Here is a 57462-nt window from a genome sequence, read left to right as displayed (position 1 = left end):
TCGCGCAGGGCCGGCCGGAGACGAACGCGCAGGAGCGGCGGGTGCACGCGACGGTGACCGACCGGGTGGCGGCGCTCACCGAGGTGGCGCGCACCCTCCAGGACGCGGGCGTCGCGGTGGAGGACATCGGCCTGCGCCGGCCCAGCCTGGACGACGTGTTCCTGCGCCTGACCGGCCACCGTACCGAGACGACAGAGACGACAGAGGCGACAGAGGCGACCGACGCGACCGGGACGACCCGGAAGACCGAGGTGAACGCGGCATGAGCGACGTCATGGACCGCAGCGGACCGGCGACCACCGGCGTCGCCGCGGTCGATCTGCGGGTCGAGACCGAGGGGGAGCGCCGGCTGTACTGGGCGGCCCTCGACTGCTGGAACGTCGTACGCCGCGGGCTGACCCACTACCGGCGCCAACCCTCCTACATCGCCTGGCAGCTGGGCTTCCCCATCGTCTCCGTGCTGCTGTACGGCTATGTCTTCGGCGGGGCGATGAAGCCGCCGGGCGGAGGCGACTACCGCGACTTCCTGATGCCGGGCATGTTCGTGATGACCATGGCCTTCGGCTTCATGAACACGGCCATCGCGGTGGTCACCGACTCCTCGAAGGGGGTCATCGACCGCTTCCGTTCGATGCCGATGGCGCCGTCCGCCGTCGTCGCCGGCCGTGGGGTCAACGATCTGCTCGTGGCCTGCGCCGAGCTGACGATCCTCGCGGCCACGGCCCTGGTGATGGGCTGGCGCTCGGACGGCGGACTCCTGGGCACGGCGGCCGCGTTCGCCCTGCTCGTCCTGCTGCGGTTCAGTCTGATCTGGGTCGGGATCTGGCTCGGCCTGCTGGTGCCGAGCCCGGAGGCGGCGGGCGGTCTCTACGCGGTGGTGTTCCCGCTCACGATGATCTCCAGCGTCTTCGTCCCGCCGTCGTCGATGCCCGAATGGCTGGGCACGGTCGCGGCATGGAACCCGATCTCGTCGACGGCCGCGGCGACACGGGAGCTCTTCGGCAATCCGGTGGCGGGGGACGGGAGCTGGATCCAGGAGCACGGGGTGCTGATGGCGGTGGTGTGGCCGCTCGCCGTGACAGCGGTGTTCCTGCCGCTGGCGGTCCGCCGCTTCCAGCGCCTGAGCCGCTGACGTCTGCGACGTGACGACGAGGGGCCCGGCAGCCTCGGCCGCCGGGCCCCTCACACGTACGACGTGGGTGTCAGAGGTTCTCGATCACGTAGTCGACGCACGCGGTCAGCGCCTCGACGTCCGCCGGGTCGATCGCCGGGAACATCGCCACGCGGAGCTGGTTGCGGCCCAGCTTGCGGTACGGCTCCGTGTCGACGATGCCGTTGGCGCGCAGCACCTTGGCCACCGCGGACGCGTCGATGTCGTCGGAGAAGTCGATGGTGCCGATGACCTGCGAGCGCTTGGCCGGGTCGACGACGAACGGGGTGGCGTACTTCGACGCCTCCGCCCACCCGTACAGGGTCCGCGAAGAGGTCGCCGTGCGGCCCACCGACCAGTCGAGACCGCCCTGGCCGTTGATCCACTTCAGCTGCTCGTCCAGCAGGAAGAGGGTCGCCAGCGCGGGGGTGTTGTACGTCTGGTTCTTCAGGGAGTTGTCGATCGCCGTCGGGAGGCTGAAGAACTCCGGGACGTGCCGGCCCGAGCCGTGGATGCGCGCGGCGCGCTCCAGGGCCGCGGGGGAGAAGACGCCGATCCACAGGCCGCCGTCGGAGGCGAAGGACTTCTGCGGGGCGAAGTAGTAGACGTCGGTCTCGGCGATGTCGACGGGCAGGCCGCCGGCGCCCGAGGTGGCGTCCACCAGGACCAGCGCGCCCTCGTCGGCGCCGTTCACGCGCTTGACGGGGGCGGCGACACCGGTCGAGGTCTCGTTGTGCGTGAAGCCGTACACGTCGACGCCCGCCTCGGCCTCGGGCTCGGGGTGCGTGCCCGGCTCGGAGGTGATGACGGTGGGCTCGGCCAGCCAGGGCGCGAGCTTGGCGGCCTTGGCGAACTTGGAGGAGAACTCGCCGAACGACAGGTGCTGGGACTTGTTGTCGATCAGGCCGTGCGTCGCGATGTCCCAGAAGGCGGTGGAGCCGCCGTTGCCGAGGATCACCTCGTAGCCCTCGGGGAGCCGGAAGAGGTCGCGTACGCCGTCGCGCACCGCGCCGACCAGGTTCTTCACCGGGGCCTGGCGGTGGGACGTACCCATGAGGGACGTGCCGGTGGCGGACAGGGCGTCGAGCGCCTCCGTCCGCACCTTGGAGGGGCCCGCGCCGAAACGGCCGTCGGCGGGCTTGATGTCAGCGGGAATCCGGATCTCAGCCACGTTCCGGAGCGTAGTCGGTCACGGGGCGTCGCGCGGACGTGGTCCGGCGGATGAGACAGCTGCCCATATGACGGTCGGACCGGTGGCCGGTGTGCCGGACGGGCTCAGCCCTTGTGGCGGACCGCCAGGGCGTGCAGATGCTCGACCAGCGCTATCAGGACGAATTTGCTGGACGAGTGGTCGCGGGCGTCGAACTCCACCATCGGTACGTCGGGGCCGAGCGCGAGCGCCTCGCGGATGTGTTCGTCGCTGTGCAGCGGTCCGCCGAAGTCGTTCACGGCGACGATGTACGGCATGCCGTGGTGTTCGAGGCGGTCCAGGGCGTACCAGGCGTCGTCGAGGCAGCGGGTGTCGACGAGGACGACCGCGCCCATCGTGCCCGCCAGCAGGCGTTCCCACAGGAACCAGAAGCGCTTCTGGCCGGGGGCGCCGAAGAGATAGAGGACGCTCCGGTCGTCGACGGTGATCCGGCCGAAGTCGAACGCGACGGTGGTGGCGTTCTTGCCGCTGACCCTGCTGGTGTCCTCCAGGCTGCGGCCGGCGCGGCTCATCACCTCCTCCGTGTGCAGCGGGCGGATCTCGCTGACGGAGCGGACCATCGTGGTCTTGCCGACGCCGAAGCCACCGACGACGACGATCTTCAGGGTGTTCTCGGTCGTCCCGACAGGCGTGGGGTGTGGCCCGGCCGGGGGGACCGCCCGCGTACCGCGGGTCATCGCTTCTGAGCGGTGCCGGTCATCGAGTGTTGCCTTCCGAGGGGTGGCGGGGGCAGAACTGGAGCCGCGTGTTCCCGATCAAGTGCTCGTCACTATAGGAGAGTTGGCGATCACTTTGGGCTCTTCCCCCCGGCTTTGCCAAGGCCTGGCAGAGAGCAGTCTCCGGACCGGCCCGTTTCGCGGCGGTGTGACGGGAGTGACGGGGGCATGCTGAGAGACATGGCGGAACAGCGACAGACGGGGCCGGACCGGCAGCCGGACAGCGGCTCCTCCCGGGTGCGGGCGGCGCACTCCGGGTCCGCGGACGCCCGCACGAAGGCCGGTGCGACGGCCGGTGCGACGGGCGAGCTGGCGCGGGCACTCGGGCGGGACGTGCGCGGCGAGGTGGACTTCTCCGCCGCCGGCAGAGCCCTGATGACCATGGACGCCTCCAATTACCGGCGCGTACCGGTCGGCGTCGTCGCACCCCGGGACGCCGACGACGTGGCCGCCGCACTCGCGGTCTGCCGGCAGTACGAGGTGCCGGTCGTGCCGCGCGGCGCGGGTACGTCGATTGCCGGGCAGGCCACCGGCATCGGCGTCGTGCTCGACTTCACCCGGCACATGAAGGCGTTGCTCGACGTGGACGCCGAGGCGCGCACGGCGGTCGTCCAGCCCGGCGTCGTGCTGGACACCCTCCGCGACGCCGTACGCCCCCTCGGCCTCACCTTCGGCCCCGACCCCTCCACCCACGCCCGCTGCACGATCGGCGGGATGATCGGCAACAACTCCTGCGGCGCCCACTCGGTGGCCTGGGGCACGACCGCCGACAATGTGCACGGCCTCTCCGTGACGACCTACGACGGCGCCGCACTGCGCCTCGGCCGGGGCTGGGACTCCGGCGCCCCCGCCGGCCTGCGCGAACTCGTCGACGGGCATCTCGCCCTGCTGCGCACCGGGTTCACGGACGGGCTGCCCCGCCGGATCTCCGGGTACGCGCTGGACGCGCTGCTGCCCGAGAAGGGCGTCGACCTCACCCGGGCGTTCTGCGGCAGCGAGGGCACGCTCGGCGTGCTGACAGAGGCGACCGTACGGCTCGTCGACGCGCCCCGGGCCCGGGCCCTCGCCGTGCTCGGCTACCCCGACGAGAGCGCGGCGGCCGAGGCGGCCTCCGGGCTTCTTCCGCTCGGCCCGCTGACCGTCGAGGGCATGGCGGAGGACCTGGTGCCCCCCGGCCACGGGCTGCCGCGCGGCGGGGCGTGGCTGTTCGTGGAGACCGGCGGGGACACCGCCGCGGAGGCGCGGGCCGGTGCCGAGGCCGTGCTCCGCGCGGCCGACGCGCTCGACGGCACGGTGGTCGACGACCCGGCCGGCATGCGCGCCCTGTGGCGGGTGCGCGAGGACGCGGCCGGCACGGCGACCCGCACCCCCGACGGCACGGAGGCCTGGCCCGGCTGGGAGGACTGCGCGGTGCCGCCCGCCCGGCTGGGCGCCTATCTGCGCGACTTCCGGGCGCTGCTGGCGGCCCACGGCCTGCGCGGCACGCCGTACGGGCACTTCGGCGACGGCTGCATCCACGTCCGTATCGACTTCGACCTGCTGAGCGAGCCGGGCGTCCGGGCCTTCCGCCGCTTCTCCGAGGAGGTCGCCGAACTCGTCGTCGCCCACGGCGGCTCCCTGTCGGGCGAACACGGCGACGGCCAGGCGCGCGCCGAGCTGCTGCCGAAGATGTACGGGGACGAACTGGTCGGCCTCTTCGGCCGGTTCAAGGACCTGTGGGACCCGGCCGGCGGCATGAACCCGGGCATGCTGGCCCGCCCCGACCACCTCGACGCCAACCTCCGCTTCGCCGTGCTCCCCCGGGAGAAGATCGACGTGGTCTTCGGCTACCCGCACGACGGCGGCGACTTCGCCGGCGCGGTGCGGCGGTGCGTGGGTGTCGCCAAGTGCCGTACGACGTCGGCGGGTTCGGGCGGCGGAGTGATGTGCCCGTCCTTCCGCGCCACCGGCGAGGAGGCGCACTCCACCCGCGGCCGGGCCCGGCTGCTGCACGAGATGCTGGCGGGCGAGATCGTGCGGGACGGCTGGCGTTCCCCCGAGGTGCGGGACGCGCTCGACCTGTGCCTGTCGTGCAAGGGGTGCCGCAGCGACTGCCCGGTGGGCGTCGACATGGCCACGTACAAGGCGGAGTTCCTGCACCACCACTACGCGGGGCGGCGACGGCCCGCATCCCACTACGCCATGGGCCGGCTGCCCGAGTGGCTGCGGGCGGCAGCCCCCGTCGCCCGGCTCGTCAACGCCGCCGCCCGGGTCCGGCCGCTGGCGGCCGTCGCCAAGCGGCTGGGCGGCATCGCGCCCGAACGGGACATCCCGCGGCTGGCCCCGGAGACGTTCCGCACCTGGCTGGCGGGGCACCTGCGAGGCCGTACGGAGGTCCTCGCGACGAGCCGTACGGCAGTGCTGTGGCCGGACACGTTCACCGACCACCTCTCCCCGGAGGTCGGCCGGGCGGCGGTACGGGTCATGGAGTCCGCGGGGATGGGCCTCGTCGTGCCGCCCGGCCGGGTCTGCTGCGGCCTCACCTACGTCTCCACCGGCCAGCTCGACCGCGCCCGCGCGGTGATGCGCCGCACCCTGGACACCGTGGAGCCGCTGCTCGACCTGGGCGCCCCCGTGGTCGTCCTGGAGCCGAGCTGCGGGGCGGCGCTGCGGACGGACCTCCCGGAACTCCTGCCGGACGACCCCCGCGCGGCGCGCCTCGCCGCATCGGTCCGCACCTTCGCCCAGGTACTGGAGGAGTGCGCCCCGGACTGGACACCGCCGCGCCTGGAGCGCCCGGTGGCCGGTCAGACGCACTGCCACCAGCACGCGGTCCTCGGCGAGGACGCGGAACGCCGGCTGCGTGAACGCGCCGGTCTGGAGGGGGAGCTGAGCGGCGGCTGCTGCGGACTGGCCGGCAACTTCGGCTTCGAGCGCGGCCACTACGAGGTGTCGGTGGCCTGCGCGGAGGACCAGCTCCTGCCGGCGGTCCGCACGGCGGGCCCGGACGCGGAACTCCTCGCGGACGGCTTCTCCTGCCGTACGCAACTGGCCCAGCTGGAGGGCCACCGCGCACGGCACCTCGCGGAGGTGCTCGCGGAGGCCCTGCCGGACGACCTCAGTCGAGAGTGAGCTCCTCGATCCGCGCGGGCTCCACGGTGAAGTCACTGTGCCGCGCCCAGTGCGCCCGCACCCGCACATAGGTGATCCCGGGCCACCCGAGCCGCTCCCGCCCCTCCGGATACGCCGTGAAGTACGCAGCCTGGACGCGCTCGAGCTCGGGCCCCTCGGGAAAGTCGGCGAGCCCTTCGATCTGCACGGTCACGGCCTCGTCCCACCCGATGACGAGGGCGATACGGGGGTCGGCGAGGAGGTTGCGGTACTTGCGGGTGGTGTTGACGGTGTCGAAGACGATCTCCAACTGATCGCTGACACCGAAACCGACGACGGCGGCTTGCGGTCTGCCGCCGGGTCCGACGGAGGCCTCGACGGCGAGCTTGTGTCGGCGGAGGAACCAGAGGAGTTCGTCGCGGGTCATGTGCTGTCTGTACCACGGGGGGTGGGGGGAGGGTGGTGCGTGCGGGGGTGTGTCTTGTGTCCTCGCCGGATGGGCGGGGTGGCTGCAGGTGTCGTGCGGCCGTTCCGCTTTCGTTGCGGGGCACGCCCTGCGGTCGTGTCCTCAATCGCCGGACGGGCTGGAATTGCGGGGCACGTTGTCCGGCTCGGCCCGCCGCACATCCAGCTTGGCCACCTGGCTCGGCGAGGGCTGGTGGGTGCATATTCAGCCTCGCCGGCGTTTGAGGCGCGGGGTTCGGGGCGGAGCCCTGACGACGGGCCTGCGGCTTTCGTCGGGGGGCACGCCCTGCGGTCGTGTCCTCAATCGCCGGACGGGCTGGATTTGCGGGACACGTTGTCCTGTTGCGCCGGACCGGCGGACCGCGCGGGGTTCGGGGCCGAGCCCCGACAAGTGGCCCCGTCGGTCACGTCAGCTCGCGTGCCAGCGCAAGCAACTCCGGCAGCGCCGGGTGCGGGGTCGTCGTGCGCCAGGCCAGCATGACGCGGGCCGGGGGCGCGTCCGTCAGGGGGCGGTACGTCACCCCGGGTGCGGGTGCATCGCCGCGGTGGACGCCACCGACACCCCCGCCCCCCTCCCCGCCGCGATCGCCGTCAGCCAGTCGTCCGTGTTCGCGACCGTCACCGTCGTCCCCGGCCGGGACTCCGGCGGCCACAGGTCCAGGGTCGTCAGACCCGAGACCGTGTTGAGGATCATCGGGGTGTCCGTCAGCTCCGCCAGGGTCAGGGACGGGCGCGCGGCCAGCGGGCCGTCCGAGGTGACCGCGGCCACCCGGGACTCGGTGAACAGCAGCTCGGTGACCAGGCCCGGCGTGTCCACCGGGCCGCGCAGGACCGCCGCGTCCACCTCGCCGCGGACCAGCCCGGCGGTGCGGTCGTCGATCCGCAGGAGTTCCAGCGGGGTCTCGGGGTGCTCGCGTTCCCAGCGGCGCAGCAGTGGGGTGGTGTACGGCCCGAGCGCGGACCAGGCGTGCCCCAGCCGCAGCGGCCGGCGCCGCAGCCTGCCGGTGTCCAGTGCCTCGTCGAAGGCGGCGACCGCCGCGGCCGCCTTGTCGCGGAAGGCCCGCCCCTCGGGGGTGAGGGCGAGATGGTGCGTGGAGCGGTCCACCAGCCGTGTACCGAGCTGCTTCTCCAGTGCGGCCAGGGCGCGGGAGACGGCGGGCTGGGTGAGGTGCAGCCGCACAGCGGCTCTGGTCACGCTGGACTCCTCGGCGATGGCGAGGAAGCAGCGGAGATGGCGCATCTCGATGCTCATGCGCGTGGAGCATAACGGCAGCACAGTCGGCATTTCACGCGACGGCCGAGGAGCCGTAGCGTGGGGAGGGCCGCAGCAGGCCGGGGGTGACGAACCACGGCCCGGCCGATCAGGGAGGTTCCGGTGGACGAGGCGCGTACCCCTGTCGTCGTCACCGAGCCGGAGGCCGCGGCCGCCCTCGACGGCGGCGCGGCCGGCTCGGGAAGGGACGCCGGCAGCGGCGCCGCCACCGGCCGCGGCGACCGCGCTCTCGGCCCGGTCGCTCTCGTCGTCGCCGGTGCGCTGTCCGTCCAGTTCGGTGCGGCCGTCGCGGTGATGCTGATGCCGCGCGCCGGGGCACTCGGCGTGGTCACCCTGCGGCTCGTACTCGCCGCCGTCGTCCTGCTCGTCGTGTGCCGCCCGAAGCTGCGCGGCCACTCGCGTGCCGACTGGGGCACCGTGGTGGCGTTCGGCGCGGCCATGGGCGCCATGAACATCCTCTTCTACCAGGCCGCCGACCGGATCCCGCTGGGTGCGGCCGTGACCTTCGAGGTGCTCGGCCCGCTGGCGCTGTCGGTGATCGTGTCGCGGCGGATGATCAATCTGGTCTGGGCGGGGCTCGCCCTCGGCGGTGTGATGCTGCTCAGTGGCGGCGGCTTCGACCGGCTCGATCCGGTCGGCGCGCTGTTCGCCCTGGGTGCGGGCGCGATGTGGGCCGCGTACATCGTCTTCAGTGCCCGTACCGGACGCCGTTTCCCGCAGGCGGACGGACTGGCGCTGGCGATGGCCGTCGGTGCTCTGCTGAGTCTGCCGCTGGGCATAGCGGAGGCCGGGTCGAAACTGATCGTGCCGTCGACCCTCGCCTTCGGGCTCGCCGTGGCGCTGATGTCGTCCGTTCTCCCGTACACGCTGGAGCTGTTGGCGCTGCGACGGCTGCCCGCGCCGACGTTCGCGGTGCTGATGAGCCTGGAGCCGGCGATCGCCGCGACGGCCGGCTTCCTCGTGCTGCACCAGGGCCTGTCCCTGCTGGACGCGGTGGCGATCGCGCTGGTCATCGGGGCGAGCATGGGTGCGGTGCGGTCCCAGGTGGCGAAACAGCCCCAGTAGGCCGGGCGGGCCACGGCCGTGACGTGGCGGCAGATCCCCGCAGAAATCAAAGCAAGCACGCTTGATTGTTTCTCTGCGCACTGCCATGCTCCGGGCACACACCGTCGTGTCCCGAGGGAGCGCCATCGTGTCCGACCCGACCGTCGTCCTGGACGATCTGCGCAGCGAGAGCGATGAACTCGACCGGCTTGTCGGGGAGTTGAGCGCCGACGACTGGGCGCGGCCCACGCCCGCGCCGCGCTGGAGCATCGCTCACCAGATCGCACACCTCGCCTGGACCGATGCCGCGGCCCTGCTGGCCGTCACCGATGCCGAGGCCTTCGCCGTCGAGACGGAGAAGGCATTCGCCGCGCCGTACTCCTTCGTCGACGAGGGAGCCGAGCAGGGTGCCGCGCAGCCGCCCGCCGAGCTGCTCGCCCGCTGGCGCGAGGGCCGCGAGCAGCTGCAGAAGGCCCTGCGCGCGGCACCGGCGGGCAGCCGCTTCCCCTGGTACGGGCCGCCCATGAGCGTCGCCTCCACGGCGACCGGGCGGCTGATGGAGACCTGGGCGCACGGCCAGGACATCGCCGACGCGCTCGGAGCCGTGCGCGAGCCGACCGACCGGCTGCGGCACGTCGCGTACATCGGCGTCCGCGCCCGCGACTATGCCTTCGGGGTCCGTTCGCTGACCCCGCCCACGGCCCCCATCCGCGTGGAACTCACCGCTCCCGGCGGCGAGATGTGGACGTACGGCCCGGCGGAGGCGGAGCAGAAGGTCAGCGGGCCCGCGCTCGACTTCTGTCTGCTCGTCACCCAGCGGGCCAACCGCGCCGACCTCGCCGTGCGGGCCGAGGGCGAGGACGCCGACCGGTGGCTCGACATCGCGCAGGCCTTCGCCGGACCGGCGGGACCGGGCCGCGCCCCCAAGGAGGCCCGGTGACCGCCGCGGGCTCCGGTGGCGTCCTGCGTATCGGGAACGCGTCCGGCTTCTACGGCGACCGCTTCGACGCCGTGCGCGAGATGCTCACCGACGGGCCCCTCGACGTCCTGACCGGCGACTATCTCGCCGAGCTGACCATGCTCATCCTCGGCCGCGACCGGCTGAAGGACCCCTCGCTCGGTTACGCCAAGACCTTCCTCAAGCAGTTGGAGGAGAGCCTCGGCCTCGCCCGTGAACGCGGTGTCAGGATCGTCGCCAACGCGGGCGGGCTCAACCCGGCCGGACTCGCGGACGCCGTCCGCGCCCTCGCCGAGCGCGTCGGCGTGCCCGTGAAGGTCGCCCATGTCGAGGGCGACGATCTGCTCGGCCGCGGCTGGGGCCCGCAGGTGCTCACCGCCAACGCCTACCTCGGCGGCGCGGGGATCGCCGCCTGTCTGCGGGCCGGTGCGGATGTCGTCGTCACCGGCCGGGTCACCGACGCGGCCCTCGTCACCGGCCCCGCGGCCGCCCACTTCGGCTGGGGCCCCGACGATCTCGACGCGCTCGCGGGCGCCGTCGTCGCCGGCCATGTGCTGGAGTGCGGCACCCAGGCCACCGGCGGCAACTACGCCTTCTTCGCCGGTCACGACGCCCGCGTCCTGCGCCGTCCCGGCTTCCCTCTCGCCGAGATCCACGCCGACGGCACATCCGTCATCACCAAGCACGAGGGCACCGGCGGCCTCGTCGACGTCGGCACCGTCACGGCCCAACTGCTGTACGAGACGGGGGGCGCGCGCTACGCGGGCCCCGACGTCACCGCCCGTCTCGACACCGTACGGCTGGAGCAGCAGGGCCCGGACCGGGTGCGGATCTCGGGCGTACGCGGCGAGGCCCCGCCGCCCACCCTCAAGGTCGGGCTCAACCGCATCGGCGGCTGGCGCAACGAGGTCGTGTTCGTGCTGACGGGCCTGGACATCGAGGCCAAGGCCCGGCTGGTGCAGGACCAGTTGGAGGACGCGTTCGGCAAGCACCGGCCGGCCGACGTGCGCTGGGAACTCGCCCGCACCGAGCGGCCCGACGGCGACACGGAGGAGCGGGCCAGCGCCTATCTGCGGCTCGTCGTACGGGACAGCGACCCCGAGAAGGTCGGCCGCGCCGTCAGCGGCGCCGCGATCGAACTCGCGCTGGGCAGCTATCCGGGCTTCCATGTGACGGCTCCGCCCGGCAAGGGCGCTCCGTACGGGGTGTTCGACGCGGAGCACGTGGACGCGGCCTCCGTCCCGCACACCGCCGTACTGCCCGACGGGCGGCGCTGCGAGATCCCACCGGCCGTCCACACGGCCGACACCGAGCCGCTCGACCCAGCAGCCCAACCCGCCGCCGGGCTTCCCGAACCGCTGCCGGACGGCCCCCGCCGGGCAGCGCCCCTCGGTCTCGTCGCCGGTGCGCGCAGCGGCGACAAGGGCGGCGACGCCAACGTCGGGGTGTGGGCGCGCACCGACGACGCCTGGCGCTGGCTCGCCCACGAACTGACCGTGGACCGCTTCCGGGCCCTGCTCCCCGAGACCGCCGAACTCACCGTCGTACGCCACGTCCTGCCGCGGCTGCGCGCCCTCAACTTCACGGTCGAGGGCATCCTCGGCGAGGGCGTGGCGGCGCAGGCCCGCTTCGACCCCCAGGGCAAGGCGCTCGGCGAGTGGCTGCGCTCCCGGTACATGGACATCCCGGAGGTACTGCTGTGACCGTGCTCTCCTCGGCCGTCGACCCGGCGGCCCCCGAGTTCGCGGCCCGCCGCGACGCCATGCTCGGCCGGCTCGCCGACCTGGACGCCGAGCATGCGAAGGCACTGGCGGGCGGCGGTGAGAAGTACGTCGCCCGGCACCGCTCCCGCGGCAAACTGCTGGCGCGGGAGCGGATCGAGCTGCTGCTCGACCCCGACACACCGTTCCTGGAGCTGTCCCCGCTCGCCGCGTGGGGGAGCGACTACCCGGTGGGCGCGTCCACGGTGACCGGCATCGGGGTGGTGGAAGGCGTCGAGTGCCTGATCACCGCGAACGACCCGACCGTACGCGGCGGGGCCTCCAACCCGTGGACGCTGAAGAAGATCCTGCGGGCGAACGAGATCGCGTACGCCAACCGGCTGCCGTGCATCTCGCTGGTCGAGTCCGGCGGCGCGGATCTGCCCTCGCAGAAGGAGATCTTCATCCCGGGCGGGGCGATCTTCCGCGATCTGACCCGGCTGTCGGCGGCCGGCATTCCGACGATCGCGGTGGTGTTCGGCAACTCGACGGCGGGCGGCGCGTACGTCCCCGGCATGTCCGACCACACCGTGATGATCAAGGAACGGTCCAAGGTGTTCCTCGGCGGGCCACCGCTGGTGAAGATGGCCACGGGCGAGGAGAGCGACGACGAGTCGCTCGGCGGCGCGGAGATGCACGCCCGCACCTCGGGCCTCGCCGACTACTTCGCGGTCGACGAGCCGGACGCGCTGAGGCAGGCCCGCAGGATCGTGGCCCGGCTCAACTGGCGCAAGGCGCAGCCCGATCCGGGGCCGGCCGAGCCTCCGAAGTATGCCGAGGAGGAGCTGCTCGGGATCGTGCCCGAGGATCTGAAGACGCCCTTCGACCCCCGTGAGGCTGTCGCGCGGATCGTGGACGGCTCCGACTTCGACGAGTTCAAGCCGCTGTACGGGCCGAGCCTGGTGACCGGTTGGGCGTCCCTGCACGGCTACCCCGTCGGCATTCTCGCCAATGCGCAGGGCGTGCTGTTCAGCGCCGAGTCGCAGAAGGCGGCGCAGTTCATCCAGCTCGCCAACCAGCGCGACGTACCGCTGGTGTTCCTGCACAACACCACCGGTTACATGGTCGGCAAGGAGTACGAGCAGGGCGGCATCATCAAGCACGGCGCCATGATGATCAACGCGGTGTCGAACTCGAAGGTCCCGCATCTGTCCGTGCTGATGGGCGCCTCCTACGGCGCCGGGCACTACGGCATGTGCGGCCGGGCGTACGACCCGCGCTTCCTCTTCGCCTGGCCGAGCGCCAAGTCCGCGGTCATGGGCCCCCAGCAGCTCGCCGGCGTGCTCTCCATCGTCGCGCGCGCGTCGGCGGCGGCGAAGGGGCAGCCGTACGACGACGAGGCCGACGCCGGACTGCGGGCGATGGTCGAGCAGCAGATCGAGGCGGAGTCGCTGCCGATGTTCCTGTCGGGCCGGCTGTACGACGACGGGGTGATCGACCCCCGCGACACCCGCACGGTGCTGGGTCTGTGCCTGTCCGCGATCCACACGGCCCCCGTCGAAGGCGCGCGCGGCGGCTTCGGCGTCTTCCGGATGTGAGGGCTTGACGATGATCTCCACTGTCCTGGTCGCCAACCGCGGCGAGATCGCCTGCCGGGTCTTCCGGACCTGCCGGGAGCTCGGCATCGCGACGGTCGCCGTGTACTCCGACGCGGACGCCTCCGCCCTGCACGTACGGGAGGCGGACGCCGCCGTACGGCTCCCCGGGGCCGCCCCCGGCGACACCTATCTGCGCGGCGACCTGATCGTGAAGGCGGCGCTCGCCGCGGGCGCCGACGCGGTGCACCCGGGGTACGGATTCCTGTCCGAGAACGCCGGGTTCGCGCAGGAGGTGGCGGACGCGGGGCTCGTGTGGATCGGCCCGCCGCCGGCCGCGATCGAGGCGATGGCGTCGAAGACCCGGGCCAAGGAGCTGATGGGCCTCGCGCCCCTGGCCGAGGTCACCGAGGCCGATCTGCCGGTCCTGGTGAAGGCGGCGGCGGGCGGTGGCGGTCGCGGTATGCGGATCGTGCGCTCGCTGGGCGCCCTCGCCGGAGAGCTGGAGGCGGCACGGGCCGAGGCGCTGAGCGCGTTCGGCGACGGCGAGGTCTTCGTCGAGCCGTACGTCGAGGCGGGCCGCCATGTGGAGGTCCAGATCCTCGCCGACACGCACGGCACCGTCTGGGCCCTCGGGACGCGGGACTGCTCGCTCCAGCGCCGCCATCAGAAGGTGATCGAGGAGTCCCCGGCGCCGGGACTCGCGCCCGCTGTGGTGGCCTCGCTCCACGAGGCGTCGGTGACCGCGGCACGCGCCGTGGGATACGCCGGCGCCGGAACGGTGGAGTTCCTCGTCTCCCCGGCGGGCACCGCCCACTTCCTGGAGATGAACACCCGCCTCCAGGTCGAACACCCGGTCACGGAGGCGGTGTTCGGCATCGATCTCGTGGGCCTCCAGATCCGGGTCGCGGAGGGCGAGGCGCTGCCCGCGGATCCGCCGGCCGCGAACGGCCACGCCGTGGAGGCCCGGCTGTACGCGGAGGACCCGGCCCGCGGCTGGGCCCCGCAGACCGGCACCCTGCAACGGCTCGACGTGGACCCCGGGGTGCGCCTGGACACCGGTTACGCCGACGGCGACACCGTCGGCGTCCACTACGACCCCATGATCGCCAAGGTCATCGCCTGGGCGCCCACCCGGCAGCAGGCCGTCCGCCGGCTCGCGCACGCCCTGCGCCGGGCCCGCGTGCACGGTCCCGTCACCAACCGGGAGCTGCTCGTACGCTCCCTGGAACACCCGGACTTCGCGTCCGGACAGCTCGACACCGGGTTCTACGACCGGCATCTCGACGCCCTCACCCGGCCCGCGCCCGATGCCGGGCTCGCCGCCGTCGCCGCGACGCTCGCGGACGCCGCCGCACGAGGCGGCCGCTTCGGCGGTGCCTGGCGCAACCTCCCTGCGCAGGCACAGACCAAGACCTGGACGGACCGGTCCGGCGGCGAGCACGAGGTCCGCTACCGGCCCGCCCGCGGGGGCGGTTACACGGTCGAGGACACGCCGGGACTGCGCGTCCTCGACACGGCCCAGGGGCGCGTCGTCCTGGAGACGGACGGTGTCGTACGCGCCTGGGACGTCACCGCGTACGGCGCCACCGTGCACGTGGAGGGCCCCGCCGGATCCCACACGCTGACCGCGCGGCCCCGTTTCCCCGACCCCGAGGACCGCACCGAACCCGGCTCGCTGCTCGCCCCGATGCCCGGGACCGTCGTCCGCCTCGCCGAGGGCATCGGTGAGGGCTCGTGGGTCGACAAGGGGCAGCCGCTCATCTGGCTGGAGGCCATGAAGATGGAGCACCGCATCGTCTCGCCCGCCTCCGGCACGCTCACCGCGCTCCACGCCGTCATCGGCCGCCAGGTCGAGGTCGGCGCCCTGCTCGCCGTCGTCGACGAAGCGCCGGCGGAAGCCACCCAGGAGGTCACCGCGTCATGAACGTCGAAAGCCAGGAGCACAAGGACCTGCGTGCCGCCGTCGCCGCGCTCGGGCAACGCCACGGCCGCGGATACGACCGCGAACAGCTGTGGGCGGAGGCCGCCAAGCTCGGCTATCTCGGGGTGAACCTGCCCGAGGAGTACGGCGGCGGGGGCGGCGGCATGGCCGAACTCTCCATCGTGCTCGAGGAGTTGGGAGCCGCCGGCTGTCCGCTGCTGATGATGGTCGTCTCGCCCGCGATCTGCGGCACCGTGATCGCCCGCTTCGGCACCGAGGAGCAGAAGCGCACCTGGCTGCCCGGCCTCGCCGACGGCAGCCTCACGATGGCCTTCGGCATCACCGAGCCGGACGCCGGGTCCAACTCGCACCGGATCACCACCACCGCGCACCGGACCGAGGACGGCTGGTCCCTCACCGGGCGCAAGGTCTTCATCTCGGGTGTCGACATCGCTGACGCGACGCTGATCGTGGGGCGGACCGAGGACGCGCGGACCGGCAGCCTCAAGCCGTGCCTGTTCATCGTCCCCCGGGACGCCGACGGCTTCCAGCGCTCGCAGATCGACATGGAACTCCAGGCCCACGAGAAGCAGTTCGAGCTGGTCCTCGACGATGTGACGCTGCCGCACGACGCGCTCGTGGGCGAGGAGGACGCCGGGCTGCTCCAGCTGTTCGCCGGCCTCAACCCCGAACGCATCATGACCGCCGCCTTCGCGATCGGCATGGGCCGGTACGCGCTCGCCACGGCCCTCGCCTACGCCAAGGACCGCCAGGTCTGGAAGGCCCCCATCGGCGCCCACCAGGCCATCGCCCACCCCCTGGCCGCCTCCCACATCGAGCTGGAGCTGGCCCGGCTGATGATGCAGAAGGCCGCCGCCCTCTACGACGCGGGGGACGACGCCGGCGCGGGCGAGGCCGCCAACATGGCCAAGTACGCGGCGGGGGAGGCCTGTGTGAAGGCGGTCGACCAGTCCGTCCACACCCTCGGCGGCAACGGCCTGACCCGGGAGTACGGCCTCGCTTCGCTGGTCACGGCCTCCCGCGTGGCCAGGATCGCCCCGGTCAGCCGCGAGATGATCCTCAATTACGTATCCCACCAGTCCCTGGGTCTCCCCAAGTCGTACTGACAGAGGCGATTCTGGCCGTCCACACAGCGAGGGGGCCGACCATGCCGGTAACCGTGTTCAGCAGTGAGTACGCAGACGTCCCTGCCGTCAGTGAGCCGATCCACGACGCGGTGCTCCACCGGGCCGCCGAGTTCGGGGACACGATCGCGCTGATCGACGGGGTGAACGGCACCACCGTCACCTACACCCAGCTCGACCTCTTCCACCGCCGGATCGCCGCCGCCCTCGCAGACGCAGGGCTGCGCAAGGGCGACGTCCTCGCCCTGCACAGCCCCAACACGGTGGCGTACCCCGCCGTCTTCTACGGCGCCACCCGCGCCGGAGCGTCCGTCACGACCGTCCATCCGCTCGCCACCGCGGAGGAGTTCGCCAAGCAGCTGCGGGACTCCTCCGCCCGCTGGATCTTCACCGTCTCACCGCTGCTCGAAGTCGCCCGCAGGGCCGCCGAACTGGCCGCCGGCATCGAGGAGATCTTCGTCTGCGACCGGGCCGACGGGCACACCAGCATGCTCGACATGATCGTCTCGGACGCGCCCGACACCGAGGTCGTCATCGATCCCGCCGAGGACGTGGCGGCCCTGCCGTACTCCTCCGGCACCACCGGCATCCCCAAGGGGGTGATGCTCACCCACCGCTCCATCGCGACCAACCTGGCGCAGCTCTCCCCGCTCATCCCGATGAACCCGGGCGAACGCATCCTCGCCGTGCTGCCGTTCTTCCACATCTACGGCCTCACCGCGCTGATGAACGCGCCGCTGCGGCAGGGCTCCACCGTCGTCGTCCTGCCCCGCTTCGAGCTGGACACCTTCCTCGCCGCGATCGAGAAGCACCGCATCACCGCTCTGTACGTCGCCCCGCCGGTCGTCCTCGCGCTCGCCAAGCACCCGGCGGTCGCCCAGTACGACCTGTCGTCGCTGGAGTACATCATCTGCTCCGCGGCGCCCCTGGACGCCGAACTGGCCGCCGCCTGCTCCAAGCGGCTCGGTCTGCCGCCCATCGGCCAGGCGTACGGCATGACCGAGCTGTCGCCCGGCACCCATGTCGTCCCCCTCGGCGCCGAGAACCCGCCGCCCGGCACCGTCGGCAAGCTCATCCCCTCCACCGAGCTGCGGCTCGTCTCCCTCGACGACCCCGGCAAGGACGTCGGACCGGGCGAGGAGGGCGAGGTGGCGATCCGCGGGCCGCAGGTGATGAAGGGCTACCTCGGCCGCCCCGAGGCCACCGCGGCCATGATCGACGAGGAGGGCTGGCTGCGCACCGGCGACATCGGACGCGTCGACGAGGACGGCTGGCTGTTCGTCGTCGACCGCGTCAAGGAGCTGATCAAGTACAAGGGTTTCCAGGTCCCGCCCGCGGAGCTGGAGGCACTGCTGCTCGGCCACGAGGGGATCGCCGACGCGGCGGTGATCGGCGTGTACGACACTGACGGGAACGAGATCCCGAAGGCGTACGTCGTACGGCAGCCGGGCGCCGATGAGCTGACGGAGGACGACATCATCGCCTTCGTCGCCGAGCGCGTCGCCCCCTACAAGAAGATCCGCCGTGTCTCGTTCATCGGCGGGGTCCCGCGCGCCGCCTCGGGGAAGATTCTCCGGCGTGAACTGAGGGACCGGGAAAGGGAGAACACGTGACGCTGGTCGCCATCGCGCACGAGCGCGGCATCGCCACCCTGACGCTGGACTCGCCCGCGAACCGCAACGCCCTGTCGGCGCGGCTCGTCGGCGACCTGGCGCAGGCGCTGGCCGACTGTGCCAAGGACGACGCCGTACGCGCGGTGGTGCTCACCCACACCGGGGGCACCTTCAGCGCGGGCGCCGACCTGAAGGCCCCGCCCAACCCGTACACGTTCGTCGACCTGCTGCGGCAGATCGTCACCCTGCCCAAACCGGTCGTGGCGCGGGTGAACGGGAAGACCCGCGCCGGCGGGCTCGGGGTGCTCGGCGCCTGCGACATGGCGGTGGCCTCCGGCGCCTCGGACTTCGCCTTCACCGAGGTCCGCATCGGGGTCGCGCCGGCCGTGATCTCGCTGCCGCTGCTGCCGCGTCTGGACCCGCGGGCCGCCGAGCGCTACTACCTGACGGGGGAGCGCTTCGACGCGGCGGAGGCGGCCCGCATCGGACTGCTGACGCTCGCCGCCGACGATGTGGACGAGGCTCTCGCGCCGCTGCTCGGCGGGCTGCGCAAGGCCTCCCCGCAGGGGCTGACCGCGTCGAAACGACTGGTCACCGCGCGGGTGCTGGACGCGTTCGAGCGGGACGCGGAGGACCTGGTGCAGCGCTCGGCGTCCCTGTTCGCGTCGGCCGAGGCCCGGGAGGGCATGACCGCCTTCATCGAACGCCGGGATCCCGTATGGGAGCTGTAGTCACGCCGAAGGCCCCCAAGCAGGACCGCAGCCGGGCCACCCGGCAGCGGCTGCTGGAGGCCGCCGTCGCCTGCCTGGCCGAGCACGGCTGGGCAGGCTCCACGGTCTTGGTGGTCGCCGAGCGCGCGGGCGTCTCCCGGGGTGCGGCGCAGCACCACTTCCCGACCCGCGAGGACCTGTTCACGGCCGCCGTGGAGTACGTCGCCGAGGAGCGGTCCTCGGCCCTGCGCACGCTGCCGGGCCAGGACCGCGCGGCGGTCGTCGAGGCCCTCGTCGGCCTCTACACCGGGCCGCTGTTCCGCGCCGCGCTGCATCTGTGGGTCGCCGCGTCCAACGAGGAACAGCTGCGCCCCCGGGTCACCGAACTGGAGGCCAGGGTCGGGCGCGAGACCCACCGCATCGCGGTCCAGCTCCTCGGGGTGGACGAGTCGCGGCCCGGCGTGCGCGAGACCGTCCAGGGCCTGCTCGACATGGCCCGCGGCCTCGGGCTGGCGAACCTGCTCACCGACGACACCGCCCGCAGGAAACGGGTCGTCGCGCAGTGGGCCGCGCTGCTGGACGAGACGCTGGGCTGACGGCGCCGCGTCCCGGCCGACAGGCAGAGCAGTTGGCGGCTCCGGCCGGGACCAGCAGGAGCGAGAGGACGTTCGTCCCCTTTCGGGTCGGCGTGGCCGACGGCGTACGGGGCCGCGATCCGCCGCGCGAAGCCTGCTCCGACATGGGCCCGTCATTGCCGTTTATCTGCCTATTTGCGCCCTATAGTGCGCCTGCGTGTGCCTCCTGGGAGGTGTCTGTCTCACTGCCGCCACCGGTCGCACGCGGACACCCGGACTCGGAAGCGGAGACATCGGTGAGCAGAGAACAGGCGCAGCAACTTCCTTCGACCGAGCGGCCGGAGCGTCCAAGGCTGGCGCTCGGCGGCGGCAGGCGGTGGTGGGGTGCGGGTACCGCAACGGTCCTGTGCTTGGCGCTGTCCGGGCTCGCACCGGTCCCGGCGGCCGCGGCCGGGGCTGCGCCCACGGCTACGGCGAAGGCGCCTCGCGCGGTCACTCTGACGCGGACGTTCAGCTTCACCGGCGCCCCGCAGAGCTTCATCCTTCCGGCGAACGTGACCGCGACGATCACCGCGGACGGCGCCGGGGGCGGGAGCTCCCGTACCGCCACCTGCGGCTTGGGCGTCAACAGCGTCGGAGGGACCGGCGCACGGGTCGTCACCACCCTTCCGGCGTCCGCGACGGCGACGGCCCTCACCGTCAACGTGGGCGGAACCGGCAACAGGGGCTGCGGCGGCGACGGCAACGGCGGGTACAACGGCGGCGGCGACGGCGGCAGCGCCAGCTTCTTCTCGGCGGGCGGCGGCGGGGCTTCGAGCATCGCGGCAGGCGGCAGCCTGCTGGTCGTGGCGGGTGGCGGCGGCGGAGCCCAGGGCCGCCCCGGCATCCACCCCACGTCCGGTGACGGCGGCAACGGGGGAACCCCGGACGGCACGGCCGGCGCCGTCGGCCGTAACAACGGCCCCAACACCAGCGAGGGGCAGGGCGGCGGCGGAGGCAGCACCAGCACCGCCACAGGCGGTGCCGGCGGAGCGCCCGGGACCGCCTCGCCGTGCCTGGCAACCGCCGGCGCCGACGGAGGCAGCTTCTCCGGCGCGACCGTCGGCAGCGGGGGCGACGGGGGCGACAGTTCCACCGGCTGCACCGGCGCCCTCAGCGGTGGCGGTGGCGGCGGAGGCGGCTACTACGGCGGTGGCGGGGGCGGCTCCGCAGCCGCCACGGTCAACTTCGCCACCGGCGGCAGCGGTGGCGGCGGAAGCAGCTACGCCTCCCCGGCCGGCACCGGTACCGCCTTCAGCCTCTCGCCCGTGGGCACCTTCGACGCGAGCGGCCAGGTGACGATCAGTTACGAGGTCCCGGACCTGGCCTTCACCACGACCAGCCCGCTGCCCGACGCGACCCAGAACGCTCCCTACTCCACCACGCTTCAGACCACCGGCGGCACCGGCAACCCGACCTTCGCCGTCACCGGCGGCGCCCTGCCCCCCGGCCTCACGCTCAACCCTGCCACCGGCGCCATCACCGGCACCCCGACCACGACCGGCACCTACACCTTCACCGTGACGGCCACCGACCCCGACCCCGACGTCCCGGCGGCCGTACGGGAGTTCACCCTCACGGTCCTTGCCGCCGCTCCGCCCACCTGTGCCACCGCCACCCCGACCATCACCGGCAACAACCGCGCCAATGTGCTCATCGGCACCCCCGGTGACGACGTCATCTTCGGCCTCGGCGGCAACGACTACATCGACGGCCGCGGCGGAAACGACATCCTGTGCGGCGGCGCCGAGAGCGACCGCGTCATCGGCGGCGACGGCAACGACCGCGTCGAGGGCCAGGACGGCTCCGACGTGCTCACCGGCGGCAACGGCAACGACGCCCTCTTCGGCGGCAACGGATTCGACGTCCTGGACGGCGGCCCCGGCACCAACACCAACAACGGCGGCCCCGGCCTCAACGTCTGCGTCCGCCCCCTCACCGGACCCGGCTGCACCCTGTGAGGTAGCCGACCGACGTAGGGCAAGGGAGAGCGACAACCACCACGACGGCTGCCGGCCGCCGACAACTGTCGGCGGCCGGCAGCTGTTCATCCGGGATCGGCGTGGGAGCCCGCGCTCCATGGCCGGACCATCGATCCGGGCCCCGACTGTCCGTCCGGCTGTGACCCGCGCCACAGGACGTTCGGGGCCCGCGCAGTATCCTGGGGCCATGCTTCTGCTGGTACGACGCCGTCACGTGGACTACGTCCGCGTCACGAGCATGGGCTGTCGACGCTCCGTCTGACCTCGGGCCCGTCCCTGCGACAGGCCGCCCCTCCCGTTCGCCCCGGCGCACCCGCGGCCCCGCCACCACCCCCGGCGGCCCCGTGGGATCCCGTACACCCCGCGGAAGCACTCATGTCATCTCTTCAGCTCCCCGTCATCGACCTCTCCGCCGCCGACCGCGGCCCCCAGGCCCGCGCGCTGCTGCACGCCCAGCTGCACAGCGCCGCCCATGACGTCGGCTTCTTCCAGCTCACCGGCCACGGCGTCACCGAGGCCGAGACGGCCGCGCTCAACAGCACCATGCGCGCCTTCTTCGCGCTGCCCGAGGCCGACCGGCTCGCCATCGACAACGTCAACTCGCCGCACTTCCGCGGCTACACGCGCATCGGCGACGAACGCACCGGCGGCAGCCAGGACTGGCGCGACCAGCTCGACATCGGCGCCGAGCGGCCCGCGCGCATCCCCGCGCCCGGCGAGCCCGGGTACTGGTGGCTGGAGGGCCCCAACCAGTGGCCCGCCGCCCTGCCCCAGCTGCGCACCGCGGCGCTCGCCTGGATCGACCGGCTGGGCGCGGTGGCCGAGCGGCTGCTGCACGAGCTGCTCGTCTCCATCGGCGCCCCGGCGGACTTCTACGACCACCTCTTCGGCGACCGTGCCCACATCCACCTCAAGCTGGTGCGCTACCCGGGCAGTCCGGCGGACGGGGGCGGTCAGGGCGTCGGCGCGCACAAGGACTACGGCTTTCTGACCCTGCTCCACCAGGACAGCGTCGGCGGCCTCCAGGTCGAGCGCGAGGACGGCGTGTTCCACGACGTGCCGCCCATGCCCGGGGCCTTCGTGGTCAACCTCGGCGAGCTCCTCGAAGTCGCCACCGACGGCTATCTGAAGGCCACCCACCACCGGGTGGTGAGCCCGCCCGGCGCCACCGAGCGGTTCTCCGTGCCGTTCTTCTACAACCCGCGCCTGGACGCCCGCGTCGAGCCGCTCGCCTTCCCGTACGCGGCGCACGCCCCCGGCGTCACGGCGGACCCCGCGAACCCGCTGTTCGCGGAGTACGGCAGGAACGAGCTCAAGGGCAAGCTGCGCGCCCACCCGCTGGTCGCCGCACGGCACCACGCGGAACTGCTGGAGCCGGCGGCCTGACCGCGGGACGCGGGATCAGCGGGCGGACGCGGAGGGCGATCAGCGGGCGATGTCGTCGTAGCCCGTGATCTCCTGCGGGCCGCGCGTGCCCGGACCCACGTACAGGGCCGAGGGACGGACCAGCCGGCCCGTGCGCTTCTGCTCCAGGATGTGCGCCGACCAGCCCGCGGTGCGCGCGCACGTGAACATCGAGGTGAACATGTGCGCCGGGACCTCCGCGAAGTCCAGCATGATCGCCGCCCAGAACTCCACGTTCGTCGCCAGGACCCGGTCCGGGCGACGGTTGTGCAGCTCCTCCAGCGCGGCCTTCTCCAGGGCCTCCGCGACCTCGAAGCGCGGCGCGTCCAGCTCCTTGGCCGTACGCCGCAGGACGCGGGCGCGCGGGTCCTCGGCCCGGTAGACCCGGTGGCCGAAGCCCATCAGCCGCTCGCCGTTGTCGAGGGTCCGCTTGACGTACGCCGTCGCGTCGCCCGTCCGCTCGATCTCCTCGATCATGCCGAGCACACGGGAGGGCGCACCGCCGTGCAGCGGCCCGGACATCGCGCCGACCGCGCCCGACAGCGCCGCCGCGACGTCGGCGCCGGTGGAGGCGATGACGCGGGCGGTGAAGGTGGAGGCGTTCATGCCGTGCTCGGCGGCCGAGGTCCAGTAGGCGTCGACGGCCTTCACATGCCGCGGGTCCGGCTCACCGCGCCAGCGGATCATGAACCGCTCGACCACGGTCTGCGCCTTGTCGATCTCCCGCTGCGGCACCATCGGCAGGCCCTGGCCACGGGCACTCTGTGCCACGTAGGACAGCGCCATGACGGCGGCCCGGGCGAGATCCTCGCGGGCCTGTTCCGCGTCGATGTCGAGCAGCGGCCGCAGCCCCCACACGGGCGCCAGCATCGCCAGCGCCGACTGGACGTCGACGCGGATGTCGCCGGAGTGGACCGGGATGGGGAACGGCTCGGCGGCCGGCAGCCCCGGGTTGAACGCCCCGTCGACCAGCAGGCCCCACACATTGCCGAACGAGACCTGGCCGACCAGGTCCTCGATGTCGACGCCGCGGTAGCGGAGCGAGCCGCCCTCCTTGTCGGGTTCGGCGATCTCCGTCTCGAACGCGACGACTCCTTCGAGTCCTGGTACGAAGTCGGACATCAGGCGGCTCCTCGGGATGCGTACGGCGGGTGCGGGTCGGCCGGTGCGTGATCGTGGACCGGTCACCCCGGTGATGCCCCGGGCGAGGGACGGTCACCCCATCGCCGGGGAGGCAGGCACGATATCCCCTGTTGTCGGGGTGCCACAGTGGCCCGACACAAGATCTTGGCGGGTCCGGACGATGCGGGGAAGCGTGACATCCGGCACACTCCCCGCCTTCCCGGTGCCGCTCCCGTGTCGAATCCCCTGACAGGATCCCCGGCACTGGGTGCCGGGGAGAAGAGGGCGCTGCGGCAGGATGAGCCCGTGACCGACGACGCCGCCCCGAACCCCGCCCTGATGCGCGAGCACTACCGCTCCACGCCGCTGCTGGAGACGGACCTCGCGCCCACGCCCATGGAGCAGTTCGCCCGCTGGTTCGCGCAGGCCGCGTCCGCGGGACTGCACGAGCCGAACGCCATGGTCGTGTCCACCGCCACCCCCGACGGCCGTCCCTCGTCGCGCACGGTGCTGCTGAAGCAGTACGACTCGCAGGGCTTCGTCTTCTACACCAACTACCGCTCCCGCAAGGGCCGGGAGATCGCCGCCAACGCGTATGTCTCGGTGCTCTTCCCCTGGCATCCCATCGCCCGCCAGGTCGTCGTCACGGGCACCGCCACCCGGATCGGCCGCGACGAGACGGTGGCGTACTTCCGCACCCGCCCGCACGGCTCGCAGCTCGGCGCCTGGGCCAGCGCCCAGTCCTCGGTGATCGGCTCGCGCGAGGAGCTGATCCGTACGTACGAGGAGCTGGCCGCCCGCCACCCGGAGGGCGAGCAGGTTCCCGCCCCGCCGGAGTGGGGCGGCTACCGGGTCGAGCCGGAGACGGTGGAGTTCTGGCAGGGGCACGTGAACCGGCTGCACGACCGGCTGCGGTTCACCTCCCGCGACGGCGGATGGGACATCGAGCGGCTGTCACCCTGACAGGGCGGACGCCTCCCGCAGGGCGGTCGTGACCGCGGCCGGGATGTCGGTCACCGGGTACTGCACATGCCGCACCGCGCGCTCCCGGTCCAGCACCAGCACCGCCCGCTTCAGCCGCAGGCCCTGCCCGGCACGGAACGTCGGCAGCCGCAGCGCGGCCGACAGCCGGCTGTCCATGTCGGAGAGCAGCGGGAACGGCAGCTCCTCGGCGGCGGCGAAGACCCGCTGTTCGTCGGGCCGCTGCGTACTGACCCCGCGCACCGCGACCCCCGCCGCGGTGAAGTCCCCGTACGCGTCCCGGAACAGCCGGTTCTCCAGCGTGCAGCCGACTGCGCCCGGGATGGCGTCCCAGTCCTCGGGCAGCGGACTCGGCCGGCCGGTCGCGGGATAGCAGAACAGCACGGTGGCCGCCGACCCGCCGTCCACCGGGTCCAGGTCCCCACCGCTGTGCACGGGCAGGGTGAAACGCGCCAGCCGGTCGCCCACCAGCTCGTGCACCCGCTGCGCCTCGGCGCTGTGCTCGTCCGCTGTGCCGGTCAGCGTGCCGTCCCCGAGCAGCCAGCGGTCGGCCCAGTCCTGCATGGCCACGAGCACGGGCAGCAGCGCGCGGCCGGTCTCGGTGAGCCGGTACTCGTGCCGGACGGGCCCGCGCTGGTACGGGACCTTCTCCAGGACCTTGCTGTCGACGAGGTGGTTCAGCCGCTCGGTGAGCACCTTCCGGGAGATGTCCAGCTCGCGCTGGAGCGCGTCGAACCGGTGTCTGCCACGGGCCGTCTCCCGGACGATCAGCAGACTCCACCAGTCGCCGACCACGGCGGCGGCCTGGGCGACGGCACACGCGGCGTCGCGCTCGGGCACGGCTCTGGGCATGGCACCGACTCCTTCACGGGGCAGGCGCCCATCTTCACGCGGGGGAGAGGGTTCCGTACAGGAACTCAACGGGTCCGGCCCGTGGATGCTCTCAGCGGGTCCGGGCCCGCCGGCGCGCGTCCGGGCCGCCGGGAATCAGCCGCACCGGACCAGAGATGGCTCGCACCGGGCCCGGAGAGGGCCCGCACCGGGCCCGGACATGCAGAAACCCGCGGGCTCTGGTTCCTCCTGACGGAGGAGCCGGCCGGATGTACCGGCGAGCCCGCGGGTCGGTGACTGCTTGGGATTGCGGCAGGAGGCCTGCCGTCTGTGCACGTCGTGCGACAACGGGCCTCTAGCCCGCAGTCACCTCACGCATCCGAAACGAAACCACTTCCGGATCACCTCCTTTCATCGTGTGCTCCACACCTTAGGAACCGGCAGGCAGCGGCTCAAGCCATTTAATGAGGGCCCTTCCGGGAAGAGGCCGAACCCGGGATATCTTGATGTCGAGCAATGTTGCAGACGTGGAGCGGAGCACCCGGTGACTGACTCGACCATCATCTATACGCACACCGACGAGGCGCCGGCGCTGGCGACGTACTCGTTCCTGCCGGTGATCGAGGCCTATGCCTCGACGGCCGGGGTCACTGTGGAGAGCCGTGACATCTCCCTGGCCGGGCGGATCATCTCCGGTTTCCCGGAGTTCCTCGAGGAGGGCCAGCGCATCGACGACGCGCTCGCCGAGCTGGGTGAACTGGCGAAGACCCCCGGGGCCAACATCATCAAGCTGCCGAACATCTCGGCCTCGATCCCGCAGCTGAAGGCGGCCGTCGCCGAGCTCCAGGAGCAGGGCTACGCGCTTCCGGACTACCCGGACGACCCGAAGACCGACGCGGAGAAGGACATCCGCGCCCGGTACGACAAGGTCAAGGGCAGTGCCGTGAACCCGGTCCTGCGCGAGGGCAACTCCGACCGCCGCGCCCCCGCGTCGGTCAAGAACTACGCCAAGGCGCACCCGCACCGCATGGGCGCGTGGACCTCCGAGTCGAAGACGAACGTCGCGCACATGACGGCCGACGACTTCCGCTCCACCGAGAAGTCCGTCGTCGTTCCCGAGGACGGGTCGCTGCGCATCGAGCTGTCGGGCGACGACGGCAGCACCACCGTGCTGCGCGAGTCGGTACCCGTACTCGCCGGTGAGGTCGTGGACGCCTCCGTGCTGCGCGTCGGTGCACTGCGTGAGTTCCTCACCGCGCAGATCGCCCGCGCCAAGGCCGAGGGCGTGCTGTTCTCCGTGCACCTCAAGGCCACGATGATGAAGGTCTCCGACCCGATCGTCTTCGGCCACGTCGTGCGCGCCTTCTTCCCGAAGACGTTCGCCGAGCACGGCGCCGCGCTCGCCGCGGCCGGCCTGAGCCCGAACGACGGGCTCGGCGGCATCCTCAAGGGCCTGGAGTCGCTGCCCGACGGCGCGAAGATCAAGGAGTCCTTCGAGGCCGAGATCGCCGAAGGCCCCGAGCTCGCGATGGTCGACTCCGACCGCGGCATCACCAACCTGCACGTCCCGAGCGACGTCATCGTCGACGCCTCCATGCCGGCGATGATCCGCACCTCGGGCCACATGTGGGGCCCGGACGGCCAGGAGGCCGACACCCTCGCCGTCATCCCCGACAGCAGCTACGCCGGCATCTACCAGGTCGTCATCGACGACTGCCGCGCGAACGGCGCGTACGACCCGTCCACGATGGGCTCGGTGCCGAACGTCGGCCTCATGGCCCAGAAGGCCGAGGAGTACGGCAGCCACGACAAGACCTTCGAGATCGCCACCACGGGCACCGTGCGGGTCGTCGACGGCAGCGGCAACGCCGTGCTGGAGCAGACGGTGAGCGCCGGCGACATCTTCCGGATGTGCCAGACCAAGGACGCCCCGATCCGGGACTGGGTCAAGCTCGCCGTCACCCGCGCCCGGGCGACCGGCGACCCGGCCGTGTTCTGGCTGGACGCGGGCCGCGCGCACGACGCCAACCTCATCGCCAAGGTCGAGCAGTACCTCCCGGAGCACGACACCGAGGGCCTGCAGATCGAGATCAAGTCGCCCGTCGACGCGATCGCCTTCTCGCTCGACCGGATCCGCCGCGGCGAGAACACCATCTCCGTCACCGGCAACGTCCTGCGCGACTACCTGACGGACCTCTTCCCGATCCTGGAGCTCGGCACCAGCGCGAAGATGCTCTCCGTCGTCCCGCTGATGAACGGCGGCGGCCTCTTCGAGACCGGCGCGGGCGGCTCGGCGCCCAAGCACGTCCAGCAGCTGGTCAAGGAGAACTACCTGCGCTGGGACAGCCTGGGCGAGTTCCTCGCGCTCGCCGTCAGCTTCGAGCACCTCGCGCAGACCACCGACAACGCGCGTGCCCAGATCCTCGCGGACACCCTGGACCGCGCCACGGCGACGTTCCTGGAGCAGGACAAGTCGCCGAGCCGCAAGCTCGGTGGCATCGACAACCGCGGCAGCCACTTCTACCTCGCGCTGTACTGGGCGCAGGAGCTGGCCGGCCAGAGCGACGACGTCAAGCTCGCCGAGGCCTTCACCTCGCTCGCCGAGACGCTGGCCGCGCAGGAGCAGACCATCGTCGACGAGCTCCTCGCGGTGCAGGGCAAGCCGGCCGACATCGGCGGCTACTACCAGCCCGACCCGGCGAAGGCCGCGGCCGTCATGCGGGCGTCCGCGACGCTGAACCAGGCCCTCGCGACCCTGGGCTGACGCCTCCGCGACACGTTCCGCCCCGGCCGGCATCCGCCCGGCCGGGGCGGTTTCGTTGCCGGCCGCTTGCCCGCCCCGTTGTCGGCCGTCCGGCCGGCACCCGACGCCCGCATTTCCGGCAGGCAACGATTTGCCGGAACAGCGTGTGTCCTGAGTCACGTTCGAGTTGAATGATCTGACGTGCATCAGCTCGCGCGGACGCGTCCTGCAGGGGGTACAGGATGAGTGCTTCGAAGAGTGAGGCCGCCAACGCGCTCGGGCCCGACGAGCCGGAGCGTGCCGGTACGGGGCCCGAGCCTGTCGCGGTGCCCGGTTCGGAACTGCTCGCCGCACTCCTGGACGGGATGGACGCCGCGCTCTGCGCCTTCGACGCGGACGCCACCATCACGCACTGGAACCGCGAGGCGGAACGGATCCTCGGCTGGTCGGCGGAGGAGGCCGTCGGACGGCGCGGCTTCGCCGGCTGGGCGGTGCGGACGGCCGACGCCGGAGAGGTCCAGGGCCGGCTCATGGCCGCGATGGACACGCCGGGCCGGCAGGTCCACGAGTTCGCCCTGCTGCGCAAGGACGGCGGCCGGGTGCTCGTACGGACCCAGTCGGCGCGCGTGCTCGGCGCCGACGGCGCGCCCGCCGGGGTGTATTGCGCGTTCAGCGAGGTCCATGCGCAGATCGACCTGGAGCGTTCGATCGCGCTGAGCGAGGCGCTGTTCGAGGACGCGTCCTGGGGTGTCGTCCTGGTGGACGTGGACCTGCGGCCGACCGTCGTCAACGGCTACGCCGCCCGTGCCCTCGGCGCCGGGCGGACCTCACCGCTCGGCCGGCCCCTGGGCGAACTGGTCGTCCAGGGCGTGGAGCAGCTGGAGGGCGCGCTCCACCATGTGCTGGCGGAGGGCGCGGCCCGCGGCCTCACCGAGGTGTGGGTGACCCTGCCCGCCGGCGAGACCGAACGCCGCCGGTGCTGGCGCAGCGGCTTCCTGCGGCTGGCATCGCCGCTCGCGGAGGAACCGGTGCCGCTGGGCGTGGGCTGGCTGTTCCAGGACGTCACGGAGGCGAAGCTGGCGGAACAGGACGCGGACCGCCTGCGCTTCCGCTCCAGCCAGCTGCACCGCGCGGGCCGGGCCGCCGCGGAGTGCGAGGACCCGATGGAGGCGGCGACGGTGTATCTGGACTTCGCGCTCGCCGGGTTCGCCGACCATGCGCTGATCGACCTGATGGAGCCGGACGGCCGCCGTCTGGTCCGTACGGCGTCCACACCGTCGGGCGCGCCCGGACCGTGTGTCCCGGTGGCGGGCGGCGGCATCCCGGTTCGCTATCCGCACGGCCACCCGGCGCTCCAGGCGGCCGACCGCAACGGCTCGGTCCGCGCGAGCGCACCGGCCTCCGCGTCCGCGAACTGGTCGACGGACCGCCAGTGGCCGCGCGACATGGTCCACGCCCTGTGCTCGGTCCTGCGCAGCCGGGGCCGCACGCTGGGCGTGGTGACGTTCCTGCGCGGCCCCAGCCGCCCGGCTTTCGAACGCCCGGACGCGGTCTACGCGGAGAGCATGTCGGTCCTGACGGCAGCCGCGCTCGACCTGGCCTCGACGACGGACGGAGACAAGCCGGAGCACTAGTCCAGCGGGCCCGCCTCACCGGTCGGGCCCGAACGAAGGCCGATCAGCCCTAGTGCCGGAAGAAGATCCGGTCGCCGTACTCCGTCATCACCCGGCCGTTCCACTCATGGCCGCCGTCCACGTTCCCCGACCGCAGCAGCGGGGGTTCGATCCCCTTCTCCACCAGCCGTTCCGCGGCCGCCGCCATCGTCGCCTGCATCAGCGCGCTGGTGACCACCGTCGACGCGGGTGCGAACGGCGCCTCGATGCCCTCGTGGGTGAGCTCCGCGTCCCCGACCGCGATCTTGGAGTCGAGAACGATGTCGCAGTGGTCCTTGAGGAAGGTGTCCGAGGAGTGCCGCGACCTGGTCTCCTGCGCGTACGCGACCGAGGTCACGCCGATGACGGTGAGCCCGAGCGCCCGCGCGTTCATGGCCATCTCGACGGGCAGCGCGTTGCGGCCGGACAGGGAGATGATCACGAGGACGTCGCCCGACCTGGCCGGGCTGGAGTCGAGCACGGCGCCCGCGAGACCGTCCACGCGCTCCAGGGCGGAGCCGAGTGTCGCCGGCATGACGTCGACACCGACGACACCGGGCACGGCGAGCAGGTTCATCAGGGCGAATCCGCCGGCGCGGTAGACGACGTCCTGCGCGGCCAGCGACGAGTGCCCGGCACCGAAGGCGAACAGACGGCCCCCGGCGGCGATGGCGTCGGCGATCGCCTCGCCCGAGGCCGCGATGTTCTCCGCCTCCTCGTCCCGTACACGCTGCAGCAGACCGATCGCGGCGTCGAAGAACTGACCGGCCAGCTTGCTCTCGCTCATCGCCGAGCCCTTTCCGGGGGTGGAGGTTCCGGGAGTGGGGAACAGGCGCGGGAATACCCGCGTCGCGGATCACGTTGCGGTCTGGACCATTGCTGTGTCAATACGGCCTCCCGTACCGGCCTGCCGACAGGTTTCACGGAGTTTTTCCACAGGCTCCGCCCTTGGCTTCTCCGGGCACGGCACGGTTGTCAGTGGGATGCGTAAGAATTGACCCGGGGCCGCAGCGCATCACGATTTCATCGAGGGGCACGTATGTCCGGACTGATCGACACGACGGAGATGTATCTCCGCACCATCCTCGAGCTGGAAGAGGAAGGTGTGGTGCCCATGCGCGCCCGTATCGCCGAACGGCTCGACCAGAGCGGACCCACGGTCAGCCAGACCGTGGCCCGCATGGAGCGGGACGGACTGGTGACGGTCGCCGGCGACCGTCACCTGGAGCTGACCGAGGAGGGCAGGCGGCTGGCGACGCGCGTGATGCGCAAGCACCGGCTCGCGGAGTGTCTGCTCGTCGACGTCATCGGGCTGGAGTGGGAGCAGGTCCACGCCGAGGCCTGTCGCTGGGAGCACGTGATGAGCGAGGCGGTCGAGCGGCGTGTGCTCGAACTGCTGCGCCACCCGACGGAGTCGCCGTACGGCAACCCGATCCCGGGCCTGGAGGAGCTGGGCGAGAAGGCGGAGGCGGACCCGTTCCTCGACGAGGGCATGGTCTCGCTCGCGGACCTCGACCCGGGGACGGACGGCAAGACCGTGGTCGTCCGCCGGATCGGCGAGCCGATCCAGACGGACGCCCAGCTGATGTACACGCTGCGACGGGCGGGCGTGCAGCCCGGCTCGGTGGTGAGCGTGACGGAGTCGGCCGGCGGAGTGCTGGTCGGCAGCAGCGGCGAGGCGGCGGAGCTCCAGGCGGACGTGGCGTCGCACGTGTTCGTGGCAAAGCAGTAGGCAGGGCGCACACACAGGCCGGCCGGGTAGCCGGTTCGGCCGGTCACAACAGCCCGACCGGAACAGGTATCCGGTTCGGCCGGTCACAACAGGCGGCGCGGGAAGGCCCGGCAGGGCCACCCGGCCGCCAGAGGCATGGGCGGACGCGGGCGGCAGGCACGCCCGGCCATCGAAGGCGGTCGGTCCCGGCGAAGGCCGGGGAAGCGGTGGATCCGGCCGCCGCGGCAGGCGGGATTGAGTCAGCGGCAGGCGCGGTCGGCCACGACCTGTCGGCCCGTCAGGGCCGGTGCGGCCGTCACAACTGGCAGCGCGAGGCGGCCCGGTGGGGCACCTGCCGGCCGCAGGCATGGGCCCGGCACGTGCGGCGCGCCCCCGTCAGGGGCGGCGGGTCACAACAGCAGCCGGGCAACCGGCAACGGCGGCACGGCAGCAGGCCCGACCCGCAGGCACCAAGGCGCCGGTGACCGTCGTCAGCCCACTCGCGGGGGCGGACGGGGGCGCGTCCGGCGGCGCGGTGGCGGCCCGTTCACCGCCTCGCGGAGACGTTTTCCGCCCGGAATGGCAGCGCCCGGGCGAATCGCGTGCCACGCTGGGGCAGAGGCATGTGACTCACGGTCGGGGTGGGGATCCCGCCGGCGAAGGCAGGGGGAGGTCAGGGTGCGCCCCTCGTACGTCCCGTGTGCACAACGGCGCAGTGCGTGCGCTCCGGAGCCACAGAGGGGCCCCGGCGCCCTTGAGCGCCGGGGCCTGTCCTCCCCTGTTCCGACCCGGAGCCCCGAGCTCCCAGGGTCGGTCCCCTCGGACCGTCTTCCCCGAGCGGCCCGCCTCCCGCTGAAGATCTCCCCTCGGCGGCGGAAGTCAATCCTTGAGCGTGGTCACTCGAACGAGGGGTGTTGCGCGCTGGAGCCCTGTTTTCGAATAGGAGTTCGATAGGCTGGCGGTACTTCGACCGATCTGGACGACCGGGGGAGAGAAGGGGGTGCCAGGCACATGGTGCGGCGCATCGATGTGACCGGAGCCGATGGCGTACGCCTGGCTGCCTGGGAGTTCGCGGACCCGCCCAAGGGGAGCGGTGAACCGGAGCCCGCGCCGGGGGTCTTACTGCTGCACGGCCTGATGGGCCGCGCGTCCCACTGGGCGTCCACGGCCCGTTGGCTGTCCGACCGGCACCGTGCGGTCGCGCTCGACCAACGGGGCCACGGGCGCAGCGACAAGCCGCCCGAGGGCCCGTTCACCCGCGAGGCGTACGTCGCCGACGCGGAGGCCGCCGTCGAACAGCTGAACCTCGCCCCCGTGACCCTGATCGGTCACTCGATGGGTGCACTCACCGCCTGGCAGCTCGCCGCCAAGCGTCCCGACCTGGTCCAGGCGCTGATCATCTGCGACATGCGTGCGTCGGCGCTCGGGGCGGCTTCGCAGCGGGAGTGGGACGACTGGTTCCGGGCCTGGCCCGTGCCGTTCGCGACGCTCGCGGACGTCCGCAGATGGTTCGGCGAGGACGATCCGTGGGTGGAGCGTCCGACCCCGTCGCGCGGGGAGTTCTTCGCCGAGGTCATGGCGGAACGGGCGGACGGCTGGCGTCCGGTGTTCTCCCGCCGGCAGATGCTCAAGGCCCGGGAGACCTGGGTCCACGACGCGCACTGGGAGGAGCTGGCCCAGGTCCAGTGCCCCACCCTGGTGGTGCGCGGTCTCGACGGCGAACTGGGCCGCGCCGAGTCCCAGGAGATGGTCAGGGTGCTGCCGCGCGGGGAGTACGCGGAGGTGGTCGACGCGGGCCACCTGGTGCACTACGACCAGCCGGAGGGCTGGCGCTCGGCGATCGAGCCGTTCCTGGACGGCGTCCGTACGCCCTGACCCGTGGGACCCGATCCGTCCACGGTGAGGCGTGAGACCTGATCCGTACGCCCTGACCCGTGGGGTCCGATCCGTCCACGGCCATCCGTACGGCGCGATCCTGACGTGGCGCCGGCCGCGGCTCCTGGCCGGGCGCCTGTGCGAACGTCCCACCGCTCGGCGGGATCAGGCGGAGCGTCAGAAGGAGAAGACCGCGCCCTCGGCGAGGCTGCCCTCCATCTCGCAGCGGTTGCCGTACGTCTCCGACCACGACACGTGCTGTCCCTGCCACACGCCGGTCGCCGTGACCACGACCGGGTCCCACTGGCGCGTACACATCGTGTGCGAAGGCGAAGACTTCAGGGCCGAGAACTCGCCGTCCACGGCACGCAGTTCACGGCATGCGGCGGTCGGCGCCGGGTGGCTGCCGTCGGCGCGCGGGGTGCAGGTGAGGGTGACCGCACGCTCGACGGTCGCGGTCGCCGCCTCCTCGCCCTTGCCGATGCTCAGCACCAGCGCGGAGGGGGCATAGAGGCTGTTGGCACCGGCCGGCTGCGCGGTCGGCGCGGCGGGCGCGGCGTGCGCGGTGGAGAGGGCGGCACCGCTCAGCAGCAGGGCGGCAGTTGTGGCGATCGTGTTGCGGATGTAACGCATCGGTGAATCTCCTGCATTCGGGGGTTGATTGCGGTCGGGAGTCTTGCGCATGCGCACAGTGAACGCACATGCGGCGGTTCTTTCCGGCCGCATACGTGCGAACTGCTGTGACCGAATGACCGTTCGGGCAGCTCGCACCGGGTTCGAGTCTTCGCATAACGCCGTCCACTATGTGGATGATCTGTGGTGGTTCAAGAAGGAACTACTGCTTGACCTGCGGTTATGTCATGGCGGTACGTTTCTTCGGACAGCAGGCTTTGACTGGAAAGTGTTGCCTTCTAAAGACCGTTGACCTTCCCGAAAGTGCGGTCATAGTCAGGCGTTTCCCTCGAATACATCAGAAAACGGGATCATTCGTAACCTGTGCCACCGTGCCGCGTTGATCATCCGACGCCCGCAAACGCGAGGCTCGTTCGGCAGCTTCCGCTGTGGAGCCCCGCCAGGCATGGTGTCCCGGTGGTCCGATTCTCTGGGGAGGACGCATGGAACGCAGGCGGTTACTGCAGGCTGGAGCCGGGTTCACCCTGGCATCCGTGGCGGGACAGTTCCTTTTCCCCGCCGAGGCGAGTGCCGAGGCGGCAGACAGAGCAGGCGCATCCGGCACGAGCGATCCCTGCTCGGGCCCCACGATCGCGATGTACGGCGTCGCGTCGCTGACCGCGGCGATCGTCGGCATGACGGTTCTCGGTGACAAGGCGTACGTCGTCGCGCGCGGTCAGAACCCTCCGGTGCTCGGCGAGATCGACCTTCCGTCCAAGACGCTCACCAGGGCCGTGCGGCTCAATCGCGGTGAGGGCGGCTGGGCGACGACGGTCTCGGGCGGGCACGTCTACGCGGGGACGTATCCGTTCCCGGACATCTACCGCTTCGACCCCGCGACCGGCCAGGTCGCGCTCATCGGCACGATCGGCCCGTCCGGCGGCTTTGTCTGGTGTCTGACGACCGCGCCCGACGGCACGGTCTACGCGGGGACTTCGCCCCGCGGCGAGGTGTGGGAGTACAAGCCCACCACCGGCACGCTGCGTAATCTCGGCGTGGCCTTCGCCGGCCAGCAGTACGTCCGTGCGATCGCGGCCGACGACCGTTTCGTATACGCGGGAACCCTGCCGTCCGGTTATGTCGTCGCCTACGACCGCACCACGGGCGCCAAGACCAACATCACCCCCACTCCGTACGGCGGCGCGGCCGCGATCATCGCCCGTGACGGCCGGGTGATCGCGGCGCTCACGAAGTACCTCGTCGACATGGCCCCCGACGGCAGCGACGCGAAGGTGATCGCCACGCCCGCCGCCGAGCGGCTGCTCGACGCGATGACCATGACGGCGGACGGCACGCTGTACTGCGTCGGCCGCCCGACCGGCACCGTCTACCGGCGCGACGGCGACACCCTCGTCCCCGTCGCCGCCCCGACGCCCGGCGACGAACACCGCGCCCTGGTCCCGCTCGACGCGACGACACTGCTCGGCGCGGCGGGCAGTGGCCGGCTCTGGTGGCTGAACCTGGAGAGCAAGCAGTCGGAGATAGTGGAACTGATCGACGCCGGTCTGTCCGGGCCCGACCCGGTGCAGTCCATGGCGTACGAATCGCGCGGCGTCGTGCACGTCGGCGGGCACTTCTCCATCACCACCCACCGCACGACCACGCGCGGCACCCGCACATCCCGGCGCACCAGCGTCGCGGGGGAGCCCAAACAGCTCCAGGTCGTGGGCAGCAGGCTGTATGCGGCGATGTACCCGAGCACCGAGCTGCTGGAGCTCGACCCGGACCGCGGAAGGGTCAGGTCGCTCGGCTTCATCGACCACGACCAGCAGCGCCCGACGGACATGGCGCATGTGCGCGACCAGGATCTGCTGCTGGTGGCCTCGGCACCCGGGGTCGGTCTGCTCAAGGGTGCGCTGACCTCGCTCGACCGTCGGCGGCGCAAGATCACGGTCTACAAGGACGTGATCACCGACCAGAGCGTGATGTCCCTCGCGCTGGACGACCGGCGGGGCCACAGGATCGCCTATCTCGCCGGCGACACCTGGGGCGGCGGCAGCGTCCCGCCGACCCGGCCGAGCGCCACGATCGCCGCCTTCGACCTGACACGGCGTGAAGTGCTGTGGGAGGTCACGCCGATCGAGGGTTACGCCAGCCTTCAGCACGTCGCGGTGTCCGACGGGGTGCTGTACGGGGTCTACAAGCGGCTCGCGGGCGCCTGGTTCGCCATGGACCTGGCCTCGCGCACCGTGCTCACGACGGGCCGGCTGCCGAGCTACGGCGAACTCAGCGTGCACGACGGCCATGTGTTCGCGTCGATCTTCGGCGGTTCCGTCTACCGGCTCGGACCCGACCTGGCCGAGGCGCAGTTCATGCTCGGCGGGCTCGGCGACGGCTGGTACAACCCGCCGCAGCTGGCCTGGGAGCGGTACTCCCCGCACGCCTGGGGCGTGGCGGGACGCGACCTCGCGAGGCTGCGGCTCGACCCGCGCTGCCCGGCGCCGGGCCAGGCCCGCAGGCCCCTTCCGGACGCGCACGTCCTGGAGGGCCTGCTGGCCAACTGACCGGCCGCGTCCGTGCGGAGACCCGTCAGCCGATCGGCCGGCGGGTCTCCTCGCGGACCTTCACCGTCGCCTCGGCGACGGCCTTGAGGTCGATCTCCTCCGGCGACTTGGTGGCCGTCTCCGGGGTGACCAGCGCGACGGACGCACTGGTGTTGTCGTCCGCCCACGCGCACACGGGAAGCGTGGCCTTGCCGCCGCCGCCCGCCTGCTCGGTCACCACGACCTGGCAGCTCACCGGCACCTCCGATCCTGCCGGAGTGACATCCTTCGCCGGCACGGCGACGGTGGTGCCGTCGGCGTCCCCGGCGCCCGAGAGCAGTTTGTCCCGGGCCGCGTCCGGGTCGGCGATGCGGCCGTGCAGACCGGAGATGACCAGCACTCCGGTGCCCGAGGCCGATGTGTACTGCGCCACCGCAGACTTGGCGTCCTTGATGGTCTTCTCGCTCGTGCCCGCCAGCTGGTCCTGCGTCGCGGCGGAACGGTCGTCGGCCAGCTTGTACTTCCCGTCCAACAGCGTCGGCGGAACGGTGAGGCGGTACTCCGCGGCAGGGAAGCTCTCGCCACCGCCGACGACGTTGTTGCCGAACCACGAGAGGCCCAGCACCGCCGCGATGACCGCGAGGGTGATGCCGACGATCAGGCCCGCGTTGTTCTTCTTCTTCGGCGGGGGCGGCGCGCCCCAGCCGGCGGGTCCGCCCGGCCCGGGGTAGGGCTGCTGGGTGTACGGCGGCTGAGGATGCGGAGGCTGCCCTCCGTAGCCCGGCTGGGGGTGCCCCTGCTGGGGGTGTGGCGGGTACGGAGCCTGCTGCGGGAACTGCGGCTGTCCGTACGGGCTTTGCGCCCCGTAGGGGTTCGGGGTCCCGTAACCCCCCTGCTGTGGCGGCTGATGCGGCGGCGTCGACATGGCCGTCAACCTACGTCACGGGTGCGAAGCCGCCGCCGTCACCCCCTGTCATCCCTTGCTGACAGCGGTCAGGATCTCCGGCAGCCGGTTCGCCGTCTGCGGAGCCGCGACACGCACGCCTGCCCAGCCGATCAGCAGTCCGTACGCCGCCCCGGCGGGGAGCAGCACCCACAGGCTCGACTCCCTGTTCGCCGCGTGCATCCAGACCGTCAGAGCGATCACAGGTGCACACAGCACGGCCGCCGAGATCATGCCGCCGAAGATCGAGATCCAGGCCAGTCCGGCCTGTCCGGGCGCCACGTTCTTGTACGCGCTGTCCTGGGGGATCGAGTACGGGAAGCGGGCCGACGACACGGCGCCGGTCGCCAGCATGGCGCCCAGCAGGGCGAAGGACAGGCCCATGACCTCGGGCAGCGCCCGCCAGTTGCCGAGCAGGGCGGCGGTGAGGACGGTGACCAGGACCGTGTACGGGAGGGTGACCAGCAGCAACGCCAGGGCGCGGGCCCGGAGTTCGGCGTACGCGTCCTTCGTGGACGAGATCGTCTGCGCCACCATCCAGAACGCGGAGGTGTCCTGTCCGAACTGGTTGTACATCTGGATGCCGAGCATCCCCGCCGCGAAACAGGCGAAGTACAGGGAGCCGGTGCCCTGGAGAGCGTTGAACACCGGGACGATCAGACCGATCGCCAGCGCCGTCACCCAGGCCGCCTTGGTCTTGGGGTCCCGCCACACATAGCGCAGGCTGCGCTGCATCACCGTGCTCGTACGGCCCTCGGGCAGCAGCCGGTGCAGACCGGTCGACGACTCCTTGCGCGTCGGCTCCGAGGCCGCCGCGAGGGTCGAACCGTCCGGCGCCGTCATCAGCTTGGTCAGACTGCGCTGCCAGGACCACAGCAGGACGAACAGGGCCACCACCGACAGGGCGAGCTGTTCCAGTGCCACCGCGTACGAGCCGTCGCTCGCGGAGTCGATCGCGGCAATGGCCGAGGCGGGCGGGATCCACCGGACGATCCCCGCCGCGGGGTCGAGCGCGGAGAGGCCGCCCGACTCGCCCAGCCGCTGGGCACCGAAGTTGACGACCTGGATGCCGACCGCGATCACCAGTCCGCTCAGCAACGCCAGGTCGCGGCCCTTGCGCGAGGTGAGCAGCCGGATGTTGCCCGCCGCGACCGTACGGGCCAGGGCCACGCACACCAGCAGCGCGAGCGGGACGGCGACGACGGCGACCAGCACGGCGAAGGCGCCGTGGGCGAGCGCGATCGCCGACCCCACCACCAGACAGACGGTGAACAGCGGACCGATGCCCACCAGCGAGGCTGCCAGCAGCGCGAAGACCAGCGGCTGCGGCCGCAGCGGCAGCATCACCAGCCGCGTCGGATCGAGCGTCTCGTCGCCGCTCGGGAAGAACAGCGGCATCACGGCCCAGCCGAGCGCCAGGACGGCCGTCAGCAGGACGACCAGCGACGCCGCGTGGTCCGTGCCGCGCAACAGGATCAGTCCGAGCAACTGCCCGGCGGCGAGGAGCAGCGTCACCACGAGGGAGGCGACGAAGGCGGCGGTCCGGGTGGAGGACTGGCGCAGGCCGTTGCGCAGCAGCGCCAGCTTCAGCCGGACGAAGATCCGCGAGAGGTGGGCGGTGCTCACCGGGCACCGCCGCCGAGCCAGTCCAGCGACTGCGCGGTGTCGCGGCCGTTCGCCCCGACCAGCTCCAGGAACGCGCTCTGGAGGGAGGGTGCGTCACCGCGTACCTGCGCGAGCGGACCCTGGGCGACGATGCGGCCGGCGGCCATGACCGCGACCCAGTCGCACAGCGACTCCACGAGCTCCATCACATGGCTGGAGAAGACGACCGTCGCGCCCGAGGCGGTGTACCGCTCGAGCACGCCGCGGATCGTCTGGGCCGAGACCGGGTCGACGCCCTCGAACGGCTCGTCCAGGAACAGCACTTCGGGGTTGTGCAGCAGAGCGGAGGCCAGCCCGATCTTCTTGCGCATACCGGTCGAGTAGTCGACGACCAGCTTGTGCTGCGAACCGGCGAGATCCAGGACGTCGAGCAGCTGGGCGGCGCGCTTGTCGACCTCCTCGCCCGGCAGTCCCCGCAACCGCCCGCTGTAGGCGAGGAGTTCACGCCCGGAGAGACGCTCGAACAGCCGCAGGCCCTCGGGCAGTACCCCGATCCGCGCCTTGACCTCGACCGGGTCGCGCCAGACGTCGCTGCCGGCGACCTCGATCCGGCCCTGATCGGGGCGGAGCAGCCCGGTCACCATCGACAGGGTGGTCGTCTTGCCGGCGCCGTTCGGCCCGACCAGGCCGATGAATTTCCCGGCGGGGAGGGTGAGGTCGATGCCGGCGACGGCGATCTGCTCGCCGAACCGCTTCCACAGGCCCTCGACGCGGACGGCGGGCGCCGCCCCGTCGGCGCCTGTCGCCACCTGCTCGTCCGGCATGGTCCCCGCCTTTCGGTGTTCCCCGTACGTACGAGGTCCACCATATGTACGGCGGGTGGGGGAGCGGCAGCCGCGCAGCGGCCGAGGTGATGCACCCGCCGACAGCCCGGAGGCGGGGAGCAGGCCCTGGATCCGAACGACACTCCCTAGCCGCGGCGGGCGCGCTCCGCCGCCGCCTCACGGCCGCAGGCGTAGGCCAGCGGGCTCAGCAGTTCGTCCACGTCCGGCAGCCACCGGTTCGCCGGGGTGGGGCGGCGGGCCCACTGCACCGCGCCGTGGCCGCCGATCCTGGTGGGCGGGGCGGCGACGTAGTGGCCCTCGCCCCGGGCGACCAGATCGATGGAGGACGGCGCCCAGCCCAGGGTGCGGACCAGCTCGGGGATCTTGGGGGCCGCGCCCGGCAGGACGAAGAAGAGCATGCGGCGGTCGGGGGTGCAGGTCACCGGGCCGAGGGGCAGATCCATCCGCTCCAGCCGGGCGAGGGCCAGGAAGCCCGCCGACTCCGAGACGTCCAGGGCGTCGAAGGTACGGCCCGTCGGCAGCAGGATGGACGCCCTCGGCGTCTTCGACCACAGCCGGCGGGCGGCGACCGCGCTGCCGGTGGCCTGGTTCGCCCAGTCCGGCCGCGCCGGGTGTGCGCCGGGGGACAGGCAGTCGGTGTCGCCGCACGAGCACTGCTCGCGGCCCTCCACCGCCTCCAGCCAGGTGCCGGGAAACACGTCCCAGTGCCGCTCTTCCGCGTACCGCACGGCATGGTCCAGCAGCTGCTCACCGCGCTGCTGCGGGATCTGGGCGGCTTCGGTGACTCCCATGGTCTCTTCCACGTCACACTCAACTCCCGCCGTCACCACGGGTTACGGGCGTCCCGCGCCCGGCCACGGAGCATCGATCCTGCATGCGGGGCGCATGGGTGCATGGACGGGGGCGCGCACGCGGCCGGGCCACGGGGAGCGGGTAGCCACTCGCAGGGGGCCGTCGGCAGGGGGACGCGCCGTCGGCCGGGGGAGCGCGCGCCGCGCGTGGCTTCCGGAAAAAAGAGACCAAGTCGCTCAAGTCTGCATTCTCCGTATATCAGCCGGGCAGTGATCACTGCGTGGATCACCGCGGGCCTCAGGGGGTAGTCATGGCAGCCAGGCCTCTCGTCGCACGACAGCCGAACGAACGCTTGCAGGCACTCATCCAGGAAGCCGGGTGCTCGAATGCGGGGCTGGCACGACGCGTCAACATGGTCGGCACGGAGCGCGGGTTGGACCTGCGCTACGACAAGACGTCGGTGGCGCGCTGGCTTCGGGGCCAGCAGCCGCGCGGCCGGGCGCCCGGGATCATCGCTGAGGCGCTGGGGCGGAAACTGGGACGGACGGTCACGATCGACGAGATCGGCATGGCCAACGGCAAGAACCTGGCCTCGGGCGTCGGACTCCAGTTCTCGCCGACGGTGCTGGGCGCCATCGAGCAGGTCTGCGAGCTGTGGCGCAGCGACGTCGGTCGGCGCGACTTCCTGTCCGGCTCCGCCGTCGCGGCCTCCGCGCTCGTCGAACCGAGCCGTGACTGGCTGATCACCGGCGCGGACACCCAGGTGGCGCGCACCGCCGGCTCCCGCGTCGGCGTCTCGGACGTCGAGGCGGTACGGGCGATGACGGCCGCCCTCACCGAACTGGACCACCGGTTCGGCAGCGGCCATGTCCGTCCGGTCGTCGTGCACTACCTCAACTCCGTGGTCTCCGGGCTGCTGTCGGGGTCGTACCGCGAATCGGTCGGCCGCGAACTGTTCGCGGCCGTCGCCCGGTTGACCGAGCTCGCCGGGTACATGGCCGTCGACACCGGACAGCCCGGGCTCGCCCAGCGCTACTACATCCAGGCGCTGCGACTCGCCCAGGCGGCCGGTGACCGCGCCTACGGCGGCTATGTGCTGGCCGCCTCCATGAGTCATCTGGCCGCCCAGCTGGGCAACCCGCGGGAGATCGCCCAACTCGCCAGGGCCGCGCAGGAAGGCGCCCGGGGACACGTCACCCCGCGGGCCGAGGCGATGTTCCTCGCGGCCGAGGCGCGCGGGCACGCCCTCCTCGGGGACGCCCACACCTGTCACGCCGTGGCAGGCAGGGCGCAGACGGCGCTGGAGCGCGCCGAACCGCGGTCCGGCGACGACCCGGCGTGGATCGCCCACTTCGACCGCGCCTATCTCGCGGACGAACTGGCGCACTGCTACCGCGATCTGGGCCAGCCAGAGGCGGCCGCGCGCCATGCCACGGACGCGCTGGAGGGCCACCCCGAGTCACGGGCGAGGCGGCGGGCCATCGGGCTGGTCCTGCTCGCGACGGCGCAGGTCCAGCAGCGTGAGGTCGAGCAGGCCTGCCACACGGGGACGCGCGCGGTGGAGCTGCTGGGCGGGCTGCGATCCAGCAGGGGCGCGGAGTATCTGGACGATCTCCAGCAGCGTCTGGAGCCGTACGCGGACGAGCCGGCGGTCCGTGAATTCGGTGCGCGGCTGGAGCTCCAGGCCGCCTGAGAGCCGGGATCAGGCCGTTAACAGCGTCGGGCGGTCGCTTCTTGTTACTGCTTCCACACGTGTGTGCGGGGTGCGCGGCGGACCCGGTAGCGTAAACCGACGGTTCCGTAGGTCCACACGTAGGAGTCCCGGTGACGCACAGCGGACAGGGTGACGAGCAGCGGCACACCGCTGCCCGGCCCGCGCACGAAGGCGTCGTGCTGCCCGCCGACGGGTCAGAGCCTTTCATACCAGGTGCCTCCGGCGCCCAGGCGGCTCCGGCCGGCGGGCAGCCGTGGGGCGAGCCCTGGGGCCCGTCGCAGGGGCAGCAGCAGGCGCAGAGCGACGCGTACGGACAGCAGGACCACAGACAGGACCACAGACCCGGTCAGGCCTTCGGGCAGCAGGACGAGGATCCGTACGGAGCGCAGCGGTACGGACAGCAGCCGCAGGGCCAGGACCCCTACGGAGCCCAGCAGGACCAGCAGTACGGCCAGGGCCACTACGGGCAGGACCAGTACGGGCAAGGCCGGTACGGACAGGATCAGCACGGCGGTCAGCAGCAGGCGCAGGGCCCGTACCGGCCCGACCCGTACGCGCAGCCCGCTCCGCAGCCGTACGACCCTCAGCCGTCCCAGGGGACCCAGGGCGGCTGGGGCGAGGCCCCGGAGGCCGCCTACGGCGTCCAGGCGCAGCCGCTGCCCCCGGCGCAGCCCCTGCCGGACGCGGTGCCACCACAGGCCCTTCCGGCGTCCGCCCCGGGCGTGAGTGCCACCGACGCGACGCAGTTCATCCCGCCCGTGACGGCGGGCGCGCTGCCGCCCGAGACGTCGGCCGAGTCCACCACCTTCCTCGGCACCCGGTCGCTGCCCGGCGCGGGGGCGCACCCCGGGCACGGCGGCGCGGGCGAGGCGGCCACCCAGTTCCTGCCGCCGGTACCGGCGGCGCCCAGCGGGGCGCCGCTGGGCATCCGGCCCGGGACGCCCGGCGAGCGGCAGCCCCCGGCGGAGTTCGACAGCCTGTTCCGGTCGGACGCCCCGGGTGCCCCCATGGCGGACGCCACACAGCACTTGCCCCGCATCGAGAGCGACCCGCAGCAGCCCGCGTACCAGCAGCAGGCTCCGCAGCAGCGCCGGGCGGCGTCCTACGAGCCGCAGGAGCCGGACTCGCGGCGGCGCAAATCCTCGCGGGTGCCCGTCGTCGCGGCCGTGGTCGTCGGCTGCGCCGTGCTCGGACTCGGCGTCAGCGCGGTGGTGTTCGGCGGTGACGACAAGAAGGAGGACCCGGGCGCCGGCGAGAACGTGGCCGCGTCCTCGTCCGTCCCCGACGACGACTCCCCGAAGGCCGCGGACGATCCGGCGAAGCCGCAGGCCGAGGCGCTCGACAAGCTCCTCGCCGACAGCAACAACAGCCGGGCCGCGGTGATCCGTTCGGTGGAGAACATCAAGCAGTGCAAGGACCTCGACCAGGCGTCGACGGACCTGCGCGGGGCGGCGGACCAGCGCCGCAGCCTGGTGACCCGGCTCCAGGGGCTGAGCGTCGACAAGCTGCCCCGTCACTCCGAGCTGACGGCCGCGCTCAACGAGGCCTGGAAGTCGTCGGCCTCGGCGGACGACCACTACGCGGTCTGGGCGACGCAGGTGAAGAGCAAGAAGGGCTGCAAGGACGGCCGGGCCCGCAACACGGGACAGTCGGCCCAGGGCAACCGGGCCAGCGGTGAGGCCACCAAGGCCAAGCAGGAGGCGTCCGGCCTCTGGAACTCCATCGCGACCAAGTACGAGCTCACCGAGCGCCGCAGCGACCAGCTGTAGGCGAACGGCGGCCGCGCACGGGCGGTCCGGCGGGCGGCGGCGAAGGCCGGCGTCAGCCGGATCCGGACGCCCTTGAAGACGTCAGTCCGAACCGCTCACCGACGCCGTCAGCGTCTTCGAGACGTCCACGAAGGTGTCCCGCTGCGCCACCAGCCGTCCGTCCCGCACGACCTGGAAGGTCACGCCCCGGTTCACGAGCCGCGGGAAGCCGGAGACGCCCAGCATGTCCTCGTACTCCCAGCGCAGCGGCGGAGTGAGCCCGTCCGTGGACACCCGCACTCCGGTGTCGAGGGCGCGGGAGATCTTCCCCGGCGAGATCTCGTCCGAGTCGAGCGACTGGATGACCGTCTTCAGCACGGTGTAGGCGATCCAGGTCGTCTGCACACCGGCGTCGGCGGGGTCGATGCGGTTGTCGCCGAAGGCGTGGGTGCTGATCACCTTCTTCATCTCCTCCCAGCGCGCGTCGGCGGCGTCCGGGTACCAGCCCGTGAGGAAGGCGCCCTCCAGCGGGCCGTTGCGTCCGCCGGTGCGGTCGATGAGCGACTGGCTGACGCTGCTCAGCACCGAGGAGACCCTGATCTTGCGGTCGTCCTCGGGCAGTCGGCGGAACGAGTCGATGAAGGTCTCGGTGCGGTCGCCGAGTGCCGCCGTGACGCAGCCGGGGCGGTCGTCGTCGTCCGTCGCCGCTCCGGCGCCCGCCTTCGTGCGGGCCTGTTCGGCCTGCGGGGTGTAGTCGGTCGCGTCCTCCGCCGCCAGGATGTCGGTCGAGGCGCGGCGGCTGGACCCGGCGAGGCCGGCGTTCAGGAGCTCGGGCAGTTCGTCGCCGGCCAGCGAGTTGGGCCGCACCAGGGCGACCCGGCGGCACACGTCCGCGAGCTGCAGACCCTGGCCCGCCAGCAGAGCGGCCTGACCGCCGTTGACGGGGTAGGAGAGGTAGCTGGTGAACTCCTCCTCCGATATCCCGAAGCCGCCGATGAAGGGGATGCGGGCGGCCTCCAGCGGGGCCATGAAGGCGTCGCCGTGCTGGCTGTAGGAGCCGACGACGGCGTCCACGCCCTCCTTGGCCGCGCGCCGGGCGCAGGTGGCCGCGCCGGTGGAGGTGTTCTGCTCGTTGCAGGAGATGATGCGCAGCTCGTGGCCGTCGATGCCGCCGTGGGAGTTGACCCAGCGGGCGTACGCCTTCGCCATGGCGGGCATGCCGGGCATGTTGGTGGCCTTGGTGTCCTGCGGCGCGAAGGTCATCACCGTGACGGGCTCCCTGGAGCCCCCCGTGCTTCCAGGGAGCACGCCGCACCCGGTGACCAGCAACGTTCCGGCCACCACTGCCACCGCAGGTATGCGTACGGCGCGAACCCGTGAGGTCCATGAGGGGCGGGGGGAGGAGGAACGTCGCCAACCGGTCATGCTGCGTCACATTTCCGTCTCCCGGGTAACGGAGCAGTGTGCATTGCTCAACGGCGGGTGACCGGAAAGTGAATTGCAGGGGCCTGTCGGCGGGGCGGAGAAAGGAACGTACGATCGAAGGCGTGCAGCAAGGTCCTGTCCCCTCTTCCCGTCGCGGGCGTCGCTCCTCCACCATGGGCGACATGCCCCCTACTGACATGCCCTGGTGGCGTTGGCGCAGCAATGTGCGCTCGGCGCTGCACATGCTCTCCGACCCCGTCTTCCATCAGGAGACCTGGCTGGCCGGCCGGGAGGGGTACGGCGATGTCACCGACGCCGTCTACCGGCTGGTCGAGGACACCTGGCTGGACAACTGGTCCGCCGAGAGATACGTCGGCACGATCTTCCGCGACTCCAACGAAGCGGCCCTCGTCGACGTCGCCGTCCTGCGGGTGCTGCGCATCATGCACCAGGTGGGTGCGGACGCCGCCGTCTCCGCCTACATGCAGCACCACGGCTGGCCGGAGGCGGTCCGTGCCGCCCGTGACGCGCACGTACGGCTGGCCGCCAACGACGGCGAGGACCCGGACGCACCGCCGCGCTCGCTGGACGTGCTGCGCATCATGACCCGGTCGGCCTGAGTCGTCCAGGGCCTGTCGTTCGGATCTTGCCGGGCTCGCGTGCCCTGGCACGCACGCTCGCCGCGTTGTCGTCAGTCGCCGACGCTCCGCGTCGGCTCCTTCCTTCGCCTTGCGATCGCACGCACCAGACCCCGCTCACTGACCCGGCCTGATCCAAACGAAAGACCCTAGCGTGCTCCGGCCGGTCCGTCTGACGGACGGCGTCCGGTGCGGTGTGGCGGATATGGCACCCTACGAGGATGACCGACCAGTACGTCCTGACGCTCTCCTGCCCCGACAAACAGGGCATCGTGCACGCCGTGTCGAGCTATCTCTTCATCACGGGCTGCAACATCGAGGACAGTCAGCAGTTCGGGGACCGGGACACGGGTCTGTTCTTCATGAGGGTCCACTTCTCGGCCGAGGCGCCGGTGACCGTGGAGAAGCTGCGCGCCAGTTTCGCCGCCGTCGGTGATGCCTTCCAGATGGACTGGGAGATCCATCTCGCCGAGGAGCGCATGCGGATCGTCCTGATGGTCAGCAAGTTCGGCCACTGCCTCAATGATCTTCTCTTCCGCTCCCGGATCGGCGCGCTGCCGGTCGAGATCGCCGCGGTTGTGTCCAACCACACGGACTTCGCCGAACTCGTCGCCTCCTACGACGTGCCGTTCCACCACATTCCGGTCACCAAGGACAACAAGGCCGCCGCCGAGACGCAGCTGCTCACCCTGGTGCACGCCGAGAACGTCGAGCTGGTCGTGCTCGCCCGCTACATGCAGGTGCTCTCGGACGATCTGTGCAAGCAGCTCAGCGGCCGGATCATCAACATCCACCACTCCTTCCTGCCGAGCTTCAAGGGCGCCAAGCCCTACCACCAGGCGCATGCGCGCGGTGTGAAGCTGATCGGTGCGACCGCGCACTATGTGACGGCCGACCTCGACGAGGGCCCGATCATCGAGCAGGAGGTCGAGCGGGTCGGCCACGAGGTCACCCCGGAGCAGCTGGTGGCGATCGGACGCGACGTGGAGTGCCAGGCGCTGGCCCGCGCGGTGAAGTGGCACGCCGAACACCGCATCCTGCTCAACGGCCGCCGTACCGTCGTCTTCGCCTGACCGCTGACCGCTGACCGCTGACCGCTGACCGCTGTGCCCTGAACTCCGAGCCCGGGGCGGCCCGGCGCTACGGTGCCGCCGCCGGGCTGTCGCAGAGGTCGTCCAGGACGAAGGCGTTCTCCTTCTCCTGGAGCTTCCGCTCCGCCTCCAACTGGTCCAGCAGCCCCGGCAGGACCTTCTCCTTGTCCCCGGCGCCGAGGAACTCCAGGACGGCGCGGTAGAACGCGTCCCGCAGCGTCGGCGGCATGGCGTCCGAGGCGTCCATGCAGATCTGGCGCGAGCCGTCGATCAGCTTCTGGACCGCCAGGGTGCTTCCGGACTGCGGGGTGCCGCCGACGGGCGTCCCGGGAAAGAACGGACGCTCGCCCGCCGGCGCGGCCTTCACCCAGTCCTCACGGGCCTGGCGGGAGGTGAGCCGCCCCAGCAGGTCCCAGGCGGCCGCGCTGGGCCGGAAGACGGCCGCCATGTCGCCCGAGACCTCGTACGCGCCGTCTGCCTCCGCCGACTTCAGGCCGAGGAAGCGGGCGGTCGGGGTGGGCAGAACCGGCGGCACCTCGTCGTCGTAGTGGCGGCGGATGAACGACCCCTGGTGCTCGTAGTCGCACCGGCCGCTCTTCAGCAGCCCGCGTCGGCCGTCGGGAAGCCGTTCGAAGGAGGAGTTGAGCCCCTCCGTGCCGAGGTCCCCCTTGCCGTCCGCGATCAACTCGGCCCACTTCCGCCAGGCCGGTGCGGTCTCCTTCCACTCCATCCCGCCGGTCGCCCACCGCTCGTACTCCGTGTCGCCCATCTGCTGGAGCAGCAGGTCCTCGATCCAGTCGGTGCCCGGCCAGCCCGACGTCGCCCCGGAGCCCAGCCCCAGGCACCAGGGGCGTTCGCTGGTCGCCTGGCCGGCCGGCTTCCCGCGGCTCCACACCAGGGACTTGAGATCGACCCTGACGGGCGCCCAGTAGGCGTGGGTACGGGCCTCGCCCTGCTCGTTCTCGACGGTGACCGTCGGTGCCCACGGCGGGACCGCGGCGCCCGACACCTTCTCCGGCAGCGGGTACGCGTCCCCGGCGAGGGCGAACTCGGCCGCGTCCCCCGGGCTGTTGAGGATCGCCATGTCCGGTGGAGCGCCCGCCTGGAGCTGGGCGACGAGTGTCTCGCGCAGCGACCGGGTGCCCTTGTAGACGTAGGTGAGACCCGTCCGCTTCCCGATGCTCCGCAGGACCTCGACGAACGGCTTCTCCTCGCCGTCGGTCCACGCGCCGAGGATGACGAGGGTGCGTTTCTCGGCCGGGTCGGAGCAGCCGCCCGCGGTCAGCGCCGCCGCGGTCAGAAGGATGCAGGCGAACAGGGCCCTCAAGCGCTTCATGCGTCCGGGTACTTCCGTCGGGGGCGGGCGGGAGGATAGGGCCGGACGTAGAGGTAGAGCGTCACACCGCAGGCCAGCGCTCCGGTCCCGGCGGCGGCGGACGCGATGCCCGCCGTCAGCGACCAGGTGTCGGGGGTGGCGCCGCGCATCACCGTGTCCGTCCGGTGTGCGGTGGCCTCGATCAGGCGCGGCGCCTCACGGCCGGCCGTGACCCGCTCCAGTACGCCGAGGTCCGTGCGCACCTGGACCTGCGCGCCGTGTTCCTCTGCCCCGGCCGCGGCGAGCAGGACCGGAGTGACCAGGACGGGCACCGCGGCCGCCGCGAGCTGCACGCTGACCAGCCGCAGCCGGTCGCGCAGGAAGACCGAGGTGCCGACGAGGACGAACGCGAAGAGGGCGGTGGCAAGGGCCGCCGCGGCCGCGGCCGTCAGGGTCAGCGGGCTCCAGGCCGCCAGATCGCCGTTCTCGCGGTGCAGGTCCCTCTCCAGTCCGGCGATGCGGTCGAGGATGGAGGTGGGCGGCATCTCGTCACTGTCGGACACCGTGCCCACGCGTCCGCGGAGCATGTCGTCGGCGTAGGCGACACCGGCCTTGCGCAGCACGGGCGTTGCGCGGTGCCGCTCGGCCCAGGCGATCTTGTCGCCGTACCCGACGACCAGGCCCGACACCACCCGCAGCTCCTGCTCCTGCGCCTTGCGCAGGGCGCCGGACTGCGCGACGCGGCCGAGGCTCTGGGTGGCTTCCGTGAGCCGGGAGCGGTAGGTCTCGCCGAGCGCGACCATGCCGGGCCGGTCACCGGTGTTCAGCCGGGTACTGGCCTGCGCCTGGGCCAGTTCGAGCGAGGTGCGGGCGCGGGCCAGGTCCACCAGCGCCGGTGCGCACCGGTCCCGCAGGCGTTCCGTACGGTCGTGGATGTCGGTGTACGCGGCTCCCGAGAGCGCGAGGGCGATCACGGCGAGCGCGGGCAGCACCACCATCCGCCGGCGCAGGAACCCGGCGGTGGGAGTGCCGCCGCCGGCCCGTCCCGACGCCCGCAGCCACAACTCGGGGAACAACCGCCGCAGCGCGTGCAGACCACGCGCGGCAGCCGGCCGCAGCCGGGCCTCTGCCGCGCGCAGCCGCACCACGGCCCGCCAACTGCCCGGCCGCGACCGGGCGGGCGCCTCGTCGGCGGTCTCGGGCGGGCGCAGCGCGGTCATGCCTCCTCCCCGGACGTCCGGGGCCGCCGCACGACCTGGGGGAGCCAGTCACCGGCGGACCGGCGGGCGCGTTCACGGGTGCGCCGGTCCCGCTGGTGGCGCACGCCCAGCGGCCGGGTGCGGTACGCGTTGTCCAGCAGCGCCTCGGCGAGCGCCGCGTCCTCCGGGTCGTCGGTGCGGGGCACCTGTTTGGCGAGCCGGCGGTAACAGGCGGACAGCTGCTCGCGCAGTTCCCGTTCGCCTGCCGGGACCGACGCCGCGGCGGGCAGCGCGGACCGCAGCTCCGTCAGCGGGTCCGCGGCCATGCCCTTCTCCCGTGCGCCACGGACGAGTTCGAGCAGCAGCTCCAGCAGTTCCGCGGTGAGCCGTTCGTAGGCCTGCCTGTCGGTGAGTCCCTCGTGACTGACCAGCCGGCGCAGGGCGGCGTACGCCCGCACCGCGGACGCCGTGCTCGGCGCGGAGCCGTCCGCGGGCAGGCTCGCGTGGATGCGGACCATCGCGGTGCGGGCCGCCGTGCGATGCCGGGAGTCCGGGGGCACACCGTCCAGCGAGGCCAGGGCGCGGTCGGGGCTGCGGCGCGCGAGATGGATGCGGGCCAGGCCGAACGCGGCGCTGCCGAGCGCGTGGTTGCGCCGCCAGACCGCGTCGTAGAACCGCATGGCCTGCTCTTCGTGGTGGTCGCGGTGCTCCTCGTGCTCGGCGGTGCGCGGTTCGGCGGACCGCCACAGGTCGGCGAGCTTCTCGTGGCAGTAGCCGAGGGCGAGTTTGGGCGCGTACTCGCCGGGGATCGCGCTGTAGACCTCCTCGAAGCAGTTCAGGGCCTGGCGCAGCCGGCCGTGCGCGAGTTCGTTCAGGCCCTGGTGCCAGTCCAGGCGCCAGTCGAACCGGGCGCGGTCGCCGAGCAGCCGGCGCGCCCGCTCCAGTTCCATCCCGGCGGCGACCAGATGCTTGTCGGGCTGCCGCACCTGGTCGCGGGCGAGCTCCAGATGCAGCCGGCAGCGCAGCAGATGCAGTTCGGGCGAGCCCAGCCATTCGTCGCTGAGCTGGAGCAGACCGGCCGGGTCGGCGTACGAGGTGCGCTGGAGCTCCTTCCAGTTGGGGTCCTCGCGGTCCGCCTTCGGCACCGGGAGCGCGACCGCGACCTCGGCGGGGCCCGGCACCCCCGAGCCGAGCGGCAGGGCGAGGCCGCTGCCGGAGCGCCAGCGCACGAGCGGTGGCGCCTTGCCCAACTGGCCGTCCAGTGCCGAGGCCGCCGGGTCGAACAGCGGCGAGGGCTCGAACGTCTCCTCGCCGAGCCGCAGCGAGCGCAACTCGCGGAGCACCCCGCGCAGTTGGAGGGACATCTCGTCGGCGGACGCGTAGCGGCGCTTGGGGTCGGGTGCCACCGCGCGGCGCAGGGCCCGTTCCAGCGACTCCGTGCCGAGGTCGGCGGGGGGCGCCGGGGCCTTCGCGAGCAGTTCGCCGAGCACGGCGCCGACGCCGTACAGATCGCCCGCGGTGGTCATCTCCCCGCCGGGGCCGGTCTCCGGCGGCCGGTGGCTGACGGGACCCGGATCGCCCGGCTTGCGGACGCCGGCGACGTCGATGAGCTTGATGCCGTTGCCGCAGTGCAGCACGTTCGTGAGCGAGAGGTCCCCGTAGACGAGGCCCTCCTGGTCGTGGAGGTAGCTGAGCGCGTCCAGGATCTGAAGCCCGTAGACGACGATGAACTCCCGCAGCCGGGGCCCGGAGAACGGCGGATCGTGCTGGGCGATGCGCGCCGCGACCCAGTCCAGCGGAGCGCCGTCGGCGAACTCCATCACGATGAACTCCGCCGAGGTCGACGGATGCCGGGCGTAGTTGACCACCCGGATGACCGACGGATGGTTGAGGCTGACCAGCCGCAGCCGCTCACGGTGCGCCTGGAGCACCGCGAGGGGATTGCCCGGGTCGAGGATGCCCTTCAGTGCCACCGGGCGGTTGTCCAGCAGCAGATCGCGGGCCAGATAGACCTGGCCGTGGCTGCCCTGCCCGAGCGGGCCCACGACCTCGTACTGCTGGTGCAGCCGGTCGCCGCCCGTCAGATGGTGTCCGGTGGACCCGATGACGAGCGCGTCCGGGTCGCGCACGGCCACGGACGGCAGATCGGTCAGCCCGTCGCCGGGGAGCTCCACGGCGAAGTCCCGCGGCCCCTGCGGCCCGGCGAGCACCGCCTCGGCGTTCTCCGCCTCCAGCAGCGCGGTCTCGACGGCGACGGTGAGCTGGAACAGCGCCTGCGGGAGGGCCTTCGTGCCGTGCAGCGGGCCGCCTTCGCGCAGCCGCCGCAGTTCGTCGCGCAGCCGCCGTGACTGTTCCTCGGGAGGCCGCGGGCGGGGCAGCGCGGCGGACGGCGGCAGGTGCCGTAGGCGCTGCTCGGTCTCGGCCAGCCGGGTCAGCCGGACCGCCAGCCGCTCGACGCGGGTGCCGGGCCAGCCCGACTCCAGCAGCTCATCGCGCACCCGCTCCAGCAGCGGGGACTGCGGATCGCTGAAGACGAGGAGCAGCCGGCTGTCGTCCCGGGCGAGCACGGCGCGCAGCAGCGCCACCATCTCCTCGTCCGCCGACGCCGAGCGGTCGACGGCCAGGAACGCGGTGCTCAGCGGCGGGCTCTCCTCGGCGATGCGCTCCAGCAGCGCGGTACGGGGGCCGCCCGAGGACGGCGCCCTGTCGAGGCCGATGCGTTCGGCCGTCAGCCCGGCGAGCTCGTCGGCCGTGCGGTTGGTGGCATCCACCGCAATGTCGATGCCGCCGATCTGCGGTTCGCCCGCCGTGCTCCCGGAGGCGGACGGCGGGCTCTGCTCCCGGTCGGCGAGGGTGAGGGCGCTGCGGATGGTGAACAGCAGCGCCTGCTCGCCCTCGCCCGCGAACAGCACCTCGACCGGGTCCGTGTCCGGTGCGCCGTCCAGCCAGTGCGTCATCCTGCGGTGCAGCCCCGGCACCCGGCCGGACGCGGTCCGTTCGGGCGCAACCGCGACACCGGCCGAGACGGCCTTGGGCCCGGTGACGGTGATCCCCAGCCGCTCCAGCGGCAGATGCTTGAGCACCGTCTCGGTCGGGATCATGTACGCGTGCTCGCGGCGGACCGGGGCCTTGGGTGTGCCGAACTGATGGGCCAGGATGCCGAGGAGGCGCCGCGACCCGCTGTGGACGACACCGCTGCCGCTGTAGCCGTGGCGGACGGTGTAGGGCGCGCCCTCGGGGTCGAGCTGCACCCACTCCGCCCGGTGGCCGGGGCCGCCGCGCCCCATCAGCCGCGCGGTCAGATGCTCGCCGCCCGGCAGGTCCTCCGGATAGCCGGTCAGATGGACGGGGTTGCCGGGCCCCGGCACCTGTCGGTGCAGCACCGCATGCGGCACGGCCGGCTCGTGGTCGAGCTTGAGCAGCGCGAGATCGCCGGCGAACTCGGTGGTGGGCTCGACCAGATACTCCTGGAGCACCCGGGCCCGCAGCGGTTCGGGCTCCGGTCCCGGGGCGGCCGGCACGTCGACGTACACCGTGTCGAAGGGGATGCGCCTGCCGTCGAGGCCGGGCCGGGACAGCACGGTGTGGGCGCAGGTCAGCACCAGTCCCCCGGGGAGCAGCACCCCCGCACCCAGCGGACGTCCGGAACGGTTCTGCGTACGGAACAGGCAGACCCGCCAACTTTCCTCTTGCGACGATGAGTTGGACGTACGCAACGGCTCCCTCATACTGCTCAACGATAACTACAGGGAACGGGGTGCGCGATGGCTGAGCGTGACGAAGGCGCGGTGGTGGGCCTCGCCGAGGTGATCGGCCAGGTCCGGGACGAGCTGGAGCAGGCGCAGCTCGCGGGCGAGGGCCGCGATCTCAAGTTCAGTGTGGAGAAGGTGAACCTGGAGTTCGCGGTGCAGGTGCGGCGCGAGGGCAGTGGCCGCGCGGAGCTGCGGATCGGCGTGCTCACCGCGGGGGGCGGCGGATCGGCGGCGCGCGACACCACACACACGATCCAGATCGAGCTCAAGCCGCAGGGCAGGGGCGGGGATCCGAACCTGATGGTGGGCGGGGAGTAGGACTCCGCCCTGCCCGTCTGTACCTCGGGGTGCGCCCAGCACTCAGAGTCTGCTCAGCGAGGCGGCGGCGAACAGGACGTCCCTGATCGCCTCGCGGTCGCCGTCCTGCCCCGCGGCGGCTTCCTCCGGTGGCACATGACCGGCCACCAGTCTGCAGAACTCCACGCCGTCGAGCGCGACTTGCGCCACCGCTTGATCGGGTGAGCCGACGGCGGCGGGGGAGTCCAGGGCGATGTACCAGTTCCCGCCGCCGGCGCCCTCGACCTCCAGATGCAGTGAACGTCCCGGGGCCCCGGCCGCGACCAGATGCCTGGCCGGCCCGGCGAGACCGGCACGTCTGCGGCCGGCGAGCGCCGCGGGCAGCATCCGGGCCGCGAGGTCGATCATCCGGTTCAGATGGGATCCGCTCGGCGGGTCGTACGGATAGTCCACCGCGTCCGCGATGTCGTCGGCGTGTATCCAGCACTCGAAGGCGCGGTCGAGGAGGGAGTCCCGCAGCGGCAGCGCGAAGTCCCCGTACGACACGGACAGTTCGGCCACCCCGCGGCCCGCGAAGGACACCGTGCGGATCAGGGTGTGGCTCTGGTCGCGCCAGGGCTCGTGGACGGCGCGGGTGGCCGGTTCGTCCGCGCCCCAGAACGCCTCCGTGCGCTCGGTCGGCCCGCCGGCCGGTGTCCGCCCGAGCGGATCGTCCAGACCGAGGGCGCCCGCGACCAGGCCGTCGACCGTCATCAGATGCCCGATGACCCCGGCGACGGTCGTCCGCCGGCTCGCCGCGCTCTCGCCCTCGAACCATTTGAGCCGGACCGGCGCATGCCACTCGGATTCGCCGATGTCCCGCAGCAGGGCGTCCAGCCGGGCGGTCTCGGCGTCGTACGGGTTGGCCCACACGGGCACGGGGATACGGGCGGGCCTGCGGCCCAGGCAGTTCTCCAGCACCCGGAACCGCAGCAGCGGGTCGAGATCGAGATCGCGGTCGGTGTGCAGCAGTCCGACGGCGTCCCGCAGTCGCAGCGCCTCCTCCGCGCAGGGGGCGCAGTCGCCGAGGTGCTCCTCGACGGCCGCGGTCTCCTCCGAGGAGCAGGCGGACAGTGCCCAGGCGCCGAGCAGGGACTTGAGCACGCTGTGGGACAGCCGCTCCTCCGTCGTCCGCCCGGGGTCCCCGGTCTGTGGGGGAGGTGCGGGCCGGGCGTCCTCCTGGGGCGGCGGCACCGTCAGATCCCGTGCCGCGAGGTCGTCCGCCGCCGCCCGGGGCCCGGGTATGCGGGGAGCGCCCCGCACCTCGTCGCGTGCGTCGTCGTCATCGCCGTGGCCGCCGTCCAGGGGCCCGCTCACAGGGAGCGTCCGTATCCGGGCGGGGACGAGCCCTCCAGCGGGCGGGTGTGGGCGGTGGAGAGCAGTTGCAGGCCGAGCCGCAGCCGGCGCCGGGCCTCGTCCTCGGTGACCCCGAGGTCGGCGGCCGTCTGCCGGTAGTCCCTGCGCTGGAAGTACGCCAGCTCCAGCGCCGCGCGCAGCGGGGCGGGCATGGAGGTGACGATGTAGTCCGCGCGGGCTGCCACGGCCGCCCGGCGCACCTTCTGCTCCAGTTCCTCGGTGGAGCCCTCGCCGGCGTTCGCCAGCGCGGCCGCCTCGGTCCGGCGCAGCCGGTGGACGGCCTGGCTGTTGGTGAGCTTGGCCACCCAGGAGCGCAGGGAGCCCTGCTTGGGGTCGTAGGCCTCCGGGTTCTCCCAGATGTAGCCGAAGACCTCGCGGGTCACCTGGTCGGCGGCGGTGTCGTCGTCCAGCACCCGGTGGGCGAGCATGTGCACGAGCGAGGCGAACCTGTCGTAGAGCTCACCGAGCGCGGCGGCCTCGCCGCGCGCGAGCCGCTGCTGCATCCTGCGGTCCCAGCGCGGCGGTGTGTCCTTTGCCATGCGGCCCCCAAGCCTCGCCCCTGCGCACTGCCCCTGTGCCTGTCGCCTCTTCGAATGTAATGCGCCTGCACGAGGACGCACGCCCCTTTGCGTCAAGTGCGCCCCCGAGGGGGTCCCCGGATGGTAGGGACTGACACCATCGTGGAACTGCCGCAACCTCGGTGTTTCGGGCCATGGCCGTTGGGAAGGCGGACAGGAAGCTCAGATTCCGGTACCCGCGGTACAGACGCAAGGACACCAGGAGAGGCTCCGATGGTGATGCTGAAGGTGGACGAGGACCGGCAGGGCGCGTGGACCGTGCTGCACGTCAGCGGGGAGCTCGATCTCGTGTCCTCACCGGTGGTCCGTCAGCATGTGCACGAGGCGGTGGCCGAGGGGCACCGGGACGTGGTGCTGGATCTCTCGGGCGTGCAGTTCTGCGATTCGAGCGGTGTGGGCGTACTGATCGCCTCCCGCCGGCTGCTGCACTCCTGTCGCGGCCGGCTGCGGTTGATACTGCCGGCCCGCGGCGCGGAGGAGGGTTCGCACGTCAATCGCGTGCTGGCCGCTCTCGGCGTGCGCCGGCTCTTCGACGTGTACGAGGACACCGAAGCGGCCACCGACGAGAAGGCCGCACCCCTCTCCGCCTGACCCTTTGCCGACGGCTTCACCCGGGGTCCTTCCGCATGTCGCTTCCACGTAATTGGCTCAGTACGTGCACGCGGCAGCCGTCGGGGCCGTACTCTCCCCGCATGGACAGCGCAGAGTACGAGCGCAAGATCGCGTCTCGCTTCGCCGCCTTCGACCAGGACGGCAACGGCTATATCGACCGTGAGGACTTCAGCGGGGCGGCCGCACGGCTTCTCGCCGAGTTCTCCACCAAGGCACGCTCGGACAAGGGTCAGGCCTTGTACAGCGGCGCCGAGGCGTTCTGGCAGGGAATGGCGGGAATTGCCGATGTGGACGGGGACCAGCGGGTCACCCGCCAGGAGTTCATCACCGGAGCGGTGAAGAGACTGCGTGACAATCCGCAGCGGTTCGCGGAGATCGCCCGCCCGTTCCTGCACGCCGTGATCGCCATCGCCGACGAGGACGGGCAGGGGGTCACCCCGTCCGCGGCGGAGCGGGTGATGCGGGTGCTGGGTGTGGACGAGTCGCGCGCCTCGCAGGCGGCGGCCGCGCTGGACGCGGACGCGGACGGGCGGATCAGCGAGGAGGAGATCCTCACGGCGTTCGCGGCGTACTACGTCACGCCGGAGCACCCGTAGGGGATCTCCGCCCCCCGGACCCGCCTCGGTCCCTTCACGCGTACCGTTCCCTGAGCTTGTACTTGAGCACCTTGCGCAGGGTCTCGTTCCGGGGGAGGGCGCTCACCACCTCCAACTGCTCGGGCAGTTTGTACGTGGACAGGCCCTCCCCCCGCAGATACGACGTCACCGCGGCCAGCGTCAGCTCCGGTGCGCCCGCAGCCTGTTCCACGACCGCGCACACCCGCTCGCCGCGGTCCGCGTCGGGCAGCCCG

The 57462-nt window shown here is 72.3% G+C and carries 45 protein-coding genes and 1 pseudogene (2 of these 46 only partly in view); 27 read left to right on the top strand and 19 right to left on the bottom strand.

Annotated features, from left to right (window positions below):
- Positions 1 to 266: the 3' end of an ATP-binding cassette domain-containing protein gene (locus ACQPWZ_RS16100; protein ID WP_433571688.1), read on the top strand. The gene continues 754 nt to the left of window position 1, outside the view; only the last 266 of its 1020 coding nucleotides appear in the window; its start codon lies beyond the left edge, outside the window; its stop codon occupies positions 264 to 266.
- Complete coding sequence (locus tag ACQPWZ_RS16095; protein WP_433571687.1) at positions 263 to 1132, top strand: ABC transporter permease; 870 nt, start codon at positions 263 to 265, stop codon at positions 1130 to 1132. The genes ACQPWZ_RS16100 and ACQPWZ_RS16095 overlap by 4 nt, the downstream gene beginning before the upstream one ends.
- A 70-nt stretch (positions 1133 to 1202) precedes the next feature.
- On the opposite strand, the gene serC is transcribed toward ACQPWZ_RS16095, so the two are convergent.
- Complete coding sequence (gene serC, locus ACQPWZ_RS16090) at positions 1203 to 2321, bottom strand: phosphoserine transaminase (RefSeq protein ID WP_340473760.1); 1119 nt, start codon at positions 2319 to 2321, stop codon at positions 1203 to 1205.
- A gap of 104 nt (positions 2322 to 2425) precedes the next feature.
- Positions 2426 to 3037 carry a GTP-binding protein gene (locus tag ACQPWZ_RS16085; protein WP_433571686.1) on the bottom strand — a complete coding sequence of 204 codons (612 nt, stop codon included), beginning with the start codon at positions 3035 to 3037 and terminating at the stop codon, positions 2426 to 2428.
- 219 nt (positions 3038 to 3256) lie between these two features.
- Between ACQPWZ_RS16085 and ACQPWZ_RS16080 the strand changes: the two genes are divergently transcribed.
- Positions 3257 to 6187 carry an FAD-binding and (Fe-S)-binding domain-containing protein gene (locus ACQPWZ_RS16080; RefSeq protein WP_433571685.1) on the top strand — a complete coding sequence of 977 codons (2931 nt, stop codon included), beginning with the start codon at positions 3257 to 3259 and terminating at the stop codon, positions 6185 to 6187.
- Here ACQPWZ_RS16080 and ACQPWZ_RS16075 read toward each other — a convergent pair.
- Both ACQPWZ_RS16075 and ACQPWZ_RS16070 read right to left on the bottom strand, forming a co-directional pair.
- Positions 6174 to 6593, bottom strand: a complete 420-nt coding sequence (locus ACQPWZ_RS16075; protein ID WP_356703921.1) for a pyridoxamine 5'-phosphate oxidase family protein — start codon at positions 6591 to 6593, stop codon at positions 6174 to 6176. The two genes, ACQPWZ_RS16080 and ACQPWZ_RS16075, sit on opposite strands and share 14 nt — an antisense overlap.
- 442 nt (positions 6594 to 7035) lie before the next feature.
- Positions 7036 to 7883 (bottom strand): annotated as a pseudogene (locus ACQPWZ_RS16070) (LysR family transcriptional regulator).
- Positions 7884 to 8006: 123 nt separating this feature from the next.
- Between ACQPWZ_RS16070 and ACQPWZ_RS16065 the strand changes: the two are divergent.
- From ACQPWZ_RS16065 to ACQPWZ_RS16015, 11 genes are all read left to right on the top strand, one after another.
- Complete coding sequence (locus ACQPWZ_RS16065; protein WP_356703920.1) at positions 8007 to 8969, top strand: EamA family transporter; 963 nt, start codon at positions 8007 to 8009, stop codon at positions 8967 to 8969.
- Between the two features lie 127 nt (positions 8970 to 9096).
- Positions 9097 to 9888, top strand: a complete 792-nt coding sequence (locus ACQPWZ_RS16060; RefSeq protein ID WP_433571684.1) for a TIGR03084 family metal-binding protein — start codon at positions 9097 to 9099, stop codon at positions 9886 to 9888.
- Positions 9885 to 11609, top strand: coding sequence for an acyclic terpene utilization AtuA family protein (locus ACQPWZ_RS16055; RefSeq protein WP_433571683.1), 1725 nt, complete (start codon positions 9885 to 9887; stop codon positions 11607 to 11609). The genes ACQPWZ_RS16060 and ACQPWZ_RS16055 overlap by 4 nt, the downstream gene beginning before the upstream one ends.
- Positions 11606 to 13204: an acyl-CoA carboxylase subunit beta gene (locus ACQPWZ_RS16050; RefSeq protein ID WP_433571682.1), complete on the top strand. Its 1599-nt coding sequence runs from the start codon at positions 11606 to 11608 to the stop codon at positions 13202 to 13204. Before ACQPWZ_RS16055 ends, ACQPWZ_RS16050 begins: the two co-directional genes overlap by 4 nt.
- A gap of 10 nt (positions 13205 to 13214) precedes the next feature.
- Positions 13215 to 15128, top strand: a complete 1914-nt coding sequence (locus tag ACQPWZ_RS16045; protein ID WP_433571681.1) for an acetyl/propionyl/methylcrotonyl-CoA carboxylase subunit alpha — start codon at positions 13215 to 13217, stop codon at positions 15126 to 15128.
- A complete protein-coding gene (locus ACQPWZ_RS16040; protein WP_383236464.1) occupies positions 15125 to 16252 on the top strand; it encodes an acyl-CoA dehydrogenase family protein in 1128 nt (375 codons plus the stop codon). Before ACQPWZ_RS16045 ends, ACQPWZ_RS16040 begins: the two co-directional genes overlap by 4 nt.
- Positions 16253 to 16293: 41 nt before the next feature.
- The gene (locus ACQPWZ_RS16035) at positions 16294 to 17883 is read left to right on the top strand and encodes a 4-coumarate--CoA ligase family protein (protein WP_340473749.1); all 1590 of its coding nucleotides are present in this window, start codon (positions 16294 to 16296) and stop codon (positions 17881 to 17883) included.
- Positions 17880 to 18614 (top strand): enoyl-CoA hydratase family protein, encoded by a 735-nt coding sequence (locus ACQPWZ_RS16030; protein ID WP_433571680.1) that lies wholly within the window; start codon positions 17880 to 17882, stop codon positions 18612 to 18614. Before ACQPWZ_RS16035 ends, ACQPWZ_RS16030 begins: the two co-directional genes overlap by 4 nt.
- Positions 18602 to 19189, top strand: coding sequence for a TetR/AcrR family transcriptional regulator (locus ACQPWZ_RS16025; protein WP_340473747.1), 588 nt, complete (start codon positions 18602 to 18604; stop codon positions 19187 to 19189). Before ACQPWZ_RS16030 ends, ACQPWZ_RS16025 begins: the two co-directional genes overlap by 13 nt.
- A gap of 275 nt (positions 19190 to 19464) precedes the next feature.
- Positions 19465 to 21168, top strand: coding sequence for a calcium-binding protein (locus ACQPWZ_RS16020; RefSeq protein ID WP_433571679.1), 1704 nt, complete (start codon positions 19465 to 19467; stop codon positions 21166 to 21168).
- 396 nt (positions 21169 to 21564) lie between these two features.
- Positions 21565 to 22575, top strand: a complete 1011-nt coding sequence (locus ACQPWZ_RS16015) for an isopenicillin N synthase family dioxygenase (RefSeq protein WP_433571678.1) — start codon at positions 21565 to 21567, stop codon at positions 22573 to 22575.
- Between the two features lie 39 nt (positions 22576 to 22614).
- On the opposite strand, the gene ACQPWZ_RS16010 is transcribed toward ACQPWZ_RS16015, so the two are convergent.
- A complete protein-coding gene (locus ACQPWZ_RS16010; RefSeq protein ID WP_405570622.1) occupies positions 22615 to 23715 on the bottom strand; it encodes a citrate synthase 2 in 1101 nt (366 codons plus the stop codon).
- A 339-nt stretch (positions 23716 to 24054) separates the two neighbouring features.
- Between ACQPWZ_RS16010 and pdxH the strand changes: the two genes are divergently transcribed.
- Positions 24055 to 24678, top strand: a complete 624-nt coding sequence (gene pdxH / locus ACQPWZ_RS16005) for a pyridoxamine 5'-phosphate oxidase (protein WP_433573828.1) — start codon at positions 24055 to 24057, stop codon at positions 24676 to 24678.
- On the opposite strand, the gene ACQPWZ_RS16000 is transcribed toward pdxH, so the two are convergent.
- Complete coding sequence (locus ACQPWZ_RS16000) at positions 24670 to 25548, bottom strand: winged helix-turn-helix transcriptional regulator (protein ID WP_433571677.1); 879 nt, start codon at positions 25546 to 25548, stop codon at positions 24670 to 24672. The two genes, pdxH and ACQPWZ_RS16000, sit on opposite strands and share 9 nt — an antisense overlap.
- A gap of 523 nt (positions 25549 to 26071) precedes the next feature.
- Between ACQPWZ_RS16000 and ACQPWZ_RS15995 the strand changes: the two genes are divergently transcribed.
- Positions 26072 to 28291 (top strand): NADP-dependent isocitrate dehydrogenase, encoded by a 2220-nt coding sequence (locus tag ACQPWZ_RS15995; RefSeq protein ID WP_356703909.1) that lies wholly within the window; start codon positions 26072 to 26074, stop codon positions 28289 to 28291.
- A 221-nt stretch (positions 28292 to 28512) separates the two neighbouring features.
- On the top strand, positions 28513 to 29904 hold the full coding sequence (locus ACQPWZ_RS15990) for a PAS domain-containing protein (RefSeq protein WP_356703908.1): 1392 nt from the start codon (positions 28513 to 28515) through the stop codon (positions 29902 to 29904).
- 49 nt (positions 29905 to 29953) lie between these two features.
- Here the strand turns inward: ACQPWZ_RS15990 and ACQPWZ_RS15985 are convergent, their stop codons facing one another.
- Complete coding sequence (locus tag ACQPWZ_RS15985; protein WP_340473739.1) at positions 29954 to 30709, bottom strand: SIS domain-containing protein; 756 nt, start codon at positions 30707 to 30709, stop codon at positions 29954 to 29956.
- A 252-nt stretch (positions 30710 to 30961) separates the two neighbouring features.
- Between ACQPWZ_RS15985 and ACQPWZ_RS15980 the strand changes: the two genes are divergently transcribed.
- Both ACQPWZ_RS15980 and ACQPWZ_RS15975 read left to right on the top strand, forming a co-directional pair.
- Entirely contained in the window at positions 30962 to 31654 is a 693-nt protein-coding gene (locus ACQPWZ_RS15980; RefSeq protein WP_327683043.1) for a metal-dependent transcriptional regulator, read from the top strand.
- 990 nt (positions 31655 to 32644) lie between these two features.
- Complete coding sequence (locus tag ACQPWZ_RS15975; RefSeq protein ID WP_313945693.1) at positions 32645 to 33508, top strand: alpha/beta fold hydrolase; 864 nt, start codon at positions 32645 to 32647, stop codon at positions 33506 to 33508.
- A 177-nt stretch (positions 33509 to 33685) separates the two neighbouring features.
- Here ACQPWZ_RS15975 and ACQPWZ_RS15970 read toward each other — a convergent pair whose 3' ends face one another.
- Positions 33686 to 34141 (bottom strand): subtilase-type protease inhibitor, encoded by a 456-nt coding sequence (locus ACQPWZ_RS15970; RefSeq protein ID WP_340473738.1) that lies wholly within the window; start codon positions 34139 to 34141, stop codon positions 33686 to 33688.
- 533 nt (positions 34142 to 34674) lie between these two features.
- On the opposite strand from ACQPWZ_RS15970, the gene ACQPWZ_RS15965 reads away from it, so the two are divergent.
- The gene (locus ACQPWZ_RS15965) at positions 34675 to 36684 is read left to right on the top strand and encodes a hypothetical protein (protein ID WP_340473737.1); all 2010 of its coding nucleotides are present in this window, start codon (positions 34675 to 34677) and stop codon (positions 36682 to 36684) included.
- A 25-nt stretch (positions 36685 to 36709) separates the two neighbouring features.
- On the opposite strand, the gene ACQPWZ_RS15960 is transcribed toward ACQPWZ_RS15965, so the two are convergent.
- From ACQPWZ_RS15960 to ACQPWZ_RS15945, 4 genes are all read right to left on the bottom strand, one after another.
- Positions 36710 to 37588 carry a hypothetical protein gene (locus tag ACQPWZ_RS15960; RefSeq protein ID WP_433571676.1) on the bottom strand — a complete coding sequence of 293 codons (879 nt, stop codon included), beginning with the start codon at positions 37586 to 37588 and terminating at the stop codon, positions 36710 to 36712.
- A 48-nt stretch (positions 37589 to 37636) separates the two neighbouring features.
- Positions 37637 to 39232, bottom strand: coding sequence for a transporter (locus tag ACQPWZ_RS15955; protein WP_433571675.1), 1596 nt, complete (start codon positions 39230 to 39232; stop codon positions 37637 to 37639).
- Positions 39229 to 40035, bottom strand: a complete 807-nt coding sequence (locus ACQPWZ_RS15950; protein WP_313945698.1) for an ABC transporter ATP-binding protein — start codon at positions 40033 to 40035, stop codon at positions 39229 to 39231. The genes ACQPWZ_RS15955 and ACQPWZ_RS15950 overlap by 4 nt, the downstream gene beginning before the upstream one ends.
- A 146-nt stretch (positions 40036 to 40181) precedes the next feature.
- Positions 40182 to 40847 (bottom strand): bifunctional DNA primase/polymerase, encoded by a 666-nt coding sequence (locus ACQPWZ_RS15945; RefSeq protein ID WP_340473734.1) that lies wholly within the window; start codon positions 40845 to 40847, stop codon positions 40182 to 40184.
- A gap of 311 nt (positions 40848 to 41158) precedes the next feature.
- On the opposite strand from ACQPWZ_RS15945, the gene ACQPWZ_RS15940 reads away from it, so the two are divergent.
- Positions 41159 to 42541 carry a transcriptional regulator gene (locus ACQPWZ_RS15940; RefSeq protein ID WP_383233762.1) on the top strand — a complete coding sequence of 461 codons (1383 nt, stop codon included), beginning with the start codon at positions 41159 to 41161 and terminating at the stop codon, positions 42539 to 42541.
- Positions 42542 to 42672: 131 nt separating this feature from the next.
- Positions 42673 to 44331 carry a hypothetical protein gene (locus ACQPWZ_RS15935; RefSeq protein ID WP_433571674.1) on the top strand — a complete coding sequence of 553 codons (1659 nt, stop codon included), beginning with the start codon at positions 42673 to 42675 and terminating at the stop codon, positions 44329 to 44331.
- An 81-nt stretch (positions 44332 to 44412) separates the two neighbouring features.
- Here the strand turns inward: ACQPWZ_RS15935 and ACQPWZ_RS15930 are convergent, their stop codons facing one another.
- Positions 44413 to 45735: an ABC transporter substrate-binding protein gene (locus ACQPWZ_RS15930; protein WP_340473731.1), complete on the bottom strand. Its 1323-nt coding sequence runs from the start codon at positions 45733 to 45735 to the stop codon at positions 44413 to 44415.
- A gap of 173 nt (positions 45736 to 45908) precedes the next feature.
- Between ACQPWZ_RS15930 and ACQPWZ_RS15925 the strand changes: the two genes are divergently transcribed.
- Together ACQPWZ_RS15925 and purU are read left to right on the top strand one after the other, a co-directional pair.
- Complete coding sequence (locus ACQPWZ_RS15925; protein ID WP_340477891.1) at positions 45909 to 46355, top strand: SCO4402 family protein; 447 nt, start codon at positions 45909 to 45911, stop codon at positions 46353 to 46355.
- A gap of 239 nt (positions 46356 to 46594) precedes the next feature.
- Complete coding sequence (gene purU / locus ACQPWZ_RS15920; RefSeq protein WP_433571673.1) at positions 46595 to 47446, top strand: formyltetrahydrofolate deformylase; 852 nt, start codon at positions 46595 to 46597, stop codon at positions 47444 to 47446.
- 67 nt (positions 47447 to 47513) lie between these two features.
- Here purU and ACQPWZ_RS15915 read toward each other — a convergent pair whose 3' ends face one another.
- From ACQPWZ_RS15915 to ACQPWZ_RS15905, 3 genes are read right to left on the bottom strand one after another with little or no spacing between them, the layout of a single operon-like run.
- Complete coding sequence (locus ACQPWZ_RS15915; RefSeq protein ID WP_433571672.1) at positions 47514 to 48800, bottom strand: extracellular solute-binding protein; 1287 nt, start codon at positions 48798 to 48800, stop codon at positions 47514 to 47516.
- Positions 48797 to 49999, bottom strand: coding sequence for a hypothetical protein (locus ACQPWZ_RS15910; protein ID WP_433571671.1), 1203 nt, complete (start codon positions 49997 to 49999; stop codon positions 48797 to 48799). The genes ACQPWZ_RS15915 and ACQPWZ_RS15910 overlap by 4 nt, the downstream gene beginning before the upstream one ends.
- Positions 49996 to 53601 carry a tetratricopeptide repeat protein gene (locus ACQPWZ_RS15905; protein ID WP_433571670.1) on the bottom strand — a complete coding sequence of 1202 codons (3606 nt, stop codon included), beginning with the start codon at positions 53599 to 53601 and terminating at the stop codon, positions 49996 to 49998. Before ACQPWZ_RS15905 ends, ACQPWZ_RS15910 begins: the two co-directional genes overlap by 4 nt.
- 141 nt (positions 53602 to 53742) lie before the next feature.
- Between ACQPWZ_RS15905 and ACQPWZ_RS15900 the strand changes: the two genes are divergently transcribed.
- Complete coding sequence (locus ACQPWZ_RS15900) at positions 53743 to 54048, top strand: trypco2 family protein (RefSeq protein WP_327683073.1); 306 nt, start codon at positions 53743 to 53745, stop codon at positions 54046 to 54048.
- Between the two features lie 42 nt (positions 54049 to 54090).
- On the opposite strand, the gene ACQPWZ_RS15895 is transcribed toward ACQPWZ_RS15900, so the two are convergent.
- Both ACQPWZ_RS15895 and ACQPWZ_RS15890 read right to left on the bottom strand, forming a co-directional pair.
- A complete protein-coding gene (locus ACQPWZ_RS15895) occupies positions 54091 to 55383 on the bottom strand; it encodes a zf-HC2 domain-containing protein (protein WP_433571669.1) in 1293 nt (430 codons plus the stop codon).
- Entirely contained in the window at positions 55380 to 55961 is a 582-nt protein-coding gene (locus tag ACQPWZ_RS15890; RefSeq protein WP_327683077.1) for a sigma-70 family RNA polymerase sigma factor, read from the bottom strand. Before ACQPWZ_RS15890 ends, ACQPWZ_RS15895 begins: the two co-directional genes overlap by 4 nt.
- 255 nt (positions 55962 to 56216) lie before the next feature.
- Here ACQPWZ_RS15890 and ACQPWZ_RS15885 point away from each other — a divergent pair, with 255 nt between their 5' ends.
- Positions 56217 to 56591, top strand: a complete 375-nt coding sequence (locus ACQPWZ_RS15885; RefSeq protein WP_340477889.1) for an STAS domain-containing protein — start codon at positions 56217 to 56219, stop codon at positions 56589 to 56591.
- Positions 56592 to 56692: 101 nt separating this feature from the next.
- The gene (locus ACQPWZ_RS15880) at positions 56693 to 57208 is read left to right on the top strand and encodes an EF-hand domain-containing protein (RefSeq protein ID WP_340473724.1); all 516 of its coding nucleotides are present in this window, start codon (positions 56693 to 56695) and stop codon (positions 57206 to 57208) included.
- Between the two features lie 34 nt (positions 57209 to 57242).
- Here ACQPWZ_RS15880 and ACQPWZ_RS15875 read toward each other — a convergent pair whose 3' ends face one another.
- Positions 57243 to 57462, bottom strand: the end of a protein-coding gene (locus ACQPWZ_RS15875; RefSeq protein ID WP_340473723.1) for a class I adenylate-forming enzyme family protein. 1277 nt of this gene lie beyond the right edge of the window; only the last 220 of its 1497 coding nucleotides appear in the window; its start codon lies beyond the right edge, outside the window — the gene reads right to left on this strand; its stop codon occupies positions 57243 to 57245.

It is taken from the genome of Streptomyces sp. CA-251247, assembly GCF_050952975.1.
Classification (GTDB): Bacteria; Actinomycetota; Actinomycetes; order Streptomycetales; family Streptomycetaceae; genus Streptomyces; species Streptomyces achmelvichensis.
This window is presented reverse-complemented; position numbering and strand designations above follow the sequence as displayed.

What these genes read in the sequence shown, in the direction of transcription:
- ACQPWZ_RS16095 (WP_433571687.1), top strand. Translation starts at nt 263, where the DNA reads ATGAGCGACGTCATGGACCGCAGCGGACCGGCGACCACCGGCGTCGCC.
- ACQPWZ_RS16085 (WP_433571686.1), bottom strand. Translation starts at nt 3,037, where the DNA reads ATGACCCGCGGTACGCGGGCGGTCCCCCCGGCCGGGCCACACCCCACG.
- ACQPWZ_RS16080 (WP_433571685.1), top strand. Translation starts at nt 3,257, where the DNA reads ATGGCGGAACAGCGACAGACGGGGCCGGACCGGCAGCCGGACAGCGGC.
- ACQPWZ_RS16075 (WP_356703921.1), bottom strand. Translation starts at nt 6,593, where the DNA reads ATGACCCGCGACGAACTCCTCTGGTTCCTCCGCCGACACAAGCTCGCC.
- ACQPWZ_RS16045 (WP_433571681.1), top strand. Translation starts at nt 13,215, where the DNA reads ATGATCTCCACTGTCCTGGTCGCCAACCGCGGCGAGATCGCCTGCCGG.
- ACQPWZ_RS16040 (WP_383236464.1), top strand. Translation starts at nt 15,125, where the DNA reads ATGAACGTCGAAAGCCAGGAGCACAAGGACCTGCGTGCCGCCGTCGCC.
- ACQPWZ_RS16035 (WP_340473749.1), top strand. Translation starts at nt 16,294, where the DNA reads ATGCCGGTAACCGTGTTCAGCAGTGAGTACGCAGACGTCCCTGCCGTC.
- ACQPWZ_RS16025 (WP_340473747.1), top strand. Translation starts at nt 18,602, where the DNA reads ATGGGAGCTGTAGTCACGCCGAAGGCCCCCAAGCAGGACCGCAGCCGG.
- ACQPWZ_RS16015 (WP_433571678.1), top strand. Translation starts at nt 21,565, where the DNA reads ATGTCATCTCTTCAGCTCCCCGTCATCGACCTCTCCGCCGCCGACCGC.
- ACQPWZ_RS16010 (WP_405570622.1), bottom strand. Translation starts at nt 23,715, where the DNA reads ATGTCCGACTTCGTACCAGGACTCGAAGGAGTCGTCGCGTTCGAGACG.
- pdxH (WP_433573828.1), top strand. Translation starts at nt 24,055, where the DNA reads ATGCGCGAGCACTACCGCTCCACGCCGCTGCTGGAGACGGACCTCGCG.
- ACQPWZ_RS16000 (WP_433571677.1), bottom strand. Translation starts at nt 25,548, where the DNA reads ATGCCCAGAGCCGTGCCCGAGCGCGACGCCGCGTGTGCCGTCGCCCAG.
- ACQPWZ_RS15990 (WP_356703908.1), top strand. Translation starts at nt 28,513, where the DNA reads ATGAGTGCTTCGAAGAGTGAGGCCGCCAACGCGCTCGGGCCCGACGAG.
- ACQPWZ_RS15985 (WP_340473739.1), bottom strand. Translation starts at nt 30,709, where the DNA reads ATGAGCGAGAGCAAGCTGGCCGGTCAGTTCTTCGACGCCGCGATCGGT.
- ACQPWZ_RS15980 (WP_327683043.1), top strand. Translation starts at nt 30,962, where the DNA reads ATGTCCGGACTGATCGACACGACGGAGATGTATCTCCGCACCATCCTC.
- ACQPWZ_RS15975 (WP_313945693.1), top strand. Translation starts at nt 32,645, where the DNA reads ATGGTGCGGCGCATCGATGTGACCGGAGCCGATGGCGTACGCCTGGCT.
- ACQPWZ_RS15970 (WP_340473738.1), bottom strand. Translation starts at nt 34,141, where the DNA reads ATGCGTTACATCCGCAACACGATCGCCACAACTGCCGCCCTGCTGCTG.
- ACQPWZ_RS15960 (WP_433571676.1), bottom strand. Translation starts at nt 37,588, where the DNA reads ATGTCGACGCCGCCGCATCAGCCGCCACAGCAGGGGGGTTACGGGACC.
- ACQPWZ_RS15950 (WP_313945698.1), bottom strand. Translation starts at nt 40,035, where the DNA reads ATGCCGGACGAGCAGGTGGCGACAGGCGCCGACGGGGCGGCGCCCGCC.
- ACQPWZ_RS15945 (WP_340473734.1), bottom strand. Translation starts at nt 40,847, where the DNA reads ATGGGAGTCACCGAAGCCGCCCAGATCCCGCAGCAGCGCGGTGAGCAG.
- ACQPWZ_RS15940 (WP_383233762.1), top strand. Translation starts at nt 41,159, where the DNA reads ATGGCAGCCAGGCCTCTCGTCGCACGACAGCCGAACGAACGCTTGCAG.
- ACQPWZ_RS15930 (WP_340473731.1), bottom strand. Translation starts at nt 45,735, where the DNA reads ATGACCGGTTGGCGACGTTCCTCCTCCCCCCGCCCCTCATGGACCTCA.
- ACQPWZ_RS15925 (WP_340477891.1), top strand. Translation starts at nt 45,909, where the DNA reads ATGGGCGACATGCCCCCTACTGACATGCCCTGGTGGCGTTGGCGCAGC.
- purU (WP_433571673.1), top strand. Translation starts at nt 46,595, where the DNA reads ATGACCGACCAGTACGTCCTGACGCTCTCCTGCCCCGACAAACAGGGC.
- ACQPWZ_RS15915 (WP_433571672.1), bottom strand. Translation starts at nt 48,800, where the DNA reads ATGAAGCGCTTGAGGGCCCTGTTCGCCTGCATCCTTCTGACCGCGGCG.
- ACQPWZ_RS15910 (WP_433571671.1), bottom strand. Translation starts at nt 49,999, where the DNA reads ATGACCGCGCTGCGCCCGCCCGAGACCGCCGACGAGGCGCCCGCCCGG.
- ACQPWZ_RS15900 (WP_327683073.1), top strand. Translation starts at nt 53,743, where the DNA reads ATGGCTGAGCGTGACGAAGGCGCGGTGGTGGGCCTCGCCGAGGTGATC.
- ACQPWZ_RS15890 (WP_327683077.1), bottom strand. Translation starts at nt 55,961, where the DNA reads ATGGCAAAGGACACACCGCCGCGCTGGGACCGCAGGATGCAGCAGCGG.
- ACQPWZ_RS15880 (WP_340473724.1), top strand. Translation starts at nt 56,693, where the DNA reads ATGGACAGCGCAGAGTACGAGCGCAAGATCGCGTCTCGCTTCGCCGCC.